The 55,067-nt window shown below is 65.5% G+C and carries 58 protein-coding genes, 4 tRNA genes and 1 riboswitch (2 of these 63 cut by a window edge); of the genes, 40 read left to right on the top strand and 22 right to left on the bottom strand.

Features of this window, described 5'->3' with window-relative positions:
- The 7 genes from H535_RS23465 to H535_RS27580 form a co-directional block, all read left to right on the top strand.
- A protein-coding gene (locus H535_RS23465; RefSeq protein WP_035768247.1) for an MFS transporter crosses the window boundary here: on the top strand, positions 1–1,136 show its 3' portion. Its footprint begins 109 nt before the window's first position; only the last 1,136 of its 1,245 coding nucleotides appear in the window; its start codon lies beyond the left edge, outside the window; the stop codon is at positions 1,134–1,136.
- Between the two features lie 34 nt (positions 1,137–1,170).
- The gene (locus H535_RS0104455) at positions 1,171–2,214 is read left to right on the top strand and encodes a zinc-dependent alcohol dehydrogenase family protein (RefSeq protein WP_026818589.1); all 1,044 of its coding nucleotides are present in this window, start codon (positions 1,171–1,173) and stop codon (positions 2,212–2,214) included.
- A 69-nt stretch (positions 2,215–2,283) separates the two neighbouring features.
- Positions 2,284–3,267 (top strand): quinone oxidoreductase family protein, encoded by a 984-nt coding sequence (locus tag H535_RS0104450; RefSeq protein ID WP_035768244.1) that lies wholly within the window; start codon positions 2,284–2,286, stop codon positions 3,265–3,267.
- A 109-nt stretch (positions 3,268–3,376) separates the two neighbouring features.
- Positions 3,377–4,042 (top strand): SDR family NAD(P)-dependent oxidoreductase, encoded by a 666-nt coding sequence (locus H535_RS0104445; protein WP_026818587.1) that lies wholly within the window; start codon positions 3,377–3,379, stop codon positions 4,040–4,042.
- 107 nt (positions 4,043–4,149) lie between these two features.
- Positions 4,150–4,785 (top strand): SDR family NAD(P)-dependent oxidoreductase, encoded by a 636-nt coding sequence (locus H535_RS23460; protein WP_331712213.1) that lies wholly within the window; start codon positions 4,150–4,152, stop codon positions 4,783–4,785.
- Between the two features lie 34 nt (positions 4,786–4,819).
- A complete protein-coding gene (locus H535_RS23455) occupies positions 4,820–5,134 on the top strand; it encodes an SDR family NAD(P)-dependent oxidoreductase (RefSeq protein ID WP_051298501.1) in 315 nt (104 codons plus the stop codon).
- Complete coding sequence (locus H535_RS27580; RefSeq protein WP_051298499.1) at positions 5,131–5,631, top strand: GlcG/HbpS family heme-binding protein; 501 nt, start codon at positions 5,131–5,133, stop codon at positions 5,629–5,631. The genes H535_RS23455 and H535_RS27580 overlap by 4 nt, the downstream gene beginning before the upstream one ends.
- Before the next feature lie 27 nt (positions 5,632–5,658).
- Here the strand turns inward: H535_RS27580 and H535_RS0104425 are convergent, their stop codons facing one another.
- From H535_RS0104425 to H535_RS0104400, 6 genes are all read right to left on the bottom strand, one after another.
- Positions 5,659–5,988, bottom strand: a complete 330-nt coding sequence (locus H535_RS0104425; protein WP_026818586.1) for a carboxymuconolactone decarboxylase family protein — start codon at positions 5,986–5,988, stop codon at positions 5,659–5,661.
- A 51-nt stretch (positions 5,989–6,039) separates the two neighbouring features.
- Positions 6,040–6,915, bottom strand: coding sequence for a helix-turn-helix transcriptional regulator (locus H535_RS23445; RefSeq protein WP_035768242.1), 876 nt, complete (start codon positions 6,913–6,915; stop codon positions 6,040–6,042).
- Positions 6,916–7,127: 212 nt separating this feature from the next.
- Entirely contained in the window at positions 7,128–7,952 is an 825-nt protein-coding gene (locus tag H535_RS0104415) for a shikimate dehydrogenase family protein (protein WP_197679634.1), read from the bottom strand.
- A 4-nt stretch (positions 7,953–7,956) separates the two neighbouring features.
- Entirely contained in the window at positions 7,957–8,370 is a 414-nt protein-coding gene (locus H535_RS0104410; RefSeq protein ID WP_245580148.1) for a DUF2255 family protein, read from the bottom strand.
- Positions 8,367–9,389: a zinc-dependent alcohol dehydrogenase family protein gene (locus H535_RS0104405; protein WP_026818583.1), complete on the bottom strand. Its 1,023-nt coding sequence runs from the start codon at positions 9,387–9,389 to the stop codon at positions 8,367–8,369. The genes H535_RS0104410 and H535_RS0104405 overlap by 4 nt, the downstream gene beginning before the upstream one ends.
- 38 nt (positions 9,390–9,427) lie before the next feature.
- Positions 9,428–9,829 (bottom strand): (R)-mandelonitrile lyase, encoded by a 402-nt coding sequence (locus tag H535_RS0104400; protein ID WP_026818582.1) that lies wholly within the window; start codon positions 9,827–9,829, stop codon positions 9,428–9,430.
- A gap of 254 nt (positions 9,830–10,083) precedes the next feature.
- On the opposite strand from H535_RS0104400, the gene H535_RS23440 reads away from it, so the two are divergent.
- From H535_RS23440 to H535_RS28880, 4 genes are all read left to right on the top strand, one after another.
- On the top strand, positions 10,084–11,289 hold the full coding sequence (locus H535_RS23440; RefSeq protein WP_035768240.1) for an MFS transporter: 1,206 nt from the start codon (positions 10,084–10,086) through the stop codon (positions 11,287–11,289).
- A gap of 722 nt (positions 11,290–12,011) precedes the next feature.
- On the top strand, positions 12,012–13,991 hold the full coding sequence (gene dxs, locus H535_RS0104385; RefSeq protein ID WP_026818581.1) for a 1-deoxy-D-xylulose-5-phosphate synthase: 1,980 nt from the start codon (positions 12,012–12,014) through the stop codon (positions 13,989–13,991).
- Between the two features lie 338 nt (positions 13,992–14,329).
- A complete protein-coding gene (locus tag H535_RS28885) occupies positions 14,330–14,485 on the top strand; it encodes a hypothetical protein (protein WP_155838530.1) in 156 nt (51 codons plus the stop codon).
- Between the two features lie 105 nt (positions 14,486–14,590).
- Positions 14,591–14,788 carry a hypothetical protein gene (locus tag H535_RS28880; RefSeq protein WP_155838528.1) on the top strand — a complete coding sequence of 66 codons (198 nt, stop codon included), beginning with the start codon at positions 14,591–14,593 and terminating at the stop codon, positions 14,786–14,788.
- A gap of 366 nt (positions 14,789–15,154) precedes the next feature.
- On the opposite strand, the gene H535_RS23430 is transcribed toward H535_RS28880, so the two are convergent.
- Entirely contained in the window at positions 15,155–16,870 is a 1,716-nt protein-coding gene (locus H535_RS23430) for a BCCT family transporter (RefSeq protein WP_245580146.1), read from the bottom strand.
- Positions 16,871–16,973: 103 nt separating this feature from the next.
- On the opposite strand from H535_RS23430, the gene H535_RS23425 reads away from it, so the two are divergent.
- Both H535_RS23425 and H535_RS0104355 read left to right on the top strand, forming a co-directional pair.
- Positions 16,974–17,597, top strand: coding sequence for a cob(I)yrinic acid a,c-diamide adenosyltransferase (locus tag H535_RS23425; RefSeq protein ID WP_051298493.1), 624 nt, complete (start codon positions 16,974–16,976; stop codon positions 17,595–17,597).
- The gene (locus H535_RS0104355; protein ID WP_026818580.1) at positions 17,594–18,571 is read left to right on the top strand and encodes an aldo/keto reductase; all 978 of its coding nucleotides are present in this window, start codon (positions 17,594–17,596) and stop codon (positions 18,569–18,571) included. Before H535_RS23425 ends, H535_RS0104355 begins: the two co-directional genes overlap by 4 nt.
- Before the next feature lie 13 nt (positions 18,572–18,584).
- On the opposite strand, the gene H535_RS0104350 is transcribed toward H535_RS0104355, so the two are convergent.
- From H535_RS0104350 to H535_RS0104325, 6 genes are all read right to left on the bottom strand, one after another.
- The gene (locus H535_RS0104350; protein WP_026818579.1) at positions 18,585–20,747 is read right to left on the bottom strand and encodes a 3-hydroxyacyl-CoA dehydrogenase NAD-binding domain-containing protein; all 2,163 of its coding nucleotides are present in this window, start codon (positions 20,745–20,747) and stop codon (positions 18,585–18,587) included.
- 102 nt (positions 20,748–20,849) lie between these two features.
- Positions 20,850–22,184: an HRDC domain-containing protein gene (locus H535_RS23420; protein WP_051298491.1), complete on the bottom strand. Its 1,335-nt coding sequence runs from the start codon at positions 22,182–22,184 to the stop codon at positions 20,850–20,852.
- Positions 22,185–22,238: 54 nt separating this feature from the next.
- Positions 22,239–22,868 carry a DUF3000 domain-containing protein gene (locus tag H535_RS0104340; protein WP_035768358.1) on the bottom strand — a complete coding sequence of 210 codons (630 nt, stop codon included), beginning with the start codon at positions 22,866–22,868 and terminating at the stop codon, positions 22,239–22,241.
- Positions 22,869–22,987: 119 nt separating this feature from the next.
- A complete protein-coding gene (locus H535_RS0104335) occupies positions 22,988–24,100 on the bottom strand; it encodes a threonine aldolase family protein (RefSeq protein ID WP_081416431.1) in 1,113 nt (370 codons plus the stop codon).
- 30 nt (positions 24,101–24,130) lie between these two features.
- A complete protein-coding gene (locus H535_RS0104330; RefSeq protein ID WP_026818576.1) occupies positions 24,131–24,865 on the bottom strand; it encodes an SDR family NAD(P)-dependent oxidoreductase in 735 nt (244 codons plus the stop codon).
- The gene (locus H535_RS0104325) at positions 24,862–26,256 is read right to left on the bottom strand and encodes a DUF6421 family protein (RefSeq protein WP_026818575.1); all 1,395 of its coding nucleotides are present in this window, start codon (positions 26,254–26,256) and stop codon (positions 24,862–24,864) included. Before H535_RS0104325 ends, H535_RS0104330 begins: the two co-directional genes overlap by 4 nt.
- A gap of 214 nt (positions 26,257–26,470) precedes the next feature.
- Here H535_RS0104325 and H535_RS0104320 point away from each other — a divergent pair, with 214 nt between their 5' ends.
- Positions 26,471–27,265 (top strand): SDR family oxidoreductase, encoded by a 795-nt coding sequence (locus tag H535_RS0104320; RefSeq protein WP_026818574.1) that lies wholly within the window; start codon positions 26,471–26,473, stop codon positions 27,263–27,265.
- A gap of 5 nt (positions 27,266–27,270) precedes the next feature.
- On the opposite strand, the gene msrB is transcribed toward H535_RS0104320, so the two are convergent.
- Positions 27,271–27,714: a peptide-methionine (R)-S-oxide reductase MsrB gene (msrB, locus tag H535_RS0104315; RefSeq protein ID WP_026818573.1), complete on the bottom strand. Its 444-nt coding sequence runs from the start codon at positions 27,712–27,714 to the stop codon at positions 27,271–27,273.
- Positions 27,715–27,728: 14 nt separating this feature from the next.
- The gene (locus tag H535_RS0104310; RefSeq protein ID WP_026818572.1) at positions 27,729–28,220 is read right to left on the bottom strand and encodes a hypothetical protein; all 492 of its coding nucleotides are present in this window, start codon (positions 28,218–28,220) and stop codon (positions 27,729–27,731) included.
- Positions 28,221–28,296: 76 nt separating this feature from the next.
- Here H535_RS0104310 and H535_RS23415 point away from each other — a divergent pair, with 76 nt between their 5' ends.
- Positions 28,297–29,559 carry an alpha/beta hydrolase family protein gene (locus H535_RS23415; RefSeq protein WP_051298531.1) on the top strand — a complete coding sequence of 421 codons (1,263 nt, stop codon included), beginning with the start codon at positions 28,297–28,299 and terminating at the stop codon, positions 29,557–29,559.
- An 11-nt stretch (positions 29,560–29,570) separates the two neighbouring features.
- On the opposite strand, the gene H535_RS0104300 is transcribed toward H535_RS23415, so the two are convergent.
- Entirely contained in the window at positions 29,571–30,020 is a 450-nt protein-coding gene (locus tag H535_RS0104300; RefSeq protein ID WP_026818571.1) for a SufE family protein, read from the bottom strand.
- Between the two features lie 21 nt (positions 30,021–30,041).
- On the bottom strand, positions 30,042–30,944 hold the full coding sequence (locus tag H535_RS0104295) for a sulfurtransferase (RefSeq protein ID WP_026818570.1): 903 nt from the start codon (positions 30,942–30,944) through the stop codon (positions 30,042–30,044).
- A 189-nt stretch (positions 30,945–31,133) separates the two neighbouring features.
- Here H535_RS0104295 and zapE point away from each other — a divergent pair, with 189 nt between their 5' ends.
- A complete protein-coding gene (gene zapE, locus H535_RS0104290) occupies positions 31,134–32,171 on the top strand; it encodes a cell division protein ZapE (RefSeq protein WP_026818569.1) in 1,038 nt (345 codons plus the stop codon).
- A gap of 98 nt (positions 32,172–32,269) precedes the next feature.
- On the opposite strand, the gene H535_RS23410 is transcribed toward zapE, so the two are convergent.
- The 4 genes from H535_RS23410 to H535_RS0104270 all read right to left on the bottom strand — a co-directional run bounded on the left by H535_RS23410 (position 32,270) and on the right by H535_RS0104270 (position 33,100).
- A complete protein-coding gene (locus H535_RS23410) occupies positions 32,270–32,620 on the bottom strand; it encodes an antitoxin (protein WP_081416430.1) in 351 nt (116 codons plus the stop codon).
- A 180-nt stretch (positions 32,621–32,800) separates the two neighbouring features.
- Positions 32,801–32,872 (bottom strand) — tRNA-Val (locus H535_RS0104280).
- Positions 32,873–32,886: 14 nt separating this feature from the next.
- Positions 32,887–32,957 (bottom strand) — tRNA-Cys (locus H535_RS0104275).
- A gap of 71 nt (positions 32,958–33,028) precedes the next feature.
- Positions 33,029–33,100, bottom strand: a tRNA-Gly gene (locus tag H535_RS0104270).
- Between the two features lie 274 nt (positions 33,101–33,374).
- On the opposite strand from H535_RS0104270, the gene H535_RS0104265 reads away from it, so the two are divergent.
- The 17 genes from H535_RS0104265 to hisF all read left to right on the top strand — a co-directional run bounded on the left by H535_RS0104265 (position 33,375) and on the right by hisF (position 48,300).
- A tRNA-Val gene (locus H535_RS0104265) sits at positions 33,375–33,449 on the top strand.
- A gap of 287 nt (positions 33,450–33,736) precedes the next feature.
- Complete coding sequence (locus tag H535_RS0104260) at positions 33,737–35,230, top strand: aldehyde dehydrogenase family protein (protein WP_026818568.1); 1,494 nt, start codon at positions 33,737–33,739, stop codon at positions 35,228–35,230.
- Between the two features lie 90 nt (positions 35,231–35,320).
- On the top strand, positions 35,321–36,886 hold the full coding sequence (locus H535_RS0104255) for a GMC family oxidoreductase (protein WP_026818567.1): 1,566 nt from the start codon (positions 35,321–35,323) through the stop codon (positions 36,884–36,886).
- A gap of 90 nt (positions 36,887–36,976) precedes the next feature.
- The gene (locus tag H535_RS23405) at positions 36,977–37,939 is read left to right on the top strand and encodes a cytochrome (RefSeq protein ID WP_081416429.1); all 963 of its coding nucleotides are present in this window, start codon (positions 36,977–36,979) and stop codon (positions 37,937–37,939) included.
- 77 nt (positions 37,940–38,016) lie between these two features.
- Entirely contained in the window at positions 38,017–38,571 is a 555-nt protein-coding gene (gene def / locus H535_RS0104245) for a peptide deformylase (RefSeq protein WP_026818566.1), read from the top strand.
- Positions 38,568–39,512: a methionyl-tRNA formyltransferase gene (gene fmt, locus H535_RS0104240; protein WP_026818565.1), complete on the top strand. Its 945-nt coding sequence runs from the start codon at positions 38,568–38,570 to the stop codon at positions 39,510–39,512. The genes def and fmt overlap by 4 nt, the downstream gene beginning before the upstream one ends.
- Positions 39,509–41,089, top strand: coding sequence for an RsmB/NOP family class I SAM-dependent RNA methyltransferase (locus tag H535_RS23400; RefSeq protein WP_051298489.1), 1,581 nt, complete (start codon positions 39,509–39,511; stop codon positions 41,087–41,089). The genes fmt and H535_RS23400 overlap by 4 nt, the downstream gene beginning before the upstream one ends.
- Positions 41,090–41,100: 11 nt before the next feature.
- Positions 41,101–41,781 (top strand): ribulose-phosphate 3-epimerase, encoded by a 681-nt coding sequence (gene rpe / locus H535_RS0104230; protein ID WP_026818564.1) that lies wholly within the window; start codon positions 41,101–41,103, stop codon positions 41,779–41,781.
- Positions 41,782–41,792: 11 nt separating this feature from the next.
- Positions 41,793–41,946: riboswitch (FMN riboswitch) on the top strand.
- 100 nt (positions 41,947–42,046) lie between these two features.
- On the top strand, positions 42,047–42,733 hold the full coding sequence (pnuC, locus tag H535_RS0104225) for a nicotinamide riboside transporter PnuC (protein ID WP_026818563.1): 687 nt from the start codon (positions 42,047–42,049) through the stop codon (positions 42,731–42,733).
- Positions 42,730–43,827: a bifunctional diaminohydroxyphosphoribosylaminopyrimidine deaminase/5-amino-6-(5-phosphoribosylamino)uracil reductase RibD gene (ribD, locus tag H535_RS23395; RefSeq protein WP_051298487.1), complete on the top strand. Its 1,098-nt coding sequence runs from the start codon at positions 42,730–42,732 to the stop codon at positions 43,825–43,827. Before pnuC ends, ribD begins: the two co-directional genes overlap by 4 nt.
- Positions 43,812–44,438 (top strand): riboflavin synthase, encoded by a 627-nt coding sequence (locus H535_RS0104215; protein WP_026818562.1) that lies wholly within the window; start codon positions 43,812–43,814, stop codon positions 44,436–44,438. The genes ribD and H535_RS0104215 overlap by 16 nt, the downstream gene beginning before the upstream one ends.
- Positions 44,435–45,115, top strand: a complete 681-nt coding sequence (gene ribB / locus H535_RS23390) for a 3,4-dihydroxy-2-butanone-4-phosphate synthase (protein ID WP_051298485.1) — start codon at positions 44,435–44,437, stop codon at positions 45,113–45,115. Before H535_RS0104215 ends, ribB begins: the two co-directional genes overlap by 4 nt.
- A complete protein-coding gene (ribA, locus tag H535_RS0104205; RefSeq protein WP_051298483.1) occupies positions 45,108–45,797 on the top strand; it encodes a GTP cyclohydrolase II in 690 nt (229 codons plus the stop codon). Before ribB ends, ribA begins: the two co-directional genes overlap by 8 nt.
- The gene (ribH, locus tag H535_RS0104200) at positions 45,794–46,279 is read left to right on the top strand and encodes a 6,7-dimethyl-8-ribityllumazine synthase (protein ID WP_026818560.1); all 486 of its coding nucleotides are present in this window, start codon (positions 45,794–45,796) and stop codon (positions 46,277–46,279) included. Before ribA ends, ribH begins: the two co-directional genes overlap by 4 nt.
- A 50-nt stretch (positions 46,280–46,329) precedes the next feature.
- Positions 46,330–46,593 carry a phosphoribosyl-ATP diphosphatase gene (locus H535_RS0104195; protein WP_026818559.1) on the top strand — a complete coding sequence of 88 codons (264 nt, stop codon included), beginning with the start codon at positions 46,330–46,332 and terminating at the stop codon, positions 46,591–46,593.
- Between the two features lie 73 nt (positions 46,594–46,666).
- Complete coding sequence (gene hisG, locus H535_RS0104190; protein ID WP_026818558.1) at positions 46,667–47,512, top strand: ATP phosphoribosyltransferase; 846 nt, start codon at positions 46,667–46,669, stop codon at positions 47,510–47,512.
- A gap of 8 nt (positions 47,513–47,520) precedes the next feature.
- On the top strand, positions 47,521–48,300 hold the full coding sequence (gene hisF, locus H535_RS0104185) for an imidazole glycerol phosphate synthase subunit HisF (RefSeq protein ID WP_026818557.1): 780 nt from the start codon (positions 47,521–47,523) through the stop codon (positions 48,298–48,300).
- A gap of 63 nt (positions 48,301–48,363) precedes the next feature.
- On the opposite strand, the gene H535_RS0104180 is transcribed toward hisF, so the two are convergent.
- Complete coding sequence (locus tag H535_RS0104180) at positions 48,364–49,008, bottom strand: TIGR03085 family metal-binding protein (RefSeq protein WP_026818556.1); 645 nt, start codon at positions 49,006–49,008, stop codon at positions 48,364–48,366.
- A 72-nt stretch (positions 49,009–49,080) separates the two neighbouring features.
- Here H535_RS0104180 and hisI point away from each other — a divergent pair, with 72 nt between their 5' ends.
- The 7 genes from hisI to trpA all read left to right on the top strand — a co-directional run.
- Positions 49,081–49,560: a phosphoribosyl-AMP cyclohydrolase gene (hisI, locus tag H535_RS23385; protein ID WP_051298481.1), complete on the top strand. Its 480-nt coding sequence runs from the start codon at positions 49,081–49,083 to the stop codon at positions 49,558–49,560.
- On the top strand, positions 49,561–51,156 hold the full coding sequence (locus tag H535_RS0104170; RefSeq protein WP_026818555.1) for an anthranilate synthase component I: 1,596 nt from the start codon (positions 49,561–49,563) through the stop codon (positions 51,154–51,156).
- Positions 51,153–51,785: a Trp biosynthesis-associated membrane protein gene (locus tag H535_RS0104165; RefSeq protein ID WP_026818554.1), complete on the top strand. Its 633-nt coding sequence runs from the start codon at positions 51,153–51,155 to the stop codon at positions 51,783–51,785. The genes H535_RS0104170 and H535_RS0104165 overlap by 4 nt, the downstream gene beginning before the upstream one ends.
- A 139-nt stretch (positions 51,786–51,924) precedes the next feature.
- Positions 51,925–52,215, top strand: coding sequence for an HGxxPAAW family protein (locus tag H535_RS0104160; RefSeq protein ID WP_026818553.1), 291 nt, complete (start codon positions 51,925–51,927; stop codon positions 52,213–52,215).
- 2 nt (positions 52,216–52,217) lie between these two features.
- The gene (trpC, locus tag H535_RS0104155) at positions 52,218–53,057 is read left to right on the top strand and encodes an indole-3-glycerol phosphate synthase TrpC (protein WP_026818552.1); all 840 of its coding nucleotides are present in this window, start codon (positions 52,218–52,220) and stop codon (positions 53,055–53,057) included.
- Positions 53,050–54,420: a tryptophan synthase subunit beta gene (trpB, locus tag H535_RS23380; protein ID WP_051298480.1), complete on the top strand. Its 1,371-nt coding sequence runs from the start codon at positions 53,050–53,052 to the stop codon at positions 54,418–54,420. Before trpC ends, trpB begins: the two co-directional genes overlap by 8 nt.
- On the top strand, positions 54,417–55,067 hold the 5' portion of the coding sequence (gene trpA / locus H535_RS0104145) for a tryptophan synthase subunit alpha (protein WP_026818551.1). 150 nt of this gene lie beyond the right edge of the window; only the first 651 of its 801 coding nucleotides appear in the window; the start codon lies at positions 54,417–54,419; its stop codon lies beyond the right edge, outside the window. Before trpB ends, trpA begins: the two co-directional genes overlap by 4 nt.

Below are 55,067 nucleotides of genomic sequence, written 5' to 3'. Positions count from 1 at the left end.
TCCTGATGCTCACCACCGAGTTCGTCGTCGCGGGCATCCTGCCCGAGATCTCGAGCGACCTGGGCATCTCGCTCGGCCAGGCCGGGTCGCTGATCACGGTGTTCGCCATCGGCATGGTCATCGGCGCACCGCTGCTGGGAATGCTAACGATGCGGCTGTCGAAGAAGCTCACGCTCCTCATCGCCCTCGTCGTGTTCGTCGCCGGGCACGTGGTCGTCGCGCTCGGCTCGGACCTCACGATCCTCACGACCGCGCGCTTCGTCACCGCCCTGGCAACGGGCGCATTCTGGGCTGTCTCCGCGGTCGTTGCCTCGAACGTCGTGGGCTCCTCGTTGAAATCCTCCGCCGTGGGAGTCGTGGCCGCGGGCGGTTCGCTGGCCACAGTGCTGGGCGTGCCGATCGGCGCGTTCCTCGCCCAGCACGTGGGCTGGCGGGGCACCTTCTGGGCGCTCGGGATCGCCGCGGCCATCGCCGTGGTGTTCATCGCGCGGCTGGTCCCCGCGGACGAGGCCCATCCGCAGGGGTCATCAGCGCTCTCCGGGCTCGCGGATCTCCGTTCACCGCGTCTCTGGCTCGTCCTGGCCGCGTGCCTGACGACGACCGGCGGCGTGCTCGCCGCGTACTCGTTCATCGCGCCGATCCTCACCGACCAGGCCGGTGTGTCTGTTGGACTCGTTCCACTGGTGCTCGCGGGTTTCGGCATCTGCTCTTTCCTCGGCACCCTGCTCGGAGGCCGGCTGGGCGACAAGCATGCACACGTGGTGACGATCGTGACCCCCGTCGCGACGACGCTCGTGCTGCTCGCGATGGCCCTGCTGACTGGATCGACCTGGACCACCGTCGTGCTCGTGGTGCTGCTGGGCGCATTCGGGCTCAGCGCCAACAGCGTGCTCATCCACCTCGCCGTCGGCTACGCCGGCCGAGCGGCCACTCTCGGATCAGGGCTCGCAGTCGCGGCGTTCAACGCCGGTACCGCCATCGGCACCACCATTGCCGGAGCCACCCTCACCACGTCACTGGGCCTGACCGGCCCGGCAGTGGTGGGTACGGTGATCGTCGCACTGACCGTGATCCCCGCATCGATTCTCATGGTCATTACTCGCCGGCGAATCGTCGAGCCGAACTCATCCCTCTGACCACTCGACATCAACCCACGAAGGAGAACACACCATGCGCGCAACACTCATGTACCAAGCAGGCGACGTCCGGATCGAGGACGTCCCCGACTCGGTGATCAGGAACCCGACCGATGCCCTGGTGCGGGTCACCGCGTCCTGCATCTGCGGGTCCGACCTGCACCCCTACCACCAGATGACCGCCGAGGACGGCCCTGCGAGAATGGGCCACGAGCTCATCGGCGTCATCGAGGAGGTCGGCGCAGACGTCACCACCCTGAAGAAGGGGGATCTGGTCGTCTCGCCGTTCGCGATCTCGGACAACGTGTGTGAGTTCTGCCGCGAGAACCTCCAGACGTCCTGCACCCACCACGAGGCGACGTTCCTCGACGGCATCGCCGATGAGGGTGGCCAGGCCGAGGCGATCCGGGTGCCGTTGGCCGACGGCACTCTGGTGAAGCTGCCCGTCGCGCCGGACTCGGCACTGATCCCGTCGCTGCTGACCCTGGCCGATGTGTTCGGCACCGGCTACCACGCCGCAAAGATGGCCGGCATCAAGCCCGGCCAGCGCGTGACCGTAATCGGCGACGGCGCGGTCGGACTGATGGCCGTCCTGTCGGCCAAGCGCCTCGGCGCGGAACAGATCGTCCTCATGGGCCGCCACGAGGTCCGCACCTACCTCGGGCGCGAGTTCGGGGCGACCGACGTCGTTGCCGAGCGCGGCAAGGAGGGCATCGCCAAGGTCCGCGATCTCACCGGCGGCCACGGCTCCCATGCCGTGCTCGAGGCCGTCGGGCACATGCCCGCCTACGAACAGGCTCTCGGCGTCGTCCGCCCCGGCGGCGTGATCAGCCGCGTCGGGGTGCCGCAATACGACGATGCCCCGGTCGGGTTTACCAGTCTGTTCGGCGGCAACATCCGTCTCGCCGGTGGACCTGCCCCGGTCCGCGCCTACATCGAGGAGCTCATGCCCGACATCCTCGACGGCACAATCGAGCCCGGCAAAGTCTTTGACACCATGACGGATCTGGCCGGCGTCCCCGCCGGATACCGCGACATGGACGAGCGCAAGAGCCTCAAGGTCCTCGTCCGCCCGTAAACCGGACGCGGCGGACTGGAACGTTGCCGTCCGCCGCGCCAGTCCGTCCACCTCTGATCTGGAGTACCTATGAGCATCACTGCCACCGGGATCGTCGTCGACCGCACCGGAGGTCCTGACGTCCTCGCCGTCCAAGACATCACACTGCCCGCTCCCGCGGCAGGCGAAGCACTGATCCGGCACGAGATGATCGGGGTCAATTTCACCGACGTCTACCAGCGCCGAGGCTTCGACCCCGTGCCCGTGCCCTTCGTGCCGGGCATGGAGGCCGCCGGCGTCGTCGAGGCCGTCGGCTCGGACGTGACCGCGGTGAAGCGCGGCGACCGGGTCGCATACGCCCGCTGGCGCGGCTCCTATGCCGAGGCCGCTGTCGTCCCGGTCGGCAGTCTGATCCCGCTTCCCGACGACGTCTCGTTCGAGCAGGGCGCGGCGTTCGGTATGCAGGGCGTCACCGCCCAGTACCTCATCACCGAGTTCTGCCTGCCCACCCGTAAAGACACCGTTCTCGTGCACGCCGCGGCCGGGGGAGTGGGTCTCATGCTCGTGCAGTTCGCGAAGCACTTCGGCGCACGCGTCATCGGCACGGTCTCCTCTGCGACGAAGGCAGAGGCGGCGCGCGAGGCCGGCGCGGACGAGGTCATCGACTACACCAGGCGCGACTTCGCCGACGAGGTGCTGCACCTGACCGACGGGCACGGGGTCGACCTCATCGTCGACGGCGTCGGGAAGGCGACTTTCGACGGAGATCTCCGCGCGGTTGCCACGCGTGGGAACATCGTCGTCTTCGGAGCCGCCTCCGGCCCGGCCGAGCCGTTCGGTCCCGGTGACCTTATCAGTCGCTCCCGCACCGTCTCCGGCGGCGATGTCGCTGACGGCATCGGCACTCACGAGGAGCTGCTCGCCCGCGCCGGTGATGTCCTCGATGGTATCGAACAGGGTTGGCTGACCTCGCGGATCCACACCACCCTGCCGCTGACCGAGGCGGCCGAGGCGCACCGTGTGCTGGAGAGTCGCGAGAGCATCGGCAAGATCCTGCTGTCTCCCGGGGCCTGAGGTGTACCCACAGGGCCTCCTGCCCGTGCCGGACGCTTCTTAGAGTGGAGACCACATCCGGGCGGGAGCCCGCCATTGCTGAAGAATCTTCACCGAACAAAGGACGATCATGACCACCATCGCCATCATCGGAGCCGGGGCCGGACTCGGCCAGGCCACCGCACGCCGCTTCGGCCGAGAAGGATTTGCCGTCGCGCTCATCTCCCGCACTCAGGCCAACGTCGACACGCTCGCCGCTGAGCTGACCGACGAGGATATCACCGCCCGCGGCTACGCGGCGAACGTCCGCGAGCCGCAGGCGCTGCGGGCCGCCCTCGACGCCGCGGCCGCGGAGCTGGGCCCGATCGAGGTCTTGCAGTACAGTCCGGTCCCGGCGGAGGAGTTTATGAAGCCGGTGCTCGAGACCACCGCCGAGGATCTCGTCGGCCCCGTCGAGCAGTCCGTGTACGGGCCCGTCACTGCAGTGCAGCACGTTCTGCCCGGTCTGCGGGAGCTGGGCCGCGGGACGATCCTGTTCATCAACGGGTCCAGCGCCGTGCGCCCGAGTGGCGGCGTGGCCGGCACCTCGGTCGCCTTCGCCGGTGAGTCTGCCTATGGGCAGATGCTCCACGACGCCCTCGCGGACGACGGCATCCACGTCGCGCAGCTGATCATCCCGCGCGGCATCGGCGGCGGCGAGCCCGACCACGAGCCCGAAGCTTTGGCCGATCGCATCTGGTCTCTGCACCGCGACCGCGGCGAGTTCCACACCTTTGTTGGCGATGGGACCGCATGACCGGCAGGAGCATTTCATGTCGCGCATCCTGATCACTGGGTCCACCGACGGCGTGGGCCGGGCCACCGCCGCGTCACTGCTCGACGACGGACACGACGTCGTCGTCCATGCACGAAACCCTGAGCGCCGTCGAAGATTTGACCTCCCGGGGCGCTGTGAGCGTTGTCGGCGACCTCGCGCACCTCGACGAGGTGCAGGCCATCGCCGAGCAGGCGAACCGGCTCGGACCCATCGACGCCGTCATCCACAACGCCGGGGTCATCGACGGCCCCGGGCTGCTGCCGGTCAACGTCATCGCGCCTTATGTGCTCACCGCGCTCATCTCGGCGACGCGGCTGGTCTACCTCTCCAGCAGCATGCACCACGGCGGAAGCGCCGACATCACGGGAGCGGACTGGGGCGGTTCCCGGAAGACGGCATCGTATTCAGACAGCAAGCTCTACGTCACGACCTTGATGGATACCGTTGCGCGACGGCGGCCCGACGTGCTCTCGAACGCCGTCGACCCTGGCTGGGTGCCGACGAGGATGGGCGGTCCGTGGGCGAGCGATGACCTCGCACTCGCCCACGTCACCCAGGCGTGGCTCGTCACCACAGAGGATCGCGAGGCTCTCGTCTCCGGCCGCTACTGGCACCACCAGCGCACCGTGCAGCCGCATCCGGGGGTGCGGGACGAGCTGTTCCAGGACGAGTTGCTCGCAGCTCTGGTCGAGTACACCGGCGTCGACCTGCCGCGTCCCTGACCCCTGACCGCCCGAACTCGAGGAGAACGCGCTCATGACCGTCACCTACTTCACCGGCGAGACAGCCTTCGTGACCGGCGGCAGTGCCGGAATGGGCGCGGCCACCGTCCGCGCTTTCGCCGAAGCTGGTGCGAACGTCGCCATCGTCGACCTTGACGGGGACCCGGCCCAGAAGCTGGCCGATGACCTCGCGGCCAAGTGCCTGAAGGCGCTGGCGGTGCAGTGCGATGTCACCGATGACGACCCGGTCGCGGCGGCAACCGTCGCGTGGACTGGTGGGACATTCGAGCGGGGTCAAGTTTGCCGTCAGACAGGCGCGGGGGCGAGCCGGTATCCTGAAGTTCTATGACTGACGAAACGCCGCTCGTCCGTTCCGTCGCTCGCCTGACCGGGGCTGCTGCTTTGGCGCTCGTTCATTCCGCAGAGCGGGCGGCGATGGAGCAGTGCCTCCAGGTTGCGGTCGCGATCGTCGGGGACGCCGGCCAGGAACTCGCGACCTACTGCATGGACGGGACCGGGCCACAGGCACTAGGGGTGGCTAGGAAGAAGGCTTATTCCGCGATCGCTTATCGGATGCCGACCGATGAGTTCCACGAGCAGACCCATGAGCGGTTCGGTGCCGACGGGGCAGCGATGATCACGGCTGCTGTGGAGGGGACGATGCTGCTCGGTGGCGGCGAACCTGTCGTGGTCGACGGCTACGTCGTCGGTGCTGTCGGCGTCAGCGGAGGCCGAGGCGAGCAGGATAGGGCGATCGCCGGCGCGGCGATTTCCGAGGTCGTCGGGTCCTCTTCTGCTCCGGCCGAGGGCTCCTCGGCTGTGAGGGCCGCACCGCGGTTGCAGTGACGGCGCTGCCGGTGCACCGTCGAGGGTTCACTCTGGGGCGAAGAGCTCCTTGGCCACGCCCATGGCGGCCATGCCCTTGGGCCAGCCGGCGTAGAAGGCGACGTGGGTGATGGCCTCGATGAGCTCGTCCTGGGTGAGGCCGTTCTCGATGGCGCGGCCGAGGTGGAAGCGCAGCTGGTCGGTGTCCCCACCGGTAGCGAGGACGGCCACGGTGATGAGGCTGCGGTCGCGAGCGGGTAGCTCGGTCCGGTTCCAGACGTCGGCGAAGAGCACGTCGTCGGTGAGGTCGGCGAGTTTGGGCGCGAAGTCGCCGAGCGTCTTCCTGCCGCCGCCGACCTGCTTGGGCTGGTCCGTCATGGTGGTCTCTTTTCTCTTGTCGTGCTGCGATGCCGACGTCGTCGCCGGCAATCAGGCCTCCGCGGAGACGTCCTTCGCTTCCGTGAACGCCGGTGCGGTCCAGCTGGCCAGGAGCTTCATGGCGTCGGCGGTGGGCGAGTCGGGCTCGACGGTGTAGACGAGCATGACCAGGCCGGGGTCGGTCGACAGCTCGAAGGACTCGTAGCCGAACTCGAGGTCGCCGACCTCGGCGTGGGTCAGCAGCTTGGCCCCGGCCCGGTAGCGGAACACGTCGTGCGAGGCCCACATGGTACGGAACTGATCGCTCTGGGTTGACAGGGTCCCGATGACCTCGATGAGCTCCTTGTCGTAGGGGTCCTGCGCGGTCGCAGCGTGGAGCAGGGCCACGACGTTGTGCGCGGCGTCGGCGTAGTCGCGGTGGAACCGCTTGGCCCGAGAGTCCAGGAACAGCCACTGCGCGTAGTTGTACTGGTCGTGTGATCCGTCGGCCGGCAGGGAGTGCAGGGCCCGTCCGATCCGGTTGAAGGCGAGGCGGTCCAGTCGCGCGTTCTGCACGAGCGCCGGTGTGTCGATCGAGTCCAGTACGCTCTGGATGCCCGGTCTGACGATCGTGCGGTTCGAGCTCTTCTTCCGCGGCGATCGGCGCTGGGTGATCTGGACCAGATTGAACAGGTGGTCGCGCTCGTCGTCGTCGAGCTTGAGGGCGCGGGCGACGGCTTCGAGGACCTCGCGGGATGCTCCGGAGATCTTGCCGCGCTCGAGTCGGGCATAGTAGTCGGAGCTGACGCCGGCGAGGTGGGCGACCTCCTCGCGGCGCAGGCCGGGGACCCGACGGGAGCCGCTGTAGAGCGGCACGCCGGCCTCCTCGGGGCTGAGCCGGGCGCGCCGCGAGTTCAAGAAGCTGCTGATCTCGGCTCGGGAATCCATGTATTCAAGGCTACGCTGGGCTTCTCGATCCAGACAGGGTCCAGCGGACCAGGACCTGGCAGGTCCTGTTTCTGGCGCGCATTCGCGGGCAGCGCCCACGGATGCGCCTGGGGTGTCCGGGTCGCCGTAGCTCATGCAGTCCAGCGCTAAGCGGCTGATCTTCAAGCCGGTCGTGCCGAGGCGGTGCGTTCCATGGTGATCTCTGCTTACTGTCAGTTTTGGTCGAGCATGAAGTCGGCCATCAGTGCCTGGACCGCCTCGACCATGTCACTGCCGGTGGCGGTTCGGCATCCGGTGTCTCGTGCGGCCTGGATGAACGGGGTGGTGCCGTGACCGGCGATGACGTCGCCGACGAACATCGACGCGTCGAGCAGCGAGGGGTCGATCGGCAGCGGGTCGCTGTCGGCCATGCCCAGCGGCGTGGCGTTGAAGACGAGGTCGAATCCGGTCGGGTCGCCGGGGCCGGCAGTGGCCTGTCCCGTGCCGAACCCGTCGAGCACTTCGATGAGTCCGCTGGCGCGGTCCTCGTCCTTGTCGTGGACGACGAGCTCCTTGACGCCGGCCTCGAGCAGGGCGACGGCGATGGCGCTGCCCGCGCCGCCCGCGCCGACGAGCAGGGCTCGCGCGCCGTCGATGGTCGCGCCGCGGTCCTGCTGGGCTTTCACGAAGGCGAGGCCGTCGAGCATGTCGCCGTGCCAGGAGCCGTCAGGGCTGCGGCGGATGACGCTGACCACCTCGAGCAGCCGTGCCCGGTCCGAGCTGGTGGCGCAGTGGGCGAAGGCCGTGTGCTTGTGCGGCATCGTGACCAGGATCCCGTCGATGTTCCCCGTCGCGGTCAGGCCCGCCATCACCGGGTCGAGCGCGTCGTCGGGTACCTGCATCGGCACGCAGATCCCGTCGTGGCCCCGGTCGGCAAAGGTCTTCGTCAGCCACACCGGGGACTCGACGTACTTGATGGGGTCCCCAATGATCGGGTACAGCCGGGAGGCTCCGGTCGGTGAAGGAGCCATCGTCGTCTCGCTTTCGTCAGGGTTCACGGGATCAGCGGCCGGTGCGCCGGGGAGTGACCCGGACGGTGGTTGAGCGCGGTCCATCGGCGACCACGGCCGCGACGTAGGGGCTGCCGCTGTATTTGTCGCGGTAGGCCTCGTCGACGACGTCGAGCACGCCCGCGTCCGCGGGGGCGAAGGCGACCTCGTGCTCCGCGCCGGCGAGGCGAATGCGGCCCGCTTTCTGTGCGATCGCCGCCCGGTACCACCTCGAGCCCGGCCCGTTGTAGGGCCGGATGTACAGGTTCCCGTCGGCAACGACCGACCAGATGAACGTCGGCGTGCCTGGCGTGGTCCCGTCCTCCCGATACGGGGAGACGTGGAAGTCGTCGGCGGGCGCGAACGACTGCAGTTCGCTCTCGGTCCAGGTGCTCATGGAGTTGTTCTCCTTCTCTGGTTGGTTCATGGTCGCAGCAGCGCCTTGATCGCGCGGCGCTCGTCCATCGCCTTGAAGCCCTCGGCGGCGTCCTCGAGTGGGAGATCGAGGTCGAAGACCTTGCCCGGGTCGATCTCGCGCTTCCAGATAAGGTCGATCAGCTCGGGCAGGAAGCGGCGGACCGGGGCGGGACCGCCAGTGAGGTGGACGAGGGCGAAGAACAGCTCGTCGCCGGGCAGGGCGACGTCGTGGGAGACGCCGACGTAGCCGACGTGCCCGCCGGGGCGCGTCGATCGGATGGCCTGCATCATCGACTCCTGCGTGCCGACGGCCTCGATGACGCTGTGTGCGCCGAGTCCGTCGGTGAGCTCCTTGATCCTCGCGACGCCGGCGTCGCCGCGCTCCTCGACGATGTCGCTCGCGCCGAACTCCCGGGCCAGCCTCTGTCGGTCCTCGTGGCGGGACATGGCGATGATGCGCTCCGCGCCCAGCTGCTTCGCGGCCAGGACCGCCATCAGCCCGACCGCGCCGTCGCCGACCACTGCGACGGTCTTGCCCGGGCCCGCCTCGGCGGCGACGGCGGCGAACCAGCCGGTGCCCAGCACATCGGAGGCCGCCAGCAGGGACGGGATCAGGTCCTCGTCAGGTTGGCCGGGCGTGGCGACCAGGGTGCCGTCGGCCAGCGGCACCCGCAGGCGCTCGGCCTGCGCGCCGAGGGTGCCCATCAGCACCGCGTGCACGCAGCGGGACTGGTAGCCGGCCCGGCAGATCTCGCAGGTGTTGTCCGAGGCCCAGAACGAGCCGACGACGAAGTCGCCAATCTTCACGTTCTGCACGTCGTCGCCGATCTGCTCGACGATCCCGACGTACTCGTGGCCCATCGGCGTCGGTCCGTTCACGGGCTCGACGCCGCGGTAGGGGTGCAGGTCCGAGCCACACACACAGGCGGCGACGACCTTGATGACGGCGTCGGTCGGCTGCTCGATGACCGGCTCGTCCCGGTCTACCACCCGGACGTCGCCGGGGGCGTACATCATTGCTCCGCGCATCGCGAAGCCTCCTTCCGTGTCAGTGTTCGTGGTGCCGCTCAGGGGCGGTGGTAGGCGTCGTCGGCGACGTGCTCCAGCCAGGTGGTGGTCGGGGCCGGGTCCTCGCCGTTCTCGGTGATCGCCAGGTGCTCCATAAAGTTCTCCGGCGTCGCCCCGTGCCAGTGCTCCTCGCCGGGCGGCGTGTACACCGTCTGCCCGGGTTGGACCTCGAGCACGGTGCCGTCGCGTTGGCCCAGGAGAGCCACGCCGGCGATTACGTGCAAAGTCTGGCCGCGCTCGTGGGAGTGCCACGCGGTCCGGGCACCCGGCGCGAACCGGACCCGCCCAACGACCGCCTGCTGGCCGGCCTCCTGCGGGGCCGCGACCACGTCCAGCCACACGTCGCCGGTGAACTGCTCCGGCGGATTCTTAACCGTCGCCGGCTTCGGAAGTATCTCCATCGTTCTCGTCTCCTCTCGATGAGCGGCCGTGCGCGCGTCGACGCCCGATCGATCGGGGGACACGCGCTCTGAGAAGCCGCGTCTTCGACGCTACGCCGACGCCCGGGGCTGAGACAGGACCTGTCAGACCATGGTTCATCCGGTCCTTCCGCGCGCTGGTGAGACGAGGGATCGTCGAAGAGTCCACCGCCAGGCCTGCGCCGTCGTGCTGCCGCGGTGCGGAACACCGATCCAATGAAAGAAGACGCCCTCGCATGACCCATTCCACCGACACCGCAGCGCCCGGCCGCACCCGGCTGCCGTTCGTCGTGCCCCTGCTCACCCTCGGCACCTTCCTGATGATCACCACCGAGTACATCGTCGCCGGCCTCCTCCAGGAGATCGCCGCCGACCTGCACGTGAGCATCGCTCAGGTCGGCCTGCTCATCACCGCCTTCGCCGTAGGAATGATCGTCGGCTCGCCGGCGATGGCGCTTGCCACCCTGCGGCTGCCGCCGCGTGCCACCCTCGTGCTCGCGCTGGTCGTCTTCGCCATCGGGCACGTCGTCGCCGCTCTCAGCAGCGACTTCACCGTGGTCCTGATCTCCCGCGTGGTCACGGCGCTGGCCGCCGGCGCGTTCTGGGCCGTGGCGGCGGTGGTCGCGACCACCGCCGCCGGACCGGAGCGCTGCACGCGCGCTCTGGGCGTGATGATGAGCGGTGTCGGCCTTGCCACCGTCGCAGGCGTCCCCCTGGGCACGTTCGCCGGGCAGCTGCTCGGTTGGCGCGGCACCTTCTGGGCTCTGGCCGTCCTCGCCCTCCTGGCCGCTCCCGTGATCGCGAAGTTCACCCCGCACGACGCCGACCGCGCCATCCCGTCGATCCGCCGCGAGCTGCGCGCCGTGGCGACCGGGCGCATGCTGGTCCTCGTCATCGCGACGGTACTGGCCACCGGCGGGTACATGACCGCGTTCAGCTACCTCTCACCGCTGGCCACCGAGCGCGCAGGGATTCCCGAATGGGCGGTGCCACTGGTGTTCGTCGCGTTCGGCGTCGGCGAGGTCATCGGCACCAACCTCGCCGGCCGCTTCGCCGACCGGCGGCCCCTGACCACGTTCATCGCGGCGACGTCAGGGACGATCCTGCTGATGACCCTGCTCATCCCGCTGTCAACGGTCCCCACCGCCTTGTTCGCGCTGATGCTCCTCCTGGGTGTCGCGGGCATGGGCATCCCGCCCGTCGGCACCGGCCTTGCCGTGCGCTTCGCCGCGGCCGCGCCCACCCTCGCCGCAGCCCTCGCCGTGTCCGCGTTCAACGGCGGCACCGCCCTGGGTACGTGGACCGGATCGATCGCCCTCGAGTCCTCGCTCGGCCTCCTCGGGCCCCTCACGATCGCGATCGCCATGGCGGTCCTCGGCCTGGTCACGCTGGTGATCATGGCCGCACTGCGCTTGACGACGGAGCACAGGCGCGTCGGCTGATGCACCGACGTCGGCGTCTCGGAGACATCACCTCGACGAGACGGAGCCCGGCCGCCGAGGTGATGTCGGTGGTCGGGTCTCAGAAGTCAATCTCGAGTTCTCGTCGCGCGAGGCGGGCCTTTCGAGACGTCGGGCCCGCTGCTACGGGCGCTCGACGGGATAGGCCTCGTCGAGCCGCTCCACGTCGGCGCTGCCCGGTCCGGCAGCCAGGGATGCGGCGGTCTCGCGCCACGACGTGAGCTCGGCGGTCGCGCGGGCCGGGTTCCCTGTCGAGAGCGCCGCCCGCGCCGCCTCCGTGAGGTCTCGCGCGCAGGACTCCTGATCGGTCGGCGATAGCGCGAGCGTCCAGTGGAGGGGCAGCGATCTCGAATACCGCAACCGAAGCATGTGAAACGGAGATGTATCGCGGCTGCAGGGTAGTCATTCACGCCTTCCGACATACCTCTGACCAGGAGGTTTGCTCCGCAAGCAGAGGCATTCAACTACCGCACACTTCAGCGAAGCATGTCTCAATACGTCCTCCGCCAACTCGCAGCCGGCTAAGGCAGCCATCCAGAACACTGGGATAGGCACCATCCGGGCCTCCTGTTCCGCGGTAGCGGAGCAGGAGGCCCGGATGGTTTAAGCTCTGTGGCCGGATCGGGCCGGATCAGGAGGCTGGGCGCGTTAGACTTAATTGATGGCTGATTTCGTTTGGCCGCCGCGTTGCAGAGGAGGACCGTGTGGGACTACTGGAGACGATTCGTCATCCGCAGGACCTGATGAAACTCACCAATACCCAACTCGGGAATCTCAGCGACGAGATCAGACAATTCCTCATCAACAATGTCTCGCAGACCGGCGGGCATCTGGGTCCCAACCTGGGCGTGGTCGAACTGACCCTGGGGATCCACCGCGTATTTGATTCACCGCGCGACAGCATCGTCTTCGATACCGGTCATCAGTCCTACGTGCACAAACTGGTCACCGGACGGCAGGATTTTTCCAGTCTGCGCCAACAGGGCGGGCTGTCCGGATACCCTTCCCGTGCCGAATCAGTCCACGATGTGGTGGAAAGTTCACACGCCTCATCATCCCTGTCCTGGGCGGACGGGATTTCACGGGCACGCAAACTGTCAGGCGAGGGCGACCGGCACGTGGTGGCCGTCGTCGGCGATGGAGCGCTGACCGGCGGCATGACCTGGGAAGCGATCAACAATATTGCCGCTGACAAAGACCGCCGGGTAGTGATTGTGGTTAATGACAACGGACGGTCATATGCCCCGACAGTTGGCGGCTTCGCCGACCGGCTGGCCACGATGCGGCCTGCCATCGACAAGGTGCGCACCCACCAGGCGTACGAGGGAACCCTTGATTGGTGGAAGAACCGCCTGCAGGGCGGCGGGGCAGCCAGCCAGCTGCTGTACAAGAGCCTCCATGCGGCGAAGAAGGGGATCAAGGACTGGTGGGCACCTCAGGGTTTCTTCGAAGACCTGGGGATGAAATACATCGGTCCGGTGGACGGACACGACCTTGACGCCGTCGAAAACGCGTTGCACAAGGCCAAAAACTACGGTGGTCCGGTCATCGTGCACGCGCTGACCGAAAAGGGCCGCGGCTACGCTCCCGCACGGGCCCACGAGGCCGACCAGTTCCATGCCGTGGGCGTCATTGATCCCGAAACCGGAGTTCCGGCGAAGTCCGGCGGCGCCCAGTCGTGGACATCGGTGTTCGCCGATGAGATCGCCGCCATCGCCGATGAGCGCAAGGACATTGTCGGACTCACCGGCGCAATGCTGATTCCGGTGGGGCTGCACAAGTTCGCCGACCGGCATCCTCAGCGGGTGATCGACGTCGGAATCGCCGAACAGCATGCCCTGACCAGTGCCGCCGGCTTGGCATTCGGCGGAATGCATCCCGTCGTCGGACTCTATGCCACATTCCTTAACCGCGGCTTCGACCAGTTACTGATGGACGTTGCCTTGCACCGGGCGGGGGTCACAATTGTGCTGGACCGGGCCGGTGTGACCGGGCCGGACGGCGCGAGCCACCACGGCATGTGGGACCTGTCGCTGCTGCAGACCGTCCCCGGCCTGCATCTTGCAGCACCCCGGGACGCCGAGCGGCTGCGCGAGGAACTGCGCGAGGCCGTGCAGATCGACCAGGCGCCGAGCGTGCTGCGGTATTCGAAGGGCAACGTGGGGGCCGAAGTGGCCGCGCTGGAACGGCTGGAAGACGGTGTCGACATCCTGGCCCGCCGGGGTGCCGGATCCGCAGAGAACGACGTGCTGATCGTCAGCGTCGGAGCCATGAGTGAACTGTCCCTGGACGTGGCAGAGCGGCTGGGAGACCAAGGAATCAGCTCCACCGTTGTCGATCCACGGTGGGTGCTGCCGGTGCCCGCCTCCATCCTGGAGCTGGCCGCGGGCCACCGGATTGCCGTTGTCATCGAAGACGGCGTACGGGCCGGGGGAGTGGGTTCACGGATCCGGCAGGAGATGCGGCATCAGGGCATTGACACCGCCCTGAACGAAGTCGGGCTGCCTGTCGAGTTCCTCCACCACGGATCCCGCAATGAAGTGCTGGAACAGGTCGGCCTGACCGCTCAGCAGATCGCACGGGACGTCGTGGCCCAGGTGCTGGGATCGAAGGTGCCCGTGGCGCGGCCTCTGCCCGATGAAGCCGGCAGCAACACCGGACAGATTCCGCGGCTGCACCCGTAGGCGCAGCACCGCCAGCGTTGAAACGGCGGTCGGGCCTCTTCAAACCGCCCCTTGGCGACGTGTTTGCTGCCCCCGGGCCCCCATCACGTCGCCGATGTTCGGCCAAGATGGTCCATGCGTGACCGGCTGCTTTTGGGATTCCATGTCGCGGTGCGAGCAACTGCCGGGGATTCAGACCGGAAAGACCGAGGATCCGCACGGCTGGCTCACCCGCCTGGCTTGGACGCCAGCGGAACGCAGGTAAACATTTACTGTCAAGTATCTCTTGACAGTCACTATTTTGCTGCCAATAGGCTGATTTCCGAATGAAAGGCTGGAGGAATCGCAGGTGGTGAGCCGTGCCCGAGTCATCCTCAAGGGAGGACATACGGATAGTCCTTTCCCGGGGTCTTGCCGAATCGCTGGACCAGGACTTGAAGGCAGTCGAGCAGGACCCCTCCAAACATCTGGCTGTGCTCAATGCAGTGGCTGAGGCGGAGGGAGTCGTCGGCTAAAAGACTTTAGTAACCGGCTGCCAAGGGGGCCCCTGTCGCGTAGCCTGTCACTTTCGACACTCACAATGAGGCAAGGACGAATACCGACGCTTTCGAGGAGAACACATGAGGCGTAAACAACGAAATACCTACGTTTTGGAGATGGCCAATGGGCAGCAGGAAACTGTTCGCTGTGACGGCTCGTTGCAGGATCAGTTCACCGGAATGGGCGCCTATGCGTTATTCGCTGAATTCGAATCGTCCAACGGGGGCACTGTGATAATTGGCGGAAATGCTATCGTTACAGCACGCTTGCTGGAGTAGCCCCGCCTTGCATTTCACCTCGTTCAAAAGGCCGCAGTAAACACGAAGTAAACGTTTGCACAAAATTGCCTTCTAAACCTCGGCAACAAGGTCGCGGCGCACGCCGCGTATTTCCACACCGGCGATGACTTCGCCCCATTCGTCGTCGACCAACACTGGATGCCACCACGTATCTTCGTCATCACGTGGCAGGTCGTTGATCTGTTGGTCGCCGTCGCGGACCTGCGCCCACCGCTGCTCATCGTATGACCAGCGCAGGTCGGGCAGGTCCGGTGCATGAAACTTTTTAGCCTTACACGAAAGGCGTCCCGCCGGGTATCAGCCATGCTGCGGATACCCGGCGGGACGCCTTGACGTCTTCCTACGCTACTGCGAAGTGTCCTTCGCTTCCCTGCGGCTCTCAGGCTGGTCGCCGTTGGAACGCTCCGCCTCTTCGGCCATGGCCGCTTCGCTGAACGGCACCTGGTCGGGAGTGCTGGAAATTCCCCGCACCGGCCCAAGCCGGCGTTTGCGCAGCGGATCCCGCCGCAGATCCAGGTAGAGCGCCAGGCACATACCAATAATGATCACCACGAATGGCGTGGACGCCAGGATAGTGAAATTCTGCAATGCGGGCAGCCCGCCGACGTACAACAGCACCGCGGCGACGGCGCCTGTCAGGATCGCCCACAGGATCACCACCGGCTTCCAGGGCTCCTTGCGCCCATAGGACGACAGCGTGCCGAGGACGAGTGCGCCGGCGTCAGCGCCACTGACGAAGAAGATGGCGGTCAGCCCCATCACGACGATGGCAGCACCGATGAAGAAGGGGTACTCCTGCAGGGCCGCGAAGAACCCGGCCGCCTCATTGCCTGCACCGGCAATGTTGATGCCTGCAAGTTGCAGGTTGATGCCGGCGCCGCCGAAGACGACGAACCAGATCATGCTGACCGCGGTGGGGACGAGCAGAACGCCCAGGACGAACTCGCGGATGGTCCTGCCGCGGGAGATTTTGGCAATGAAGGTGCCCACGAACGGTGACCAGGAGATCCACCAGGCCCAGTAGAAGATGGTCCAGTTGGCCAGCCACTCGGTACCGCCGAAGACAGCGGACTGGAAGCTCATCGGAATCAGATTGGCCAAGTAGGTGCCGATCGACTCAGGCAGCAGGTCCAGGATGAAAACCGTTGGCCCGACCACGAATACGAAAACCAGCAGCACAAAGGCGAGGATCATATTGGTATTGCTGAGCCACTTAATGCCCTTGGAAACACCGCTGGCAGCCGAAAAGATGACGCCGACGGTCAACACGCAAATGATGATGATCGGTAACGCGGTGCCCGGGTCTTCAGCGAACTCGCCGGTACGCAGCAGCGTCATGCCGGCTGCGATCTGCAAGGCGCCCAAGCCCAGCGACGTTGCGGTTCCGAACTTGGTGCAGATGATAGCCAGGATATCGATGGGCTTGCCCCAGCCACGGCGCTCGATCCTGTCCTTGCCGAAGATGGCCTGGAACGGCGCGCTCATCAAGTTGCCGCGGCCCATTCTGAATGTGGAGTAGGCAAGCGCCAACCCAATCACCGAGTAGATGGCCCACGGATGAAGGCCCCAGTGGAAGAAGGTGTAGGCCATTGCCTGGCTCGCCGCCTCTGAGCTTCCCGCCTGTGCATCCACAAACGGAGGCGGGGAGGCCAAATGGGTCACCGGCTCGTACACGCCGAAGAACATCAGCCCGATTCCCATGCCGGCGCTGAACATCATGGCCACCCAGGAGACAGTGGAAAATTCAGTGCCCTCGCCTTCCTGGGCCAACGGGATCCGCCCATACCGGCCGAACGCCAGCACGAGTGAGAAGACAACGAATCCGGTTGCCCCCAGGACAAACAGCCAGCCGAACTGGGTGGTGACCCAGGTCAGCGCCGCTCCGGCCGCGTTGCCGATTTCGGTGGTGATGGTCACGCCCAGGATACAAATAATGGCGACGACGCCGAAGGAAACTCCGAAGACCACCTTGTCGACGGAGCCCCAGCCTGTATCCGGCGTCGACTCCAGCTTATCCGGGATGCCTGGTTCGGCAGGCTCCTTTGATGTTCCGGTACTCACTAGATACTCCTCGTTAATCGGGGGAAACCTCACTGGTGCCATCGGCGGCCGCGCCGAAACCCCATGTCCCGTGACGGAACCTATGGTTAGTATAGTGGCCGCTATGACCGATGACACGAAAGCCAACGAACAAGACTACTACACTCGTGAAGGCGACCAGGGGCAGACCCGGTTGGCCGGCCACGGGCCGCTGTCCAAACTGGATCCGCTCGTCGCCGCGTATGCGGAGTGCGATGAGGCTAACGCCGCGGTCAGCGTGGCCATGGCCATGGGAGGGTTGCCCGACGATATTGTCCGCACGCTGAGCAGTGTGCAGAACGACATCTTCGATGTACAGGCGGACCTGGCGGTGCCGAACAACGAACCGGCAGCTGCCAAGGTGAGGATCGTGCAGGGCCATATCGAGCGGCTGGAACGGGCCATCGACCACTACGCCCGGGACGCTTCGGACCTGAGCGGCATGGTGCTGCCCGGAGGAACAGTGGCGGCGGCGCTGCTGGGACAGGCCCGCGCCGTGGTGCGGCGCACCGAGCGGGCCACCTGGGCGGCGGTGGAGAAGCATCCGCAAACCGTTGGCCCCATGCCGGCGCGCTACATGAACCGGCTGTCCTCGCTGCTGTTCGTGCTTGGCCGGGGCGCCAACGCCGAACACGGCGACGTCACCTGGGTGCCCGGTCTGTCCGTGTCTCCCCCCGAAGGGGATACCGACGTGAACCCCGTGCTGTGAACCAGTTCCGACGCGTGGGTCATTCCGGCCTCACCGTTTCGACGGTGGGGCTGGGATGTAACAATCTTGGCCGGACGTCAACGCCAACGGAAACAGCCCGCGGGGCCAACACGGTCGTCAAGGCGGCGCTGGACGCAGGTATTACCTTTTTTGACGTGTCCGATACCTATGGCAAGACCGCCGGGCTGAGCGAAGAACTGTTGGGCAAGGCGCTGGGCGGCCGGCGCGACGATGTGGTGGTCGCGACCAAGTTCGGTATGGACATGCGCGGTGCCAATGGGCCCGATTGGGGTGCCCGCGGATCACGCAGGTATATCGTCAAGGCCGTTGAGGCGTCGCTGAGGCGGCTTAACTCCGAGTGGATCGACCTCTATCAGTTCCATACTCCGGACCCTGCGACACCGATCGATGAGACGCTCGCCGCCCTGGATCAGTTGGTCAGCAGCGGAAAGGTGCGCTACATCGGCCACTCCAACCGCGCGGGATGGCAGATTGCCGAGGCGGAGTTCACCGCGAGGATGAGCGGACACACCCGTTTCGTTTCGGCGCAGAATCACTACAACCTGCTGGACAGGCGGGCCGAGCTGGAAGTCATCCCCGCAGCTGAGGCCTATGGGGTGGGGGTGCTGCCCTACTTCCCGCTGGCCAATGGGCTGTTGACCGGAAAGTACGTCAATGGCAAAGCGCCCAAAGGCAGCCGGTTGTCGCATTCGAGGACTAATCTGCTGCAGAACGCGGACTGGGACCAGTTGCGGCAATTCAAGAACTTCGCAGCCAACCGCGGATTGACTGAAGTGGAAGTGGCCTTCTCGTGGCTTGCCGCCCAGCCGGCGGTATCGAGCGTGATCGCAGGCGCTACGAAGCCGGAGCAAGTAGAGGCGAATGTCGCCGCCGTGGGGTGGGAGCCCGACGACGGCGACCTGGCCGAACTCGACACCATCTTTCCCCGGACACCGAAGGTCGCACTCTTCTAGCCGGCCGCAGGTTCTAGCCGGCCTCAGCTTCCGGACGGGAAGCGATGCCGGGCCGGTGGAACCGTTTGCCGTTGACCCGTTCGGCCGCGCCGGTGCGGTCCAGGTATGGAGTGATGCCTCCCATATGCAGCGGCCACCCGGCGCCCATGATCATGCACAAGTCGATATCATCCGCCGCGGCGACCACTGACTCGTCCAGCATCCGCCCGATCTCGTCTGCCAATGCGTCTTGCGTCCGCTGCAGCACTTCGGCCGACGTCGATGGGTTGCTGCCACGGTCCATCAGCGCGAGCGTGGCCGAGGGGACGGCAAGCGTGCCGTCGTCGGACTCCTGCCACAGTCCCTTGATGCCGGCGTCGATCATCCGTTGCTGGTTGGCCGAGACGTGGAACCGGTCGCCGAATGCTTCGTGCAGCGATTCCTGCACGTGCTGTCCGACGGGGAGGCCGACCAGGGCGAGGAGCTTAAACGGCGACATCGGCAGGCCCATGGGGCGCAGCGCATTATCCGCCGTTTCGGCATCGGTTCCTTCGTCAAAGACCTGGGTGATTTCGCCGAACATCCGGCCGAGCACCCTGTTGACCACAAACGCCGCCGCGTCTTTGACCAGCACGGCGTTTTTCTTCAATCCCTTGGCCAGCGCAAATGCAGTGGCCAGGACGGCGTCGCCTGTATCCGGCGTCCGCACGATCTCCAGCAGCGGCATTGCCGCCACGGGGTTGAAGAAGTGGAAGCCGACCAGCCGTTCGGGATGGCGGAGTTCTGCGGCCATCGCCGTGACGGACAATGAAGAGGTGTTGGTGGCCAGCACGCATTGCTGAGATACGACGGCTTCGACCTCGGCGAATACCTGCTTCTTGACCGACAATTCCTCGAAGACCGCTTCGATGACGAAATCGGCGTCGTGGAAGACAGATTTGTCGACCGAGCCGGTGACCAGGGTCTTGAGGTGCTCCGCGGATTCGCCGGACAGGCGTCCCTTGGCCAGCATCTTGTCGATCGCCCCATGCACGTAGGCCACGCCCTGTTCGACGCGCCCCTGGTCGATATCGGTCAGTACCACCGGGACTTTCAACTGGCGTGCAAACAGCAGGGCCAACTGGCTGGCCATCAGCCCGGCACCGACAACGCCCACCTTGGTGACGTCACGGGCCAATGCCTTGTCCGGCGCGCCGGCCGGGCGCTTGGCGCGCTTTTGCAACAGGTCGAGGAATCCATAGACGGTGGCCCGGAATTCGTCCGTGGCGATGAGATCGGCCAGGGCGAGGTCTTCATGCCGGGCGGACTCTGCCTGGTCCCAGTGCAGGCCGGCTTCAAACAGGTCCAAGGCACGCGCCGGGGCGGGGGCCGAATTGGAGGTCTTGGATTCCACGATGGCCCTGCCGCGGGCGGCCGCCTTGTTCCAGGACTCCTCATCAATGCCCGCGTACCGTCCTCTGCGCTGTTCGACGTCGGCCGTGGCAGCCGGATCGCCGGAAATGATGGACGCGGCCCAGGCCAGCGACTGGTCCAGGAACTGGTTCGGTTCCAGCAGCAGGTCGGCGATGCCCATTTCGAAGGCGGCCGGTCCGGACAGCGTGCGGTTCTGGTTCAGTGCGTTCTCGATCAGCACCGTGATGGCGTTGTCCGGTCCCACCAGCCGCGGCAGCAGGTGGATACCGCCCCAACCGGGCACCAGGCCCAAAAACGTCTCCGGCAGTGCGAGGGCTCCGGCCGTGGTGGACACCGTGCGGTAGTGCGCGTGCAGAGCCACCTCCAGGCCGCCGCCCAGGGCTACACCATTGATGAAGGCGAAGCTGGGCACGGGTATGGTGCCGAGCAGTTCGAAGACATAGTGGCCCAGCTGGGCCATGGCCACGCCGTGTTCCTGCTGGGTGATGGACTTGACCGCTGACAGGTCCGCCCCGGCCACGAAGAAGTCCGGCTTGCCGGTGATCGCCACGCCGGCGAGTTCCCCGGCGGCCGCCCGTTGATGCAGCTGCTCCAGCACTGTGCCAAGCTCCATCAGCGTTGTCGGCCCGAGGGTGGTCGGACGCTTCGCGTCAAGATCGTTGTCGAGGGTGATCAGCGCCATGGTTCCGGCCCCGCCGGGCAGCTGCACGTCCTTGACATGTGAGTAGGTGACGATTTCGTCATCGAATGCTTCCGCGAGTGTCTGGAAATCCTGCGCCTTCATTGAGTCTCCTCCGTATCGGTGCGGTCCGCGCACGGCTGGTACTGCACATTCGGCTCTATGTTACTCGCCGGTAACATGGCGTGGCAAAGCCGCTCCGCCGCATTATTGGTTCCGCTGCTGTTGCCGGTCTTGTCGCTGGAGCTTGTCCTGCTGTTGTTTGCCCGGGCTCTTTTCGGGAAGCGGGTCAGGGTGGTTGAAGGCTTCGGCGATCACGTCGGCCACCAATTCGCGCTGCCAGCGGCGGGCACCTCGTTCGGCCAAATCGGCGGCAACAGCGCTGGCCGTCAGGGCAGCCGGCGGCTGCCAGGCGATTCGCCTCAAAGTGTCCGGGGTGAGCAGGTTCTCGACGGGCATGTGAAGCTCTTCGGCCATGGTGCCCAGACGGTTTCGTGTCGTAGCCAGCCTGGCCGCTGCCGCCGGGTCCCGATCGGCCCAGACACGGGGCGGGGGAGGTGAAGTGGATGGCAGATGCATGGGCGGCAGCGTGGTGGCCCGGCGGGCGCCATCGATGCACCTGAGCCACCGGGGTGCTTCGCGCTTGGCCGCCCGGCCGTGGAATCCGCTGGTGGACAACAGGGCCGGTACTGTCGCCGGCATGGCCTTGGCCGCCGCGACGATGGCGGAATCAGGGATCAGCCGCCCGGGTGCAACATCCCGGTTGCTGGCGAGCCGATCCCGAGCCAGCCAAAGCCGCCGCACGGCTTCCAGCTTGCGGCGTTCCCGCAGCTGGTGGAGTCCGGAGGTGCGGCGCCATGGGTCGGCCCGCGGCTCCGGGACGCCGGCGTTGACGATGGCTTCAAACTCCTCGACTGCGAAGCCCAGTTTCCCCTCGGCCTCGAGAATGTTCCGCAGCGCGTCCCGGACCTCGCCCAACACTTCAACATCGAGAGCTGCATAGCCGAGCCAGGATTGAGGCAGCGGCCGGGTGGACCAGTCCACGGCGGAATGTTCCTTGGCCAGGCCAAGGCCAAGCAGGTTTTCGACGACGGCGGCCAATCCGACCCGCGGCAGGCCCGCAAGCCTCGCTGCCAGCTCGGTATCGAAGAGCTGGTCCGGCCACATCCCCAGCTCGGCCAGGCACGGAAGGTCCTGGCTTGCCGCGTGCAGAATCCATTCGACACCCGATAAGGCATCGTCGATGACCTTCAAGTCGTCGAAGGGTTCCGGGTCGATCAACCAGGTTCCGGCAGCTTCGCGCCGGATCTGGACCAGGAAGGCACGTTGACCATAGCGGAACCCGGAAGCCCGTTCGGCGTCAATACTGGCAGGGCCGGTCCCCGATGCGAGCGCCTCGGCGGCCCGTTGCAGGCCCGCGGCCGTGGCGATCACCCGTGGCACGCCGTCGCGGGGTTCAGTCAGTGCCTGGACGGTGGGCGGTTCCTGATGATGCTCCGGTTCCTCGGCGGAAGGTGCGGTTTCGGGCGGTTGCGGCGTCATGATCCTTCCACACTATCGGCATCGGGTACGCAGGTACGGCTTTGACGCCGACGTCTATTTCCTGCGGCGGCGTCCCAAGGCGGCGACGCCGTCGGGCAGTGGAGGCAGTCCGGCGAATGTGCACACCATTTGGGACCACGCCTGAAGGTGTGACTGCACCTGCGGTCCGGTGGGGGTCCAGGAGGCGCGCAGCTCAATGTCGATGGAATCGTCCCGGTCCGCCAGCGACCCGTAGCTTTCGGAGAGGATCCGGGTGGCAGTGCCCCCGGCATTCCGATACGGCGCCTGATGGTTTTCGAGGGCTTCGACCAGCCATGTCCATGCGACCGAGCCCAGCATGCCGTCATTGCCGATATCTGCTTCGAGCTGGGCACGGATATAGGTGACGATCCGGAACGTGCCATCCCACACGGCCGAACCGGACGGATCGTGCAGCAGGATAAACCGCCCGGTGGCCAGTTCCTCGCCGCCACCCTGGGCGCTGTCGCCCATCGCCGGCCCGTGGACAGGCGGGCGGGGCGGGCTTTCCAAGGTAGTCACTTCAGCTCCGAGTGCCACGGCATAGGGCGCCAGCCGCGACGGCGCCGGTAGCTCCTCAAGGCGCAGTTCAGGCCGGCACGTGGCCTTGCGGAGGGCGGACAGTGCCGTCAAAAATTCCGTTGGAACCTGCGAAAGATCGCCTATCGCGCTCACTCAGGCAGACTATTACCCTTCAGGGCTGATCCACGGCAGGCGCGCCGTGATGGCGTTCACTTGGCGGCACAGGTTCACCGGGCGGCCCCGGACAGCCCGCCGCGGGGAGTTCAACCCGCGCCCATCTCCCGCCGCAGAGCGGCGATGAAGGCCTCGATATCCTCCTCAGTGGTGTCGAAGGAGCACATCCACCGCACTTCCCCGGTTGCGGGGTCCCAATCGTAAAACTTGAACGATTGCCTCAACCTGTCCGCGACATCGCGGGGCAGCAGCACGAATACCGCGTTCGCCTCGGTGGCCTGGGTGGCCGTCAATCCTGCGATCCCGTCAACGGCGGACCGCAGGCGCGCGGCCATGGCATTGGAATGGGTGGCTGAGCGCAACCACAGTCCGTCGTCGAGCAGCGCAATGAGCTGGGCGGACAGGAACCGCATCTTGGAGGCCAGCTGCATATTGAGCTTGCGCAGGTACTCCAGCCCGTCGCAGGCCTCGGGGTTAAGGACGACGACGCACTCACCAAACAGCAGACCGTTCTTCGTCCCGCCAAAGGACAGCACGTCGACGCCGGCATCGGTGGTGAACTCCCGCAACGGAACCCCCAGGTGCGCCGCGGCGTTGGAAATGCGCGCCCCATCCATATGCAGGCGCATTCCACGGGCGTGGGCATGGTCCGCAATCGCGCGGACCTCGTCGACTGTATAGGTGGTGCCCAGCTCGGTGCTCTGGGTGATCGACACGGCCAGCGGCTGGGCGCGGTGTTCATCACCCCAGCCCCAGGCCTGCTGGTCGATCAGCGAAGGGGTCAGCTTCCCGTCGCCGGTGGGCACCTGCAACAGCTTGATCCCCGCCACCCGTTCGGGCGCGCCGTTCTCGTCAGTGTTGATGTGGGCGGTTTCGGCGCAGATCACCGCTCCCCAGCGTGGAAGCAACGACTGCAGGCTCAATACGTTCGCGCCGGTGCCGTTGAATACGGGCAGAGCCTCGGCGGCCGCACCGAAGTGTGACGCCATGACTTCCTGCAGCCGGGAAGTGTATTGATCAGCCCCGTAGGCCGGCTGATGCCCGCCATTGGCCGCGGCCAGGGCCTGAAGGATCTGAGGGTGCACTCCTGAATAGTTGTCCGAGGCGAAGCCTCGCTGTGCGTTGTCGTGCAGTGGGCGGGGGGTTTCCAAGCTGGTTTCAGTCACGGTTCCAGTATCACTTATCGCCGGTTGGGTGGTCATATTGGAGCGGTCGGTGGAGCCGGTTGCCGGCTATTCGGCCAGCGGAATGCGGGTGCCGTTGACGTCGCCGGCGTCGGCGGCCATGAACTGCACCACCGCATCGCCGAGATCCCGTACGTCCGTGTAGCCGGCGAATGCACGGTCCGGATTCTCCTGCCGCATGCCGTCATCGACCAATGCCTTGATGATGAAGGCGGCCGCTGCGGCCCGCTGCGGCTCGGGATCGTCTTTCCGCCCGGATTGCGCCCGGCGGAATCCATTGGCCACGGCCATGGTCCAGGCCTCGGCCGCGGCCTTGGCAGCTGCATAGTGCGCTCCCGACGCCGTCGGCTTGGCCACCGCGGTTGACGACACGATGGAGAGCCGGCCGGCGTCGGAAGCCAGCAGATCCGCGTAGAAGGCCCGGCTGGTGTTGCGCAAGGTGGCGAACACGTGGCGGTGCAGGAAGTCCCAGTCCTCATCACTCTGGCCGGCGATGCCGCCGCCGCCCCGCCAGCCACCGACGAGATGGATGAGTCCGTCGATGGGGCCGGAATCGGTATGCAACTGGGCTGCAAACCTGTCCACTTCCTCCGCGTCCGCCAAGTCACATACGTAACTGGTGATGCCCTCGGCTACTTCGCTGAGTTTGTTCAGTCTCGCCGGGTTCGTGCCGACTGCGACGACAGAGGCGCCCGCGGCGCTCAACGCCGCCGCCGTTGCAGCGCCCGACGGGCTGGTCGCCCCGGCGATGAGAACTGTTGGATTATTGGGCAGTACCGTCACGCAATATCCTTCGTCGTGCCGGTGATACCGGCGGTGGACTCGATCACATCCTTCATCTTACGGTTCAGCGCTTCATAGAACATCGACAAGGGGAATTCGTCGGCGAGCACCTGATCCGTCAGGCCGCGGGGAGGACCGTCCAGCGGGAGCGCGTCCGGGCCCTTGGCCCACACTGAAGCCGGATTCGGAGTCAGGGTGCCGGTGATCATCTCGTACGCTGCCAGCCAATGGGCGGTCTTCGGCCGGTCGATCGAACGCCAGTACAGATCTTCGATCTGCCGCCCCAGGGCAATCACCACGTTAGGTACTTCGGCCCAGTCAATTGTCATCTTTCCGTCTGTCCAATGCAGCACATGCTGCTGGTGCATCCAGGCGAAGAGCAGCTGGCCGCCAAGACCGTCGTAGTTCTTTACCCGGTTTCCAGTGATCGCAAAACGGAAGATCCGGTCGAAGATCACCGCATACTGCACCCGCTTGGCATAGGCCCGGGTTTCAGCGGAGGCCGTCTTGTCATGCTCCAGGCGTACCGATTCGCGGAAGGCTGTCAGGTCGCAGCGCAGTTCCTCGAGGGCGTAGAGGAAGTAGGGCATCCGCTGTTTGATCATGAAGGGGTCGAACGGCAGGTCGCCGCGCATGTGGGTCCGGTCGTGGATCAAGTCCCACATCACGAACGTCTTCTCCATCACGTGCTGGTCCTCCAGCAGCACGGCCGCATCGGAGGGCAGCTCGAGGGAGGTGATATCTGCCGCGGCCTTCACCACCCGGCGGAACCGCGCCGCCTCACGGTCGGCGAAAATGGCCCCCCAATTGAATTGCGGGGTCCGCGCAACGGCGACAGTTTCCGGGAACAAGACAGCCGAGTTGGAATCGTAGCCGGCCGTGAAGTCAAGGAAGCGGATGGGCACGAACAGCTTGTTCGAGAAGTCACCTTCCTCCAGGGAGGCGATGAAGTCCGGCCAGATGACCTCGACGAGCACGGCTTCGACCAGGCGATCGGAGCTGCCGTTCTGCGTGTACATGGGGAAGACCACCAGATGCCTGAGCCCGTCGACCCGGTCGAGCTGTGGCTGGAACGCCACCAGGGAGTCGTGGAAGTCAGGGACCGCGAATCCGTCGGCGATCCACTGGTTGAAGTCCGCCACCAATGCGTTCAGGTAGGACTCGTCGTGGCTGAACAGCGGGGCAAGGTCCTCGATGCCGCTGATGATCTCCTGTGCATGCTTGGTCGCCGCATCATGGTCGGACGGCTCGGGTACCGAGCCGTCCTTGATCTGCAGTCGCTGCAGCCGGGAGGCGGCAGTCTTAATTCGCAGCCACGCGGGGTGCGACGCGACGTCGGCGGCGGGGTCCCGGGACAGCCCGGGGGAGCGAAGTGCGGTGGTTTCAGTCATCGTTGACTCGCTTTCTCATCGCAGGTGGGCAGGCAGATGAGCTGATCTGCCGGATATTCGAAAGCATACCAAAAAGGACAGCGTTACTTACGCCCACGGTGCTCCAAAATAAGCGTTGCTTATGCTTTGGCGGGCAGTCCACCTGGCAGACAATCAGAAGTCCAGTGGCTCACGGCTGCTGAAACGTATCCGCCGACCCTCTAGTGTGGGGTTCATGACTGATGACAGCACCGCGGCCGGCCCGACTGCCCGAACCCACCCACCGAAGACCGCCATCGTCACCGGCGCCTCGACGGGCATCGGCGAAGCCACCGCACGCGAGCTGAGCCGTCGAGGGTGGATCGTCTATGCCGTTGCCCGGCGTGCCGACCGGCTGGAGGACTTGAGCAAAGAGACCGGAGCAATTGCCGTTCCGTGCGACATCACGTCCGAGGCCGATGTCTCAACGTTGCGTGACCGTGTGCTCCACGAACAGGGCACGATAGATGCCCTGTTGAACATCTCGGGCGGAGCCAGGGGTGCCGACTGGGTTGCCAACGCCAAGGACGCGGACTGGGACTGGATGTATCAAGTCAATGTGCTGGGCACGATGCGGATGACGCGGGCCTTTGTGCCGGCGCTGCGGGAGAACGGGGAGGGCACGGTGCTGAATCTGACCTCGATCGCGGCGCAACGCGGTTACGAAGGCGGCGGCGGATACAACGCCGCGAAATTCGCCGAGCATGGATTTACCGAGGCCCTGCGTCTGGAAGAGGCCGAGCACAACGTCCGGGTAGTGGAAATAGCTCCGGGCCTGGTGCACACCCCGGAATTCTCCCTGATGCGGATGGGAGGAGACGTCGAGGCAGCTCAGAAGGTCTATGCCGGCGTGGAGCGGCCGTTGACCAGTGAGGATGTCGCCGAGGTCTGTGCCTTCGCCGTCGATCTGCCGCATCACGTCAACCTCGACCTGGTGACCGTCAAGCCTGTGGCCCAGGCAGCGCCGCATAAGGTGTTGCGCAAACAGTAGAGGGGTCAGGCCGTTTCGCCGGGGACGAGCTTCATCGATACCGAGTTGATGCAGTAACGCTGGTCAGTCGGGGTGTCGTAGCCTTCCCCTTCAAAGACATGGCCCAAGTGGGAGTCGCACTTGGCGCAACGTACTTCAATACGTTCCATCCCCATGGCGCGGTCCTTAATGTAGCGGACCCGGTCCTCGGCCAGCGGCGCGAAAAATGAAGGCCAGCCACAATGCGAGTCGAACTTCGCGTTGCTGGTGAACAATTCGGCACCGCAGGCACGGCACTGATACATGCCCTGAGTATGACTGTCCCAGTACTCGCCGCTGAATGGACGCTCAGTTCCGGCCTGCCGCAGCACAGCATACTCGGCGGCCGTCAATTCCCGGCGCCATTGGTCATCACTCTTGTGCACGGGGTCCTGGCGAAGGTATGAGGCGGAATTCTGTTCAGTATCCATACTGGGTATAACGCTCAGGAGTCGCCAATGTATCCCGAGCCGGAATAGAGATGTAACACAGGTAATCCGAGTTCATCCTGCGCCTTGCTGGCCCAGTCGGTGTGGAAGGTGTCTTCAACAGCGTGGGGGCGGGTGATCACAATGGCCTCGCGGGCGTCGAGTTCCTGCACCTTCTCCACCAGGGACTGGACCGGATTCGAACCCGAGACCGCGCCGTCGGCCTTCAGCCCCGCAGTCTGCAAGGCGTCCAGGGACACTTTCAAGGTGGCATCGGACTGCAGCCGGCGTTGTTCGGTGTCCGGCTGTTTGGCCGCCAGCTCCCGAAAGGCCTTGCCGACGTGGAGCAGGCTGAGCTGGTCCAGGAAGTCCACGATCAGGTGTCGTTCGGTGTCGCCGGGAACGAGCAGGAAGAACTGGCGGTCCATGCCGTGATGGAAGGACTCCAGGTTCTGTACATCCGCTCCGACCAGAGGTTCTTCGGTCAGCACCACGATGGAATCAGTCATGGAACCCACCCTAATACGTGAACATGCGATGGGCGGTTCCTCGACCTGGCATGGTCCGTTCGACAGAATGGGAATCATGGTGATCCGAAAACCGGCCCGGCCGCCGGGCCCCGGGGCCGAGGATGCGTACGTTACAGCCAGTAAGCTGAACTACGTTGGCATCGGGGCCGGTATCGGCGCCGCAGCCACGTCGGTGGTGCTGGGGCTCTCGTCCGCGTTGGCGGCGTATTTCGCCCGCCGAGTGGTGACGCCGGACCAGTTCAGGCAAGAGGATCTGGCCATCCTCGCGGTGACCGGCAGGGACCGCGATGCCCACGTGATTCTTCCGGCTAATGACGACACCACAGTCCCGGGCACGTACTCGCTGTACTTCGACCGCGGGCGCGGCCATGCCAGGATCGGCCCGATCGTGTCCTACATTCCAGGCGAGGACACGGTCACCCGCCGGATCGAGGAGGTGTACAGCGGCAACGTGCATGCCGCCGTCCGTGGCTGGTGGGGCGGATCCGTCTACCCGGATCCGGCAGCCCTCGGGCACGAGTCCGAAGAAGTCCACGTCCCGGTGGCCGGAGGCAGCGCGCCGGCCTGGCTGGTTCCGGCACCGCCGGAGCATGACAGCCGGACCTGGGCCATCATGGTGCACGGCCGCGGGGCGACACGGACCGAAGGGCTGCGTGCCGTTCCGACCGCCCGCACTCTGGGCATGACCAGTTTGCTCATCTCATACCGGAACGATGGCGAAGCCCCGGCAGCCGAGGACAGGCGCTACGGACTCGGAATGACCGAGTGGCGGGACGTCGAGGCGGCCATCGAATATGCCAGGACCAAGGGGGCCAAAGACATCGTGCTGTTCGGCTGGTCCATGGGCGGGGCCATCAGCCTGCAAACTGTCGACCTGTCGGAGCACGGGCACCTGATCCGCGCGCTGGTTCTCGACGGGCCGGTGATCAACTGGGTCGACGTCCTCGCCCATCAAGCACGGCTGAACAATATTCCGGCTCCCATCGGCCAGCTGGGGCAGCTGCTGCTGACCCATCCGGCCGGCCGGTCGCTGACCGGCCTGGCGGCGCCGGTGAATTTGAAGAGCATGGACTGGGTGCACCGGGCAGCCGAACTGCAGACTCCAACACTGATCATCCACAGCGCCGCCGACGAATACGTCCCGTCCGGACCGTCCAAAGAACTGGCCGGACAGAACCCGGCCATGGTCAGCTTCGTCGAGTTTGCCCGAGGCCGGCACACCAAAGAATGGAACGTCGATCGCACCGCGTGGCACCAGGCCGTGAGTAACTGGCTTGCTCCGGTGCTGAGCCGGGCCGACGGCCGGCACTACCGGTGACGGCACTAGCGTCAGGCCGCGGCCGTGGCCTCGGTGACCTTCCGCTTAATGCGGCCCAGCATTGCCGACATGCCACGCATCCGCAAGGGGGTGATGGCCTGCGCCAGCCCCAGCCGATCGGCCACGTCGTCCGGCACCGCGAGGATCTCGGTGGCGCTCAGGCCGTCCAGGCCTTCAGCGAGGACGGAAGCGAAGCCGCGCGTGGTTGGCGCCTCCGGCGGAGCTGAAAAGTACAGCCGCACCGTACCGGCCGGATCCTGGTCGAGCTCGAGATGCAGGAACAGCGGGGTCTGGCATTCGACCACCTGCTCAAGCATTTCCGGGTGGTCGGCCAGCCGGTCCGGAAGCGCCGGCAATTCCCTGGAGAATTCGAGCAGCAACTGCAACCGGTCAGGTTCGGTGAGTGCCTGGAAGTCGTCGATAATCTCTTCCAGCTGGTCAGGGATATTGGTCTCAGCCATGATCGTCCTGTTCAACGGTTATCAACGGGAAGCCGGAACAGAGCCCGGCGTCTCGCCCTTGACGATGGGAACGCGAACGGCGTTGCCCCACTCGGTCCATGAACCGTCGTAGTTGCGCACGTTGTCAAAGCCGAGCAGGTGCGTCAGCACGAACCAAGTGTGGCTGGAACGCTCACCGATACGGCAGTACGCGACGACGTCGTCCCCTTCCTTGAGTCCGGCGTCGCCGTGATAGATCTGCTCCAGTTCGGCGCGCTCCTTGAACGTTCCGTCCTCGGCGGCCGCCCGTCCCCAGGGAACGGATGCCGCGCTGGGGATGTGCCCGCCCCTCAGGGCGCCTTCTTCAGGATAGGCGGGCATGGTGGTGCGGGCGCCGCTGTATTCGTCGGGGGAGCGGACGTCGATCAACGGGTTGCCGAAGTGTGCCAGCACATCATCCTTGAAAGCACGGATGCGGGCGTCGTTGCGCTGCACCACCGGATACTCGGTGGCCGTGACGCTGGTGGTCTCGGTCGTGAGCTCACGTGACTCAGCGATCCACTTGTCCCGTCCGCCGTCCAGCAACCGCACATCAGAGTGGGAGAAGAGGGTGAATACCCACAGTGCATAGGCGGCCCACCAGTTGCTTTTGTCGCCGTAGATGACCACCGTGCTGTCGCGGCTGATTCCCTTGGCGGACATCAGGGCGGCAAACCCTTCGCCATCGATATAATCGCGGGTGTCGGCGTCGTTGAGGTCAGTATGCCAATCGATCTTGACCGAACCTGGAATGTGCCCCGTCTCATATAACAGGATATCCTCGTCCGACTCCACGACCACCAGTGAATCGTCATTCAGATGATCGGCCAGCCACTGAGTGGACACCAGCCGTTCGGGATGCGCGTAGGCAGCGAATTTTTCGTTGGTTTCTGCGGGAACAGGCACAGCCACCGCCTTTCTGTTGAATGTGCGGCCTCCCTTAAGCCTAACGACGATGCGGGCCGAAAACTTCCACACGTAACATCCGCACATGAGCTGCCCCTGCGCCGGCGGCATCCGGCGGTGGCGTATCGTGGCGTTGTTGTAAATTTCCGGCGGTGACGGTTCCGCTGGTGGGACAGAATGGGACTGCGCTTGACAACTATTGAACATTTGACCGAACGGACGCCGAAGCTGTCCGTGGACGAGCTGCTGGATGGTTTCTACCCGTCTCCACGCTTTGCCGAAGTCTCCTTTTCAAGTTACCGCCCTGATCCGGCGCAATCTTCCCAGGCGCATGCCGTCCGCGAACTCGAACATTTTGCAGCCCGGGTCGATCATCCGGAGCCATCCAGGCTGCGCAAGCTGTTCGGGGCGAAAAAGCCCTCCGGCCCGGCCGGGGTGTATCTTGACGGCGGTTTTGGGGTGGGAAAGACCCACCTGCTGGCCTCGCTGTGGCATGCCGTGAAAGGTCCGAAGGCCTTCGGCACCTTCGTGGAGTACACCAATCTGGTCGGAGCGTTGTCGTTCCGGAAGACAGTTGATGCTTTGAAGCACTACAAACTGGTGTGCATTGACGAATTCGAGTTGGACGACCCCGGCGATACCGTGTTGATGTCGCGGCTGATGCGGGAACTGGCCGACGCCGGGGTGAAGCTGGCAGCGACATCGAACACATTGCCCGGCGCGCTGGGGGAGGGCCGCTTCGCGGCAGTCGACTTCCAGCGGGAAATCCAGGTGCTGGCCGATCAGTTCGAGGTAATCCGTATCGACGGCGAGGACTACCGCCACCGCGGCCTGGCCCAGGCGCCGGAACCGTTGGCCGAGTCGGAACTGGACGCGGGCATCGCCGAACACTTTGCCGCCGACACCGTCGCCGTCGACGAGTTCGGTGCCTTGCTGCAGCATTTATCGGGGGTGCATCCGAGCCGCTACAGGCAGTTGCTGGATGGTATCGATGGCGTTGCATGGCGGACGGTTTCCACTATCGAAGAACAATCAGTCGCGCTGCGTTTTGTGGTGCTGGCCGACCGGTTGTACGACAAGGACATTCCGATTATTGCCAGCGGCGTCCCGTTTGACCATCTCTTCACCGACGACATGATGGCCGGTGGCTACATGAAGAAGTACCACCGGGCAGTGTCCCGGCTCACGGCCCTGGTGCGGGAAGGGCAAAAGGGCGAAGCCTCCTGATTGCTCCACGGCACAGCGGGTTTAACCGACGGGGTTAACGAGGAAGCGCTGGCACAGCCTTGCGGCGGTGCCAGCGCTTCGACGACTAAAAGGACTTGTCAGCCCCGGGTACGGGGCGTTCCGTCGGGCCCGTCCTCCCGGTGACTCTTGGGATCTGCCGTGGCGGTGGATGTGTTGTCCGGCGATGCGGACGGATCCTTTGCCGTTGCAGCTCCCGGCTCTGATTGAGCTGTGGAGGCGTTCGACCGATCAACGTTTTCCACGAACCCGGAGGCCTTCCTGCGGACACTGTCAATCCGGCCGGCATACTTGCCGCCGGTTTTCCGGTCCGCGAAACCGCCTGCCTTGGTCAGACCATCCTGGATTTGTCCCTGATGCTGTCCAATGAAGTCCGTGGCCTTCGCCTTCAGCCCGGAGGCTTTGCCTTTGAGGTCGTCAAATGCAGACATGGACACCTCCTTTACCTACCCGGGAATCGGCTGCTCCCGTCTTGATTCCATTGTAGAGCCGGCGCTGTTGAACGGCCAAGCGCGGGCGACCCCGGCGGACATGGCGGGCCGACTGGTGGGGCGCCTGAGACCTTAAGCGCGTAAAAGGAGCGGCCCCGTGAGGGACCGCTCCTTATCCGGTGGGCGATACTGGGTTCGAACCAGTGACCTCTTCCGTGTCAGGGAAGCGCGCTACCGCTGCGCCAATCGCCCATAGTGCAAAACCGAGGTGGGGACGGGATTCGAACCCGCGTACGCGGCTTTGCAGGCCGCTGCCTCGCCTCTCGGCCACCCCACCGTGTACGTTGGATTGCCTTCAAAATGAAGTTCTTCAATCACCTAAGCCGAAACGTCCAACAGTGACCTGCGAGCGGACGACGGGATTTGAACCCGCGACCCTCACCTTGGCAAGGTGATGCTCTACCGCTGAGCTACGTCCGCATGGAAATATCGCCGAACCAACGTTCCTCCAGCCGGAAGAGCCGCTGTGTTCCTTGCGAGAAAAAACTCTATCGGACGTCCAGTCATTCAACAAATCGGTCGGCACCCCGGCACCACAGCAGGCTGTGGCCGCCGCCGTCGAGGCCTCTGGACGGCGCCGCCGGGGCCCTGACCCGGGACGCAGCGGCCGTTTTGGTATGCACCGGCAGATGACGATAGCATCGGTTCATCGGCAGGAGACGCGGCACGTCCGCGGCCCTGCTCACTCCCGCAGGGGCGATTAGCGCAGTGGTAGCGCGCTTCGTTCACACCGAAGAGGTCACTGGTTCGAATCCAGTATCGCCCACCACCCCTGACGTGTTCGGCGCCCCGGATGATCCGGGCTGAACCGATCGACTGCCTGGGCCTTGGCTATCTCAACAGCAGGTCATCGAGCGACATCCACGAGCACCGCGCGCCACCTGCTGTTCCCGCACCTGCTTGCGGGCGCGCCGGGCGGCGACCGGCAGGCGCGGGATAAAATCCGGGAGTCAACAAGGCGGCTATGACATACGGTGGGATGGACGGCCGCTCCATCCCACCGGCGTCGGCCATAGCTTCGAAGCAGCCAATTCCCTAGTTCCAAGGAGTGACTCCATGGTTAATCCACCTGCATCCCTGTTCATCGATGGGCAGTGGAGCCCGTCCTCAGCCGGCGGGACCCGGGACATCTTTTGCCCCGCCGATGGCCAATTGGTCGCCACCGTATCGGAGGCGTCCACTGAGGACGTGCATCGCGCGATAGCGGCTGCCCGTCATTCGTTCGACACCGGCCCGTGGCGGGCGATCCCGGAGGGACAGCGGGGCGATGTGTTGCTCCGTGCCGCCGCCATCCTCACCGAACGCAGTGATGAATTCGCCACAGCAGAGTCCAAGGACACCGGCAAGCGTTTTGTCGAAAGCAAAATCGACATGGACGACATTGCCGCCTGCTTCACTTACTTCGGGAAGCTGGCGGGCCAGGACGCCGGAAGGGTGGTTGATGCCGGAAGCAACGACGTCGTCAGCCGCGTGGTCTATGAGCCCGTGGGCGTGTGCGGGCTGATCGCACCGTGGAACTATCCGCTGCTGCAGGCAGCCTGGAAGGTTGCTCCCGCCCTGGCCGCCGGTAATTCCTTTGTGCTCAAGCCCAGCGAGTTGACCCCGCATACATCCATGTTGTTGATGGATGTGCTGACCGAGGCCGGTGTTCCGCCCGGGGTGGCCAACCTGGTGCTGGGTGCGGGCGCAGTGGCCGGCGCGCCGCTGTCCGAGCACCGCGATATTGACCTCGTCTCGTTCACCGGCGGACTCGTCACCGGCCGGAAGATCGCCGCCAGCGCGGCCGGGACTGTGAAAAAGGTCGCCCTGGAACTGGGCGGCAAGAACCCCAATGTCATCTTCGCCGATGCCGACTTCGACGCCGCCGTCGATAATGCGCTCAACGGCGGCTTCGTCGATTCGGGCCAGGTGTGCTCCGCTGGCGCGCGGATCATTGTCGAAGAGTCGATCCACGACCGGTTTGTGGATGCCCTCGTCGAACGCGCCAACCAGATCAAGCTGGGCGGTCCGTTCGATGAGACGGCTGACGCGGGGCCGCTGATCTCGGCCGCGCACCGCGACAAGGTCACCGACTACGTCCGCAAGGGCGTCGAAGAGGGAGCCGAGCTGCGGTGCGGTGGCGCCTGGGGCGAGGGCGATCTGGCCGACGGGTACTACTACCGGCCCACGATCCTCGACAAGGTGCGCCGTGGCATGTCGGTTGTCGTCGAGGAAGGGTTCGGTCCGGTGGTCACCGTGGAAACCTTCACCACCGAGGACGAAGCTATTGAGACGGCAAACGACACCGACTACGGGCTGGCCGGAGCGGTCTGGAGCCAGGATTCGGGCAAAGGCCAGCGGGTGGCCCAGCGGCTGCGGCACGGAACGATTTGGATCAACGATTTCCATCCCTACCTGCCGCAGGCGGAATGGGGCGGCTTCAAGCGTTCCGGCGTGGGGCGCGAGCTTGGCCGCATGGGACTTGCCGAATATCAGGAAGCGAAGCACATTTACCACAATCTGCAGCCCTCCGTGACCGGTTGGTTCCCGGACGGTTCGACGCGCGAATAACGCGAAGACCCGGCCGCGGGCCGACGCCGGCAGTAACGGGACTGCCGGTACTGTCGGGACAGTAATGGGACAGTAAGGAGAGAGCAGAACATGAGCGAGACAGAGTACGACTATGTAGTGGTCGGCGGCGGGTCTGCCGGCGCTGCCGTGGCTGCCCGGCTGAGCGAAGACCCGGGTACAGCCGTGGCGCTGATTGAGGCCGGGCCCTCCGACCTTGGCGAGGATGTGATTCTGCAGGTCACCCGTTGGATGGAACTGCTGGAGTCCGGGTTCGACTGGGACTACCCGATCGAGCCCCAGGAGAATGGCAACTCTTTCATGCGCCACGCCCGTGCCAAGGTCCTCGGCGGGTGTTCCTCGCACAACTCATGCATTGCCTTCTGGCCTCCGGCCGAAGACCTCGCACAATGGGAACGCCTGGGGGCCGAAGGATGGGGGTCGCAGTCGACTTACCCGCTGCTGCGCAAGCTGGAGAACAACGAGCTCGACGGCGAGGATCACGGGCATGAGGGCCCGGTGCGCATCCGGCAGATACCCGATCACGATCCGTGCGGCGTCGCATTGCTGGACGCGTGCGAAGCTGCCGGAATCCCGCGGGTGCAGTTCAACGACGGCAGCACCGTCACCTCCGGTGCCAACTTCTTCCAGATCAACGTGCGCGAAGATGGTGTCCGTTCCTCATCATCGGTGTCTTATCTTCACCCCATTCTGGACCGTCCCAACCTGACCCTGTTGACCGGAAACCGGGCGAAGAAGCTCAACTTCGACGCCGGCAACCGGTGCACCGGCGTCGACGTCGAGGATGCCGGCACGTTCCACACGAAGTCGATCAAGGCGCGGCATGAAGTGGTGCTGTCGGCCGGGGCCATCGACTCGCCGAAGCTGCTGATGCTCTCGGGCATCGGCCCTGCCACACACCTGCAGGAAGTCGGTATTGATGTCCGGGTCGACTCCCCGGGAGTCGGTTCCCACCTGCAGGACCACCCGGAGGGGGTCATCCAGTGGGAGGCGAAGCAGCCGATGATCACCGACTCGCCGCAGTGGTGGGAGATCGGTATCTTCACCACCACGGAGGAGGGGCTCGACCGCCCCGACCTGATGTTCCACTACGGAGCGGTGCCGTTCGACATGCACACCGCCCGGTGGGGGTACCCGACGACGGAAAACGGCTTCTGCCTGACTCCGAATGTCACCCATGCCCGGTCCCGCGGCACGGTGAGGCTGCGCACCATGGATTACCGGGACAAGCCGCTGGTCGACCCCCGGTACTTCACCGACCCGCACGACATGCGGGTGATGGTCGCGGGCATCAAACTGGCCCGGCAGATTGTCGGTCGTGAAGAAATGGCCCAGTGGGCCGGCGAGGAATTGTATCCGGGTCCTGATGTGCAGACTGACGAGCAGATACAGGACTACATCAGCAAGACGCACAACACGGTGTATCACCCGGCAGGCACGGTCAGGATGGGCGCCGCCGACGACGAGTCGTCACCTCTGGACCCGCAACTGCGGGTTAAGGGAGTCAGCTCACTGCGCGTGGCAGATGGATCCGCCATGCCGGAACTGACCACGGTGAACCCGAACATCACCACCATGATGATCGGCGAGAAATGTGCCGAAATGATCAAGTCAGCGGCGCAAGCGGATCAGAGGTAGCCCCTCCGGCCTGCAGGCGGCCCGCCATGCGGCGGGTCGCCTGCGCACCGGCGATTAATAAATGTCAGTGCGCGGTGACAAACTGGAATCATGACTGCACCAGCCTTGGCCGAAAGCACAGAACAATTCGGACGGATGTACCGCCGGTCGTTGTCCGAGCCGGTCAGCGTCCCATCGATCACCACCGTCATCGGTCAGCAGCCGCATGGACTGGATGGCTGGTTCGGGCATATGGCCGCGTCCAGCCTGGCGAAGGATCCCCGGCTGCCCGGCGCACTGGCGGACCCGGTGCAAATGCGCGGTCTGCTCAAGGACGCACGCCAGGCCTCGGAGGTATACCGCGATGCTGCCGCCGCACGCGGAGACCGGGTGCACACCTACTGCGAGCAGGTGGCCTTGCGGGCCATGGGCAAGCCGCACCGGATGGCGGAGGCGAGGGCGGAGCTGGCTGCCAATGGAGAGGAACGGTTCGCCGCACGCTTTGACGAGTGGTGGGAGCACTACCGCGTCGAGCCGCTGGCGACCGAACTGACGGTATGGAACCATACAGTGGGCTACGCAGGAACCCTCGACCTGGTGGCCCGTATCGGCGGTCGCATCTGCCTGATCGATTACAAGACCAAGAACACCGATCGCGACGGAATGGTCAAACCCCTCGATGACAAGGTGGTCATGCAGTTGGTCGCCGGTATGAAAGCTGAGGAGTCGTTGGTCGACGCGGCCACCGGGCAGTGGGAACCGTGGCAGTACGGCCAGGATCCGTTGTTATTGGGCGTGGCAATTGGCGAAACCGAAGTACGGCCGATGCGCGCCAATCCTGAGGTGCTCAAATACCACTGGCACAAATTCTGCTCACTGCGGCGGGTGTGGCAGACCAGCGCATACACGGACGGGGCGGGCAAAGCCTTGCTGCCGATCGGCCCGCCTCCGGCAACGTCCGGTGCCGGAAACGGGCCGCCTGCGCCGGACTCATCGGGGACAGTGCCGGAGCCCGACGACGGCGGCGACCCGACCGCAGCCGCCGGGCCCGCTGCAGTCCACAGCCGCAACTGAGTAAACTTATGATGCCCCCCAAGGGCATAAACGATTCGTCCAGGGGTCGGACGCCGACCGAAAGCGAGAACTGATCGATGGCCATTCTGAGCATCCGCCTGATGGGAGACCCGGTGCTCCGTACCACCTCGGAGCCGGTCACGGACTTCGATGCTCCACTGGCAAAGTTGATCTCGGACATGGAAGAGACCATGGCCGATGTGGAGGGCGCCGGCCTGGCCGCACCCCAGGTGGGCGTCAACCTGCGGATCTTCACCTACGAGGCCGAGGGCCAAAGCGGCCACGTCGTCAACCCGGTACTGGAAACCGGAGAAGAGGACCAGGACGGATCCGAAGGGTGCCTGTCGATACCCGGACTCGGTTTCCACACACCGCGCAAGGCCTGGGCACGGGTGTCCGGCCAGGACCAATATGGCGAGCCGATCACCGTGGAAGGAACGGGCGTGCTGGCCCGTGCCTTGCAGCATGAGACTGACCACTTGGACGGCATCCTCTACGTCAACCGGTTGGCCGGGGACGACCGCAAGGAGGCCATGCGCTCCATCCGGGACCGCGGCTTCGAACAGCTCTCGTCCTCGACCCGACAGCAACGCGCGCGCAGCGTCGGAAGCAGTTTCCGGGTGAATTCATGAAGCTGGTTTTCGCCGGCACGCCCGCCGTGGCCGTGCCCTCCCTGGACGCACTCGAGCAGGCTGGCCACGAGATCGCAGCCGTGCTGACCAGGCCCGACGCACCGCTGGGACGCCGCAAGGTACTGACCCCGTCGCCGGTGGCGCAAAGAGCCGAGGCCCTTCACATCCCGCTGATCAAGGCCGACCGTGTCGATGCTTCAGTGACGGGACAGCTGGCCGACTGCGCGCCGGACCTTGCCGTGGTTGTCGCCTACGGTGCCCTGGTGCCGCCCGCTGCGCTGGATGTGCCACGGTATGGATGGCTCAACCTGCATTTTTCGCTATTGCCGTCCTGGCGCGGTGCGGCCCCGGTGCAACACGCGGTGATTCACGGCGACGACGTGACAGGTGCCTCAACGTTCAAGCTGGAGGCCGGCATGGACACCGGGCCGGTATACGGACAACTGACCGAACAGATACATCCAACGGATACCTCCGGTGTGTTGCTGGAACGGCTGGCGGACAGCGGCGCCGTATTGCTGCAGCGTACGGTCGATGGGCTGGAGGCCGGCTCAGTGTCGGCGTCGACCCAATCCGGACAGGTCTCGATGGCTCCCAAACTCACGGTCGAAGATGGACGGATCGACTGGACCCACCCTGCAGTGGCTATCGACCGGCGGATCCGCGGCGTCACCCCCGAACCCGGAGCGTGGACCACTTTGGACAACGAACGGTTCAAGCTCGGGCCAGTGACCGTGGAAAACTCCGGGCTTGCCCTGGATCCCGGGCAGGTGGTGGCCTGCGACGGCGGCAAGGCAGCCATCGCAGGAACCGGTTCCGGAAACATCCGGCTGCACCGGGTCCAGCCGGCAGGGAGGAAGTTCATGGATGCGGCAGACTGGCTCCGGGGAGCCGGAGGCGGTGCCGGAAATGGTGCCGGAGAGTCAGTGGTGTTCCAATGACCCCGGCAGCAGACGGCCGTGACGACGGTAACAGCCGCCATGACCGCGGAGGACATCACCGCAAGGGCCCGGGCAGCGGCCGGGAGACGGGCGAAACCGGCGGCAGCCAGCGGGACCGCAGGGATTCGCGTGGTCGGCAACGGAACCGCCCCCAGTCCCGTACCCATACGAAGAACGCACCATCGCAACGGACGAGGAAGGCCGACCCGGCACGGTTGGCCGCATACGAAGTGCTGCGAGCGGTAGCCGGAGAAGATGCCTACGCGAACCTGGTGCTGCCGGGACGGATCAGGAACCACCATTTGGACCGCCGCGCCGCGGGATTCGCCACCGAACTCGCCTACGGGGCCCTGCGCGGGCAGGGAACATACGATGCCATTCTGGCCCGGTGCGTCGATCGGCCGCTGGCCAACCTGGAGCCGGCGATTGTCGACGCGCTGCGGCTGGGAGCCCACCAATTGCTCGCCATGCGGGTGCCCTCCCACGCGGCTTTGGACCAGACAGTGGGGTTGGCCCGGGCGGTGATCGGGGCCGGACCAGGGTCGCTGGTCAATGCGGTGCTGCGCCGGGTCGCGGCATCCGACCTGCCGGGCTGGCTGGACCAATTGACCAGCGATGTCACGGACCCGGTCCGCGAACTGTCGCTGCGGCACAGCCACCCCGAATGGGTGGTCCGGGCGTTTCGGCAGGCACTGGCCATCCACGGACGCGACACCGGCGAAATAGAAGCGCTGCTTCAGGCCGACAATGCCGCACCCGTGGTGAATCTGGTGGCACTTCCGGGCCTGGGCGACCTGTCGGAAGCATTCGAAGCCGGCGCGACCGCGGGTGAACTGGCCCCCGGGTCGGCGCTGTTCGCCTCCGGGGATGTCGGACGCCTGGAGAGCGTCCGCACCGGAACCACACGGGTGCAGGACGCCGGCTCGCAACTGGTGGCGCGGGCGCTGGCACAGGCTCCGGGCCAGTCCACTGCGGGGCCGGAGGCCTGGCTTGACCTCTGCGCCGGCCCCGGGGGCAAGGCCGCGCTGCTGGCCGCGCTCGCAGCCCGGTCCGGCGCCACCCTGCTCGCCAACGAGCCGGCCGCGCACCGTGCCACGCTGGTCCGCCAGGCGCTGGCCCCCGTTCCGCCGTCGGTATGGCGGATCCGGGAGCAGGACGGCCGGAGCGCGGGGGAGGAGCTGAGCGGCAGCTTTGACCGTGTCCTGGTCGATGTCCCCTGTACCGGCCTGGGGGCGCTGCGGCGCCGGCCCGAGGCCCGGTGGCGCCGCCAGCCGGCCGATGTTGCCGACCTGGGGCCGCTGCAACGCGAACTGCTGCAGTCAGCCCTGGATGCGGCAAAGCCCGGCGGGCTGGTCGCATACGTCACCTGCTCGCCCCACCCGGCCGAGACTACAGTCGTGGTCACCGACGTGCTGGCGAAGAACCAGAACGCCGAGCTGCTTGACGCGCCAGCCGCCCTGGACGCAGCCAGCCTGTCCGGCGGCCTCCAGACGGGCCAGGCATCGACGGCCCAACTGTGGCCCCACATCCATTCGACCGATGCCATGTTCATGGCACTGATCCGCAAGAATTCCTAGAGAGGATGTCCATGGCCGACTGCTGCATCAACCCCAGTATCCTGTCCGCCGACTTCGCCAACCTGGAAGCCGAACTGGCCCGGATCCACAGCGCAGATGCCGTACACGTGGACGTGATGGACAACCAGTTCGTCCCCAACCTCACCATCGGGCTGCCGGTGGTGAAGCGGCTGCAGCAGGTATCTTCCCGACCGCTGGACGCCCACCTGATGATCTCGCGCGTCGATGAGTGGGCGCCGTCGTTCGCCGAGGCCGGACTGGACTCGGTGACCTTCCACCTCGAAGCTTCCTCCGCACCGGTGAAATTGGCCCGTGAGCTGCGGGCACGGGGCAGCAAGGCAGGTATGGCCCTGCGCCCCGCCACCCCGGTCGAAACCTGCCTTCCGCTGCTGAGCGAGATCGATCTGTTACTGATTATGACGGTGGAACCCGGGTTCGGCGGACAGGAATTCCTGGACATCATGCTGCCCAAGATCCGCCGCGCGCGGCAGGCCGCAGACGACGCCGGATCCGACCTCGCCATCCAGGTCGACGGCGGAATCAGCGACGACACCATAGGCCGGGCGGCCGAAGCCGGGGCCAATGTCTTCGTGGCCGGGTCCGCTGTGTACGGCGCCGATAACCCGGACCAGGCGATCAGCCGGCTCCGCGACACGGCCGAACGCGCGCGCGGCGGCTCATCTGTGGAATAATCAAATCAAACAACGTGCTCCGGGGTCGGTGTAAGTCCGAACCGGCGGTTATAGTCCGCGACCTGCTCCACGTTCAATGGCGCTGTGAAGGCGCCGCTGGCGGGAGTGGCTGAACCGGTGGAATTCCGGTACCGACAGTAAAAGTCTGGATGGGAGAAGCACGGTGCCATGGCCGGCACGGTTCCGCGAGGGACCAGCAGCCATGGACGCGACAACTGTCGTACCCCGGAGCCGCCGCAGCGGACCAGGGGAAAGGAAACGACAGGTGTTTGACTTCCTGCGGTGGCTCTTCGAGGCCAGAATCGAAATTGGCGACGGAGACTATCTCATACTCCGCGAGGTGCTGGGCAACATCTTCGGCCTGGCCAGTGCGGTCGGCGGTATGCGCCGCAAAATGTGGGCCTGGCCGGTCGGAATCGCCGGCAATCTGCTGTTACTGACAGTTTTCCTTGGTTCCCTGTTCGGGGCAGCGACACCGGCAACCCTGCTGGGCCAGGCAGGCCGCCAAATCATGTTCATCGCCGCGGCCGTTTATGGCTGGCGCAGATGGCGCAACACCGACACCGGATCGAACGCGGCCGTCATCCCCCGATGGGCCTCCAACCGGGTGCGGGCGATACTGGTGGTGGCAATGGTCATCGGCTCCGCCGCACTCACCCCGCTGTTCCGCGTGCTCGGATCCTATGAGCCCGTGTGGGCGGACGCATGGACCTTCGTCGGATCGCTGCTGGCCACGTTCGGGATGGCCAAAGGCTGGGTGGAGTTCTGGCTGATCTGGGTCGCGGTCGACGTCGTCGGTGTTCCACTGCTCTTCAGCGCCGGTTATTACGCTTCGGCCGTGATGTACCTGATCTACGGCATCTTCACACTGGCTGGATTCTTTGTCTGGTGGAGAGCTCAGAACCGTTCGGCCCGGAAGGCCACGGCAGAACCGGAGCGGATTCCGGCATGATACCCACAGCCACCACAGCCGCCGCAGCATGGAGCGTCGCCGAACGCGAAGCGATGGGCAGCGCCCTGCAGCTGGCAGTGCAAGGAGTCCGGGGAGCCAACCCGTTGGTCGGGGCAGTGATCCTGGATCCATCCGGCCGCACCATCGGCGAGGGGCACCATCGCGGCGCCGGGACGCTCCACGCCGAAACGGACGCCATTGCGGAGGCCCGGCGCCGCGGGGAAGAGCCGGCCGGGGCCACCATGGTGGTCAGCCTGGAGCCCTGCAACCACATCGGACGCACCGGGGCGTGCACTGAGGCCATCATTGAGGCCGGAATCAAGCAATTGATCTACGCGGTGCACGACACCAGCCATACCGCCGCAGGGGGAGCCGAACGGCTCCGCGCCGCGGATGTGCAGGTGCGCACCGGGCTGATGGAAGCCGAAGCCACAGCACTGAACAACCGCTGGTTCGACGCCGTCACGGCCGGCAGGCCGTTCACCACCTTGCATCTGGCGCAGACGCTGGATTCTCAATTGGCCGCCGCAGACGGGACCAGTCAATGGATCTCCGGCCCCGAATCACGCCGGGACAGCCATCAGCTGCGCCGCCGGATCGACGCGATCCTGGTCGGCACCGGCACCGTGCTGGCCGACAATCCGCGTTTGACCGCGCGAACTGCAGACGACGAACCCGCCGCCGAACAGCCGCTGCGGGTGGCGATGGGGCAGCGACCGGTTCCGGAGACGGCCGCGATGCGCGGCAGCGACGGCCGATTTGTGCAGCTCGAGACCCACGACCCGCGGGATGCCGGCGGCCAACTGCACGTGGCGGGAATCAGGCACCTGATGATCGAAGGCGGCGCGAAAATCGCCGCTGCCTTCCTGAAGGAACGGCTGGTCGATGAACTGATCATCTATCTGGCCCCGTCGTTGTTGGGACGGGGAATCGCGACCCTTGATGATCTGGGTGTCGGCACCTTGAACCAAGCACACCATTGGCGCTGGGACCAGGTCGGCGGAGCAGCCGTGCCACTGGGCAACGACCTGAGACTGCACCTGGAACCAAAACCACCGGAAACCGACAGGAAATCACCATGTTCACCGGAATAATTGCCGAAAAAGGCTCCGTCATTGAAATCTCGCACCCGCCCGGCACGGACAGCGGCGAACTCGTGCTGGAGGCGCCATCGTCGAGCGGCGGCCTGGAACCCGGTGGCTCCCTGGCCGTCAACGGGGTGTGCCTGACCGCAACGCAGATCCGCCATGGGCAGGTGCGCGTGGACGTGATGGGCGAGACGCTGCAGCGCTCGACCATCGGCGGGCTGCACCCCGGTGACGAGGTGAACCTTGAACGCTGTGTACCGGCGGGCGCCCGGCTCGATGGCCATGTGGTGCAAGGCCACGTGGACGGCGTCGGAACCCTGCTGGAACGCCGGCAGCACCCGCAGTGGCAGCTGCTGCGCTTCACCGTACCCGACTCTCTGGCGCGCTATATTGCGCCGAAGGGATCTATCGCCGTCGACGGCGTGTCATTAACAGTCACGGACGTCAGCGATCCGGACGCCGGGCAGGGGTGGTTTGAGGTCGGCCTGATCCCGACGACGCTTGATGAAACCCGGCTGGGCAGCCTGCAACCGGAGGACCCGGTCAATCTTGAAGTTGATGTTCTGGCCAAGTACACCGAAAGGTTGCTGGCGTTCGGCGGGAGGACGGCACAGTGACCGCCTCGAACAGGGCCGGGCTCGACCCCATCGAAGACGCAATAGCTGCCATTGCGGCGGGCCGGCCGGTACTGGTGGTGGACAACGAAGACCGCGAAAACGAAGGCGACATCATCTTCGCGGCCCAGTCCGCCACGGCCGCGATGATGGGGTGGACCATCCGGCACAGCTCCGGGGTGGTATGCGTGCCGATGACCGGAGAACGGGCAGACTTACTGCAGCTGCCGCCGATGGTCGCAGTGAATGAGGATTCCAAGGGCACCGCCTATACCGTCTCCTGCGACGCCGCTTCGTCAGTGACCACGGGCATCAGCGCCAGCGACCGGGCACACACGGCGAATGTGCTGGCCTCCGCCGCCTCGACGGCATCCGACCTGCACCGACCCGGGCATATTTTCCCCTTGCGGGCTGTTTCGGAAGGTGTGCTCTCCCGCGAGGGGCACACCGAGGCGGCCGTTGACCTGTGCCGGCTGGCGGGGTGCCAACCGGTGGGGGTGATTGCCGAAGTGGTTCGTGATGACGGTGAGATGATGCGCCTTGATGCATTACGCAGGTTTGCCCGCACCCACGGGTGCCTGCTGGTATCTATTGAAGACCTGGTCGCCTACCGGCGCCGCAAAGAAGGGTATGGTGCCGGAACGCCGGTTGCCGCAGGGGAGAGGAATTATCATGACTGATGCGCACGTGGATGTGACCGGTGTTGCCGGTCTCCAGGGCGGGCCGGAAGTGGCCTTGCCGACGGCATTTGGCACCTTCCGGGCGCAGGCCTGGCTCGACACCGCAGCCGGCGTCGAGCATTTCAGCGTCTCCGCGGCATCGGACACCACCGCGACCCCGTTGGTGAGACTGCATTCGGAATGCCTCACCGGCGACGTGTTCGGCTCCTACCGCTGCGACTGTGGAGAGCAGCTTGATATGGCGCTGGAGCTGATCCAGCAATATGGCGGCAGCCTGGTCTACCTGCGGGGCCATGAAGGCCGGGGCATCGGGCTGGCCAATAAGCTGCGCGCCTACGCGCTGCAGGAGGACGGCGCCGACACCGTTGAGGCCAACGAGCAATTGGGGCTCCCAGTCGATGCCAGGAACTACCAGGCAGCAGCGGCCATCCTCGCCGAACTGGGGCACCACCGGATCCGGCTGTTGAGCAATAACCCGGACAAGGAATCACACCTGCTCGAGTACGGGATCACCGTCGAGGAAATGGTGCCTGTCCAGGCACCGGCCCGGCAGCAGAACGAGCGTTACCTGTTGACCAAGCGGGACCGGATGAACCATAAGCTGTCACTGTTGACCGAACTGGACCAGAGGCTCAGCGCGGATCTGGAAGCCGGAACCGCCGATGTGGAGGAAGCACGATGAGCGGACACGGATCACCGGATATCAACCTGGACGCCGGCTCTGGTGCATCCGGCCTGAGATTGGCCATCGTCGCCTCCAGCTGGCACCGGACGATTATGGACGGCCTGGTGGACGGGGCGCAGCGGGCCGCTGCCGAGGCCGGCGTCCAGGAGCCGCTGCTGCTGCGGGTTCCGGGCAGCTTTGAATTGCCGGTGGCCGCGGCCCGGTTGGCGCCGCACTTCGACGCCGTCGCCGCCCTGGGTGTAGTGATCCGCGGGGGGACACCGCATTTCGACTACGTCTGCCAGGCCGCCACCGACGGGCTCACGCGGGTCAGTGTCGACAGCGGCATACCGGTCGGATTCGGTGTGCTCACGTGTGATGACGAACAACAGGGCCTTGATCGCGCCGGGCTGTCCGGTTCCAAGGAAGACAAAGGCCACGAGGCAGTGACCGCGGCGCTGGCCACGGCGCTCGCGCTGGCGCCGTGGGAAATGTCATAACCGCAACACAGCGCACCAGCGCCGATGACCGACCCGGTAAGGTAAGGCACGTGAAAAACTTCGAGGAACTCTTCGCCGAACTCAGCGAGAAGGCCGCCAGTCGTCCCGAAGGATCGCATACCGTGGCCGAACTGGACTCCGGAATCCACGGCATCGGCAAGAAGATTGTCGAGGAAGCCGCTGAAGTGTGGATGGCCGCAGAGTATGAGACAGACGAGGAAGCCGCGGCGGAAATCTCCCAACTGCTGTACCACCTGCAGGTGCTGATGATCTCCAAGGGTCTGCGCCTGCAGGACGTCTATAAGCATCTGTAGGGAGCGGCTGTTAACCTTGGCCGCTCCCGCCCTGACAAAGATGTGAGCCACAGACGACCGAAAGAAACCAAACATGTTGCGAGTAGCCGTTCCCAATAAGGGATCCCTATCCGAATCCGCATCCGAGATGCTCTCCGAAGCCGGATACCGCCAGCGCCGCGACCACCGGGAGCTGGTGCTGGTCGACGCCGAAAACGATATCGAGTTCTTTTTCCTGCGCCCGCGTGATATTGCCTTGTATGTCGGTGGCGGAACACTCGACGTGGGCATCACCGGCCGGGACCTGCTGCTGGACGCCGAGGTGAGCGCCGCGGAGCTGATGGCGCTCGGCTTCGCCGGGTCGACCTTCCGGTTTGCCGGACCTGCCGGTGAATTCAGCGACATTTCGCAACTGCACGGACGGCGCATCGCCACCAGCTACGACGGGCTGGTGCGGCGATACCTGCAGCAGCGGGGCATCGAAGCCTCTGTGATCCGCCTCGACGGGGCGGTGGAGTCGGCGGTACGGCTCGGCGTTGCGGATGCTGTGGCCGACGTCGTCTCCACCGGCACCACGCTGCGCGCTTCCGGGCTGGAAATCTTCGGCGAGACGATCCTGAATTCCGAGGCGGTCATGATCGGCCGCAGCGAGCATGACCAGCCGGCCGGCCTGGACGTGCTGCTGCGCCGCATCCAGGGCGTGCTGGTGGCCCGGCAATACGTGATGATGGACTATGACGTCCACATCGACCTGGCCGACGCAGCCTGCAATTTGACGCCCGGGCTTGAATCGCCGACGGTGTCGCCGCTGCGGGACAAGCAGTGGGTCGCCGTGCGTTCGATGGTGCGCAGGCAGGACACCAACAAGGTCATGGATGAGCTGTACGAACTGGGCGCCCGCGCAATCCTGGTCAGCAGCATTCACGCCTGCCGGATTTAGGAGCACGCATGAGTGTGGCGATCAGGGTCATCCCTTGCCTGGACGTTGATGCCGGCCGGGTGGTCAAAGGGATCAACTTTGCCGACCTGCGCGATGCCGGCGACCCGGTGGAACTGGCACATCGTTATGACCGTGCCGGAGCTGACGAACTGACCTTCCTGGACGTCACCGCCTCGTCCGGCGAACGGGACACCACCTTCGACGTGGTGGCCAGGACCGCCGAGGAAGTCTTCATTCCGCTGACGGTCGGCGGCGGCGTCCGTTCGCTGGCCGACGTCGGCCAGCTGCTGCGCTGCGGCGCCGACAAGGCGTCAATCAATACGGCCGCCGTGAACCATCCGCCGGTGATCGACGAAATCACCTCCCATTTCGGCGGACAGGTGCTGGTGCTGTCCCTGGACGCCCGGAGGGCGCCGGCCGGATTGACCAGGTCGGGGTTCGAGGTGACCACCCACGGGGGACGGAAAGGCACGGGCATTGACGCCGTCGCCTGGGCGGCCGAAGCGGCGGACCGCGGGGTGGGGGAGATCCTGCTCAATTCGATTGATGCCGACGGCACCAAGGACGGATTCGACCTGGAGATGATCCGGGCAATCCGCGCGGCCGTGAGGGTGCCGCTGATTGCCTCCGGCGGAGCGGGCGTGCCCGCGCACTTTCCCGAAGCGGTGGCGGCAGGGGCCGACGCGGTGCTTGCCGCCTCGATCTTCCATTTCGGACCCGACCACGCGCTGGCCGACGTGAAAAACGCAATAGCCGCCGCGGGCTACCCGGTCCGTCACGGGCCGTAGGAGTTGCCGGGACGAAGGGAGCGCCACCGGCTGTTACTGATTGTTACTGGCTGTTACTGCCTGTTATTGTCCTATCTCCGCGCTGTCCAGCAGTGCGACGGCGTCGGGCTCTCCTTCGAAGGTGACAAGTGCGTGGTTGCGCCGGCCGTGCGCATGCATCAACAATTCGCCAGGTTCACCCACAATTGCCACGGACACGGCGGAACGTTTGGCCACGTGCCGCGGTCCGGAGGGACGGACGAGGATGATGCCCAGATCCACTGACCGGTACAGGATCGCCGCGCGCTTGACGAGTTCATCCCACAACGCATCGGAATACTCTTCGTCGAGGGCGCGGGGAGCCCACCGTTCGGTGGCCCGCCGGACGTCTTCGGTATGCACGAAGTACTCGATGAGGTTCGCGCTCTTATCCAGCGCGGGAAGCCTCATGGGATTCAACATGGCTGGCCCGCCACGGAACTTCTCCACCAGCTTGCGGTAATCATCCGTGGCCCGCGATGACTCGGCCAGCTTGTGCGTCGCCTTGGTGCTGACCTGTGCCAGCGGTCGCGCCACCAGACCCGCGGCGACGGCGGGTCGGTGCTCCCTGAGATAGAGGTGGGCGGCCAGCTCGCGGGTCCGCCACCCGGCGCACAAAGTATCCGCATCCGGGCCGGCCGCCAGCAGCGTTTCGGCCAGGACTTCCCGGGACGGTTCCACGAAATGCATCAATGCTGAAACTAGCACGCAAGATGGCGAATGTCGCGGCGGAATCGCTGGGGCCGATAGAATCATCCCACGATGCCTACTGAAGAACCGCAACCTTTGCCTGCCCGCACCTCAGACGACGCCGTCGTCGCTGTCGACGCCGTCGACGCCGAGGGACGGCTGGCCTTCGAGTTGAAGAAGGACGACGCGGGCCTGGTTGCCGCGGTCATTCAGCAATTCGACACCCATGAGGTGTTGATGCTCGGCTGGATGGATGAGGAAGCCGTGCGGCGCACCCTCACCACCGGCCGGGTCACCTTCTTTTCCCGGTCCCGCCAGTCATATTGGCGCAAAGGGGATACGTCCGGGCATGTGCAGTGGGTGAAATCCGCCGCCTTGGACTGCGACGGCGATGCGCTGCTGGTCAAAGTCGACCAGGTCGGCGCCGCCTGCCACACCGGAACACGGACCTGCTTCGAAGGCCGGGACGTCGCCGCAGTTACCGGCCCGGACCGAGCCGATGATCAAGCAGCACCAGACAGGCCGGACGGCCCGGAAGAAGGACAAGCGTAAATGCAGGACTTGGGAGTCATCACCCCCTCACTGGCCGAATTCCGTTCCCTGGCCGGCGACCGCCGGGTCATTCCCGTGACGATGAAAGTCCTCGCCGACGCGCACACCCCGATCGGCCTCTACCGGAGGCTGGCCGAAGGGCAACCGGGCACCTTCCTGATGGAATCCGCTGCCAGCGGCGGCGTGTGGTCACGCTATTCCTTTATCGGAGCGGACTCGCGGGCGACGCTGACCACCAAAGACGGACAGGCGCATTGGCTGGGTGAACCGCCGGTCGGTGTGCCGCTGGATGGAAACCCCGTCGAAGCGGCCCGGGCCACCGTGCAGGCGCTGGGCACCGAACGTTTCGAGGACCTGCCGCCCTTCACGTCCGGATTGGTGGGCTTTTTCGGATGGGAGACGGTCCGCCACTGGGAACGGCTGACCCACCCGCCCGAAGATGATCTGGACCTGCCTGAGATGGCCATGTGCCTGGTGACTGATATGGCGGTCCACGACAACACCGATGGGTCGCTGCTGCTGATCGCCAACGCAATCAATTATGACGATACGCCGCACCGCGTGGACGAGGCGTGGCACGATGCAGTCCGCAGGCTCGAATCCATGCTCTCCAAGCTGGACTCCGGCGAAGCGGAACCTGTCACAGTGATGGGTCCGGACGCCGGCGACGCATCCGACCTGATGGCCCAGGTCCATCAAAGCTGGGAAGAGGACAAGTACCGGGCGGCCATCGAGCAGAGCAAGGAAGCAATCGTCGACGGCGAGGTGTTCCAGGTGGTGATCTCCCGGCGCTTCGAACTCGAGTGCTCCTCATCCCCACTGGACGTCTACCGCGTGCTGCGCCAGACCAATCCCAGCCCGTACATGTACCTCTTCTCCTTCCAGGACGCCGCCGGCCGCCCGTACTCGGTGGTGGGGTCCTCGCCGGAGGCGCTTGTCACCGTGACAGGTGACGAAGTGATCACCCACCCGATTGCCGGGTCCCGGCCGCGCGGCAAGACCCTGGAGGCCGACCGTCAACTGGCCGAGGACCTGCTCGCCGACGACAAGGAACGCGCCGAACATTTGATGCTGGTGGATTTGGCGCGCAACGATATCTCCCGTGTCTGCGAGCCCGGATCGGTGGACGTCACCCAGTTCATGGAGATCGAGCGGTTCAGCCACATTATGCATCTGGTCTCCACGGTGGTGGGGAGGCTGGATCCGGCCGCCAGCGCCTATGACGTGCTGGCGGCGGCTTTCCCGGCCGGAACACTGTCCGGTGCGCCAAAGCCCCGTGCGCTGCAATTAATCGATGAACTGGAACCGCACCGGCGCGGTGTCTATGGCGGCGTCGTCGGCTACTTGGATTTCGCCGGCGACATGGACATGGCCATCGCGATCCGTTCGCTGTTGCTGCGCAACGGCCGTGCCTATGTGCAGGCCGGAGGCGGAATCGTCGCGGATTCGGTGGTCGACGACGAGGCCGCCGAATCGGCGAACAAGGCTGCAGCTCCACTGCGTGCGGCGTGGCTGTCGGGAGGACTTAGTGGCGTGCACGACGACGGCGGGGCTGCCGGCCGTGCAGCGGCAACGGCGCAGGGAGGCCAACGATGAACCGGACACCTGCCTGGGCCCGTAAGTCCCGTGTCGTGCTGCTGACCATCGTCAGCGCCGGAATTGTCTTCGCCTCGACCACTCAGACCTGGCTTCACGTCGACCTGCCCGAGCAGGCGGTTCCCACCGAGGATCTGGCCATCCCGGGCAGTGATGCCGCGACAGCCGTCACTGCCTTGGCGCTGGTCGCGCTGGCCGGAGCAATCGCATCCACCATCGCCGGCCGGGTGCTGCGCACGGTGATAGGGGTGATTATTTTCGCTGCGGCGGGCGGCATCATCGCTTCAGCGCTGGCCGTGACCGTCAATCCGGCGTCGGCGGCCGAGAGCGAAATAGCGGAGGCTATCGGCATTATTGGAAGTTCCGCCCGGACGACAGTCACCGTCTTCCCCGCCATCGGCGTGGCCGGAGGCGGGCTGCTGGCGTTCAGCGCCGTCGTCGTGCTGGCGGCCGGCCGTTACTGGACCAGCAGTAAACGCTTCGAAACCAGCACAACCGGCACAACCGGCAAAGCCGATGGTGCCGGTGGGCCGGACACCGGGGATGGTTCCGCCACGGAGCCAGAGCCCGACGTCGATGAAATCGAAAGCTGGGATCAGCTGAGCCGAGGCAGCGACCCGACCGGCTGAACGGCCTGGCGAGCCAGCCGGCCGAACCACTGAGACGCAGCCTTGACGTCATGTGGCAGCTGCGATCTCAACGACGGAGAAACTGCGCGCCAGTAATGGCAGAATGGAATAAGGCATTTACGAATGAGGGAGATTCACCATGGGCGCCAACGCCACTGTCAATACCACTGAGTCAGCTGAAGCCCGTGCCGCCGCCGAAGCTGAACGTCACGCGGAACCGGTCGGGCACGGCAACACGCCGGCAGCTTGGACGCTGGTTGCCGTTGTGCTGCTCGGCTCCTTGATTTCCTGCATCGCCTTCGCCGTGGCGAACGTGCTGTGGTTCTGTATCGGGCTCGTGGTGATAGCCGTGGGCCTGCTGCTCGGCGGGATCATGCGCAAGGCCGGCTTCGGCGTCGGCGGTTCCAAGCTGAAAAACAGCGGACACTGAGCGTGAGTGTTCTCGACGACATCATAGAAGGGGTCAAAGAGGACCTGCAGGAGCGCAAGTCGGCCGTTAATACACTGCAGCTGCGGGACATCGTTGCGACCCAGCCTCCAGCGAAGGACGCGTATGCCGCCCTCGGTGGTGCTGATGATCCGCGGTCCCGGCTGCGGGTCATCGCCGAGGTCAAGCGGAAGAGCCCGTCCAAGGGCGAACTGGCCGACATTGGAGATCCCGCAGTGCTTGCCGGCCGATATGAAGCCGGCGGAGCTGCCGTGATCAGCGTACTGACCGAGCAGCGCCGTTTTGGCGGCTCGTTGGAGGATTTGGACGCGGTGCGGGCCACCGTCGACACACCATTGTTGCGTAAAGACTTCACGGTCGATGCCTACCAGGTGCTGGAAGCAAGGGCGCACGGCGCCGACCTGATCCTGCTGATCGTGGCGGCCCTGTCCGATGCACAGCTGGCCGAGTTGATGGGACTGTCCCATGAGCTCGGGATGAATGTGCTGGTGGAGGCGCACACCGTCGAAGAAGTCGAACGCGCGGCCGCCGCGGGCGCACGCATCATCGGCGTCAATGTCCGTAACCTGAAGACCTTGGAACTTGACCGGTCGGTCTTCTCCCCGCTGGCGGCAGCCGTTCCGCCCGGAACGCTGATCGTGGCCGAATCCGGGGTGCGCGACGTCGGCGACGTTGAGCAGTACGCTGCCCAGGGAGCCAATGCGATCCTCGTTGGCGAAGCACTGGTGAAGCACAATAGCCCGACCGAATCCGTCGAGGCATTCAGCCGGGCCGGAGCCGCGGTCATCGCGCAGAAAACAGCAGAGGGTGCCACTCATGACTGAACAGCCGCCGCGGCCCGACGGGGCAGAGACGGCAACCACCGACCCCGAGGCGGGCGATTCCGGGACCGGCCCGGCAGCGGCGTTCCTCGAAGGCCGCGACTCGCTGCGGAGTGCCACCGGGCCCTATTTTGGTGCCTATGGTGGCCGGTGGATGCCCGAATCGCTGATTGCCGCCCTCGATGAGTTGGAAACCACTTTCGAGAAGGCACGGGCGGATCCGGAGTTCACGGCCGAAATCAACCGGCTGAACCGGAGCTACTCGGGCCGGCCTTCATTGCTGACCGAGGCGGAACGGTTCAGCGAACACGCAGCCGGAGCGCGGATCTTCCTCAAAAGGGAGGACCTTAACCATACCGGGTCCCACAAGATCAACAACGTGATCGGGCAGGCGCTGCTGGCCCGCCGGATGGGGAAAACCCGGTTGATCGCCGAAACCGGCGCGGGACAGCACGGCGTTGCCAGTGCCACCGCGGCGGCCCTGATGGGGATGGAATGCGTTGTCTATATGGGGGCCGAAGACACCCGGCGCCAGGCATTGAACGTGGCGCGCATGGAGCTGCTGGGCGCCAAGGTGGTCCCGGTGGAGCACGGCTCGCAAACGCTTAAGGACGCCATCAACGAAGCGCTGCGGGACTGGGTGGCAAACGTTGACCACACCCACTACCTGCTCGGCACGGCTGCCGGGGCGCATCCCTTTCCGGCCATGGTGCGGTTCTTCCATGAAGTGATTGGCGACGAAGCACGTGAGCAGATCCGTGAACAGACCGGACGGCTGCCGGACGCGGTGTGCGCCTGCATCGGCGGCGGCTCCAACGCGATCGGGATGTTCCACGCATTCCTGGACGACCCCGGAGTGGAGATCTACGGTTTCGAGGCCGGCGGCGACGGCATCGACACCGGCCGCCACGCAGCCAGTATTACGCTGGGCAGGCCCGGGGTGCTCCATGGCGCGCGGTCCTACCTGATGCAGGACGAGGACGGGCAAACCATCGAATCCCACTCCATCTCCGCCGGACTTGACTATCCCAGCGTCGGACCGGAGCACTCCTACCTCGCCGATATTGGACGGGTGCAGTATGAGCCGGTCACAGATGCCGAAGCGATGGACGCCTTCCGGCTGCTGTGCCGCACAGAAGGCATCATTCCCGCTATCGAATCCGCTCACGCGCTGGCGGGGTCCCTGAAGGTGGCCAACCGCTGGGCGGCTCAGGGCGTAACGGGCGCCGGCCGCGACGTGGAAGCGGCGGTGATCATCGTCAACCTCTCCGGCAGGGGTGACAAGGACGTCGCCACTGCCGCTCAGTGGTTCGATTTGCTGGACAAGGACACAGCCGAACAGGCAGCGGCAGGAGAAGAACAATGAGCGTGCCCGTCAGCCAGGCCAGCAAGTCGGCCGCCGCCATCGACCGTGCCCGCCAGGCGGGACGGGCCGCCCTGATCGGCTATCTTCCGGCGGGTTACCCCGATGTCCCGGCATCCATCGAGGCAGCGGTTGCCTTGGCGGAGAACGGCGTGGACCTGATTGAAATCGGCGTCCCCTACTCCGACCCCGTGATGGACGGGCCGGTGATCCAGGACGCCACGGTCACTGCGCTGGCCAATGGGTTCCGGGTCAGCCAGTTATTCGACGTGATTGCTTCAATCACCGCACGCACCGACGTGCCGGTGGTGGTGATGACTTACTGGAATCCGGTGCTGAGGATGGGCGTCGACGAGTTCGCCCGCCGGCTGGCTGAAGCCGGGGGAGCGGGACTCATCACTCCGGACCTGGTCCCTGACGAGGCGGCGGAGTGGTTCGAAGTCTCAGACCGGCACGGACTGGACCGGATCTTCCTGGTCGCGCCTTCTTCGTCCACTGAGCGGCTGCACCGGACGGTGGAGGCGAGCCGCGGATTCGTCTACGCGGTGTCGCTGATGGGCGTTACCGGTGCCCGGAACGCGGTCAGCAGCGCCGCACGGAAGGTGGTGGACGACACCCACGCCGCCGGTGCAGCACGAGTGTGCGTCGGT

Source organism: Arthrobacter castelli DSM 16402 (genome assembly GCF_000430705.1).
Lineage (GTDB): Bacteria > Actinomycetota > Actinomycetes > Actinomycetales > Micrococcaceae > Arthrobacter_C > Arthrobacter_C castelli.
This window is presented reverse-complemented; position numbering and strand designations above follow the sequence as displayed.

What these genes read in the sequence shown, in the direction of transcription:
- H535_RS0104455 (WP_026818589.1), top strand. Translation starts at nt 1,171, where the DNA reads ATGCGCGCAACACTCATGTACCAAGCAGGCGACGTCCGGATCGAGGAC.
- H535_RS0104450 (WP_035768244.1), top strand. Translation starts at nt 2,284, where the DNA reads ATGAGCATCACTGCCACCGGGATCGTCGTCGACCGCACCGGAGGTCCT.
- H535_RS0104445 (WP_026818587.1), top strand. Translation starts at nt 3,377, where the DNA reads ATGACCACCATCGCCATCATCGGAGCCGGGGCCGGACTCGGCCAGGCC.
- H535_RS23460 (WP_331712213.1), top strand. Translation starts at nt 4,150, where the DNA reads ATGCACGAAACCCTGAGCGCCGTCGAAGATTTGACCTCCCGGGGCGCT.
- H535_RS23455 (WP_051298501.1), top strand. Translation starts at nt 4,820, where the DNA reads ATGACCGTCACCTACTTCACCGGCGAGACAGCCTTCGTGACCGGCGGC.
- H535_RS27580 (WP_051298499.1), top strand. Translation starts at nt 5,131, where the DNA reads ATGACTGACGAAACGCCGCTCGTCCGTTCCGTCGCTCGCCTGACCGGG.
- H535_RS0104425 (WP_026818586.1), bottom strand. Translation starts at nt 5,988, where the DNA reads ATGACGGACCAGCCCAAGCAGGTCGGCGGCGGCAGGAAGACGCTCGGC.
- H535_RS23445 (WP_035768242.1), bottom strand. Translation starts at nt 6,915, where the DNA reads ATGGATTCCCGAGCCGAGATCAGCAGCTTCTTGAACTCGCGGCGCGCC.
- H535_RS0104410 (WP_245580148.1), bottom strand. Translation starts at nt 8,370, where the DNA reads ATGAACCAACCAGAGAAGGAGAACAACTCCATGAGCACCTGGACCGAG.
- H535_RS0104405 (WP_026818583.1), bottom strand. Translation starts at nt 9,389, where the DNA reads ATGCGCGGAGCAATGATGTACGCCCCCGGCGACGTCCGGGTGGTAGAC.
- H535_RS0104400 (WP_026818582.1), bottom strand. Translation starts at nt 9,829, where the DNA reads ATGGAGATACTTCCGAAGCCGGCGACGGTTAAGAATCCGCCGGAGCAG.
- H535_RS23440 (WP_035768240.1), top strand. Translation starts at nt 10,084, where the DNA reads ATGACCCATTCCACCGACACCGCAGCGCCCGGCCGCACCCGGCTGCCG.
- H535_RS28880 (WP_155838528.1), top strand. Translation starts at nt 14,591, where the DNA reads ATGAGGCGTAAACAACGAAATACCTACGTTTTGGAGATGGCCAATGGG.
- H535_RS23425 (WP_051298493.1), top strand. Translation starts at nt 16,974, where the DNA reads ATGACCGATGACACGAAAGCCAACGAACAAGACTACTACACTCGTGAA.
- H535_RS0104350 (WP_026818579.1), bottom strand. Translation starts at nt 20,747, where the DNA reads ATGAAGGCGCAGGATTTCCAGACACTCGCGGAAGCATTCGATGACGAA.
- H535_RS23420 (WP_051298491.1), bottom strand. Translation starts at nt 22,184, where the DNA reads ATGACGCCGCAACCGCCCGAAACCGCACCTTCCGCCGAGGAACCGGAG.
- H535_RS0104335 (WP_081416431.1), bottom strand. Translation starts at nt 24,100, where the DNA reads ATGACCACCCAACCGGCGATAAGTGATACTGGAACCGTGACTGAAACC.
- H535_RS0104325 (WP_026818575.1), bottom strand. Translation starts at nt 26,256, where the DNA reads ATGACTGAAACCACCGCACTTCGCTCCCCCGGGCTGTCCCGGGACCCC.
- H535_RS0104320 (WP_026818574.1), top strand. Translation starts at nt 26,471, where the DNA reads ATGACTGATGACAGCACCGCGGCCGGCCCGACTGCCCGAACCCACCCA.
- msrB (WP_026818573.1), bottom strand. Translation starts at nt 27,714, where the DNA reads ATGGATACTGAACAGAATTCCGCCTCATACCTTCGCCAGGACCCCGTG.
- H535_RS0104310 (WP_026818572.1), bottom strand. Translation starts at nt 28,220, where the DNA reads ATGACTGATTCCATCGTGGTGCTGACCGAAGAACCTCTGGTCGGAGCG.
- H535_RS23415 (WP_051298531.1), top strand. Translation starts at nt 28,297, where the DNA reads ATGGTGATCCGAAAACCGGCCCGGCCGCCGGGCCCCGGGGCCGAGGAT.
- H535_RS0104300 (WP_026818571.1), bottom strand. Translation starts at nt 30,020, where the DNA reads ATGGCTGAGACCAATATCCCTGACCAGCTGGAAGAGATTATCGACGAC.
- H535_RS23410 (WP_081416430.1), bottom strand. Translation starts at nt 32,620, where the DNA reads ATGTCTGCATTTGACGACCTCAAAGGCAAAGCCTCCGGGCTGAAGGCG.
- H535_RS0104260 (WP_026818568.1), top strand. Translation starts at nt 33,737, where the DNA reads ATGGTTAATCCACCTGCATCCCTGTTCATCGATGGGCAGTGGAGCCCG.
- H535_RS0104255 (WP_026818567.1), top strand. Translation starts at nt 35,321, where the DNA reads ATGAGCGAGACAGAGTACGACTATGTAGTGGTCGGCGGCGGGTCTGCC.
- H535_RS23405 (WP_081416429.1), top strand. Translation starts at nt 36,977, where the DNA reads ATGACTGCACCAGCCTTGGCCGAAAGCACAGAACAATTCGGACGGATG.
- def (WP_026818566.1), top strand. Translation starts at nt 38,017, where the DNA reads ATGGCCATTCTGAGCATCCGCCTGATGGGAGACCCGGTGCTCCGTACC.
- fmt (WP_026818565.1), top strand. Translation starts at nt 38,568, where the DNA reads ATGAAGCTGGTTTTCGCCGGCACGCCCGCCGTGGCCGTGCCCTCCCTG.
- H535_RS23400 (WP_051298489.1), top strand. Translation starts at nt 39,509, where the DNA reads ATGACCCCGGCAGCAGACGGCCGTGACGACGGTAACAGCCGCCATGAC.
- rpe (WP_026818564.1), top strand. Translation starts at nt 41,101, where the DNA reads ATGGCCGACTGCTGCATCAACCCCAGTATCCTGTCCGCCGACTTCGCC.
- ribD (WP_051298487.1), top strand. Translation starts at nt 42,730, where the DNA reads ATGATACCCACAGCCACCACAGCCGCCGCAGCATGGAGCGTCGCCGAA.
- H535_RS0104215 (WP_026818562.1), top strand. Translation starts at nt 43,812, where the DNA reads ATGTTCACCGGAATAATTGCCGAAAAAGGCTCCGTCATTGAAATCTCG.
- ribA (WP_051298483.1), top strand. Translation starts at nt 45,108, where the DNA reads ATGACTGATGCGCACGTGGATGTGACCGGTGTTGCCGGTCTCCAGGGC.
- ribH (WP_026818560.1), top strand. Translation starts at nt 45,794, where the DNA reads ATGAGCGGACACGGATCACCGGATATCAACCTGGACGCCGGCTCTGGT.
- hisG (WP_026818558.1), top strand. Translation starts at nt 46,667, where the DNA reads ATGTTGCGAGTAGCCGTTCCCAATAAGGGATCCCTATCCGAATCCGCA.
- hisF (WP_026818557.1), top strand. Translation starts at nt 47,521, where the DNA reads ATGAGTGTGGCGATCAGGGTCATCCCTTGCCTGGACGTTGATGCCGGC.
- H535_RS0104180 (WP_026818556.1), bottom strand. Translation starts at nt 49,008, where the DNA reads ATGCATTTCGTGGAACCGTCCCGGGAAGTCCTGGCCGAAACGCTGCTG.
- hisI (WP_051298481.1), top strand. Translation starts at nt 49,081, where the DNA reads ATGCCTACTGAAGAACCGCAACCTTTGCCTGCCCGCACCTCAGACGAC.
- H535_RS0104170 (WP_026818555.1), top strand. Translation starts at nt 49,561, where the DNA reads ATGCAGGACTTGGGAGTCATCACCCCCTCACTGGCCGAATTCCGTTCC.
- H535_RS0104165 (WP_026818554.1), top strand. Translation starts at nt 51,153, where the DNA reads ATGAACCGGACACCTGCCTGGGCCCGTAAGTCCCGTGTCGTGCTGCTG.
- H535_RS0104160 (WP_026818553.1), top strand. Translation starts at nt 51,925, where the DNA reads ATGGGCGCCAACGCCACTGTCAATACCACTGAGTCAGCTGAAGCCCGT.
- trpB (WP_051298480.1), top strand. Translation starts at nt 53,050, where the DNA reads ATGACTGAACAGCCGCCGCGGCCCGACGGGGCAGAGACGGCAACCACC.